General features: G+C 40.0%; 50 protein-coding genes (1 of these 50 running past the window's edge). 37 read left to right on the forward strand and 13 right to left on the reverse strand.

Going from position 1 to position 57,671, the window contains the following annotated elements:
- Positions 1-1,014 precede the first annotated feature (1,014 nt).
- Positions 1,015-1,743, reverse strand: coding sequence for a hypothetical protein (locus EHQ58_RS18160; RefSeq protein ID WP_135625492.1), 729 nt, complete (start codon positions 1,741-1,743; stop codon positions 1,015-1,017).
- Between the two features lie 392 nt (positions 1,744-2,135).
- Here EHQ58_RS18160 and EHQ58_RS18165 point away from each other — a divergent pair, with 392 nt between their 5' ends.
- The 4 genes from EHQ58_RS18165 to EHQ58_RS18180 all read left to right on the forward strand — a co-directional run bounded on the left by EHQ58_RS18165 (position 2,136) and on the right by EHQ58_RS18180 (position 5,721).
- Positions 2,136-2,813: a hypothetical protein gene (locus EHQ58_RS18165; protein WP_135625493.1), complete on the forward strand. Its 678-nt coding sequence runs from the start codon at positions 2,136-2,138 to the stop codon at positions 2,811-2,813.
- 628 nt (positions 2,814-3,441) lie between these two features.
- Positions 3,442-3,954: a DUF2938 domain-containing protein gene (locus tag EHQ58_RS18170; RefSeq protein WP_135625494.1), complete on the forward strand. Its 513-nt coding sequence runs from the start codon at positions 3,442-3,444 to the stop codon at positions 3,952-3,954.
- A 10-nt stretch (positions 3,955-3,964) separates the two neighbouring features.
- Positions 3,965-5,107, forward strand: coding sequence for an MFS transporter (locus EHQ58_RS18175; protein WP_135625495.1), 1,143 nt, complete (start codon positions 3,965-3,967; stop codon positions 5,105-5,107).
- On the forward strand, positions 5,104-5,721 hold the full coding sequence (locus tag EHQ58_RS18180) for a DUF2306 domain-containing protein (RefSeq protein WP_135625496.1): 618 nt from the start codon (positions 5,104-5,106) through the stop codon (positions 5,719-5,721). The genes EHQ58_RS18175 and EHQ58_RS18180 overlap by 4 nt, the downstream gene beginning before the upstream one ends.
- 20 nt (positions 5,722-5,741) lie before the next feature.
- Here EHQ58_RS18180 and EHQ58_RS18185 read toward each other — a convergent pair whose 3' ends face one another.
- A complete protein-coding gene (locus EHQ58_RS18185; protein ID WP_135625497.1) occupies positions 5,742-6,956 on the reverse strand; it encodes an HD domain-containing phosphohydrolase in 1,215 nt (404 codons plus the stop codon).
- A 475-nt stretch (positions 6,957-7,431) separates the two neighbouring features.
- Between EHQ58_RS18185 and EHQ58_RS18190 the strand changes: the two genes are divergently transcribed.
- Entirely contained in the window at positions 7,432-8,490 is a 1,059-nt protein-coding gene (locus EHQ58_RS18190; protein ID WP_167883687.1) for a DUF1554 domain-containing protein, read from the forward strand.
- Between the two features lie 67 nt (positions 8,491-8,557).
- Here the strand turns inward: EHQ58_RS18190 and EHQ58_RS18195 are convergent, their stop codons facing one another.
- Both EHQ58_RS18195 and EHQ58_RS18200 read right to left on the reverse strand, forming a co-directional pair.
- Positions 8,558-9,799, reverse strand: coding sequence for a serine hydrolase domain-containing protein (locus EHQ58_RS18195; RefSeq protein WP_135625499.1), 1,242 nt, complete (start codon positions 9,797-9,799; stop codon positions 8,558-8,560).
- A 13-nt stretch (positions 9,800-9,812) separates the two neighbouring features.
- Positions 9,813-10,259, reverse strand: coding sequence for a TIGR04452 family lipoprotein (locus EHQ58_RS18200; RefSeq protein WP_246047437.1), 447 nt, complete (start codon positions 10,257-10,259; stop codon positions 9,813-9,815).
- A 199-nt stretch (positions 10,260-10,458) separates the two neighbouring features.
- Between EHQ58_RS18200 and EHQ58_RS18205 the strand changes: the two genes are divergently transcribed.
- Positions 10,459-11,037, forward strand: coding sequence for a hypothetical protein (locus EHQ58_RS18205; RefSeq protein ID WP_135625500.1), 579 nt, complete (start codon positions 10,459-10,461; stop codon positions 11,035-11,037).
- Positions 11,034-11,453 (forward strand): DUF3995 domain-containing protein, encoded by a 420-nt coding sequence (locus EHQ58_RS18210; RefSeq protein ID WP_135625501.1) that lies wholly within the window; start codon positions 11,034-11,036, stop codon positions 11,451-11,453. The genes EHQ58_RS18205 and EHQ58_RS18210 overlap by 4 nt, the downstream gene beginning before the upstream one ends.
- 63 nt (positions 11,454-11,516) lie before the next feature.
- Here the strand turns inward: EHQ58_RS18210 and cueR are convergent, their stop codons facing one another.
- Positions 11,517-11,903, reverse strand: coding sequence for a Cu(I)-responsive transcriptional regulator (gene cueR, locus EHQ58_RS18215; protein ID WP_135625502.1), 387 nt, complete (start codon positions 11,901-11,903; stop codon positions 11,517-11,519).
- A 125-nt stretch (positions 11,904-12,028) separates the two neighbouring features.
- Between cueR and EHQ58_RS18220 the strand changes: the two genes are divergently transcribed.
- From EHQ58_RS18220 to EHQ58_RS18230, 3 genes are read left to right on the forward strand one after another with little or no spacing between them, the layout of a single operon-like run.
- Complete coding sequence (locus EHQ58_RS18220; RefSeq protein ID WP_135625503.1) at positions 12,029-12,451, forward strand: hypothetical protein; 423 nt, start codon at positions 12,029-12,031, stop codon at positions 12,449-12,451.
- The gene (locus EHQ58_RS18225; protein WP_135625504.1) at positions 12,444-12,647 is read left to right on the forward strand and encodes a heavy-metal-associated domain-containing protein; all 204 of its coding nucleotides are present in this window, start codon (positions 12,444-12,446) and stop codon (positions 12,645-12,647) included. Before EHQ58_RS18220 ends, EHQ58_RS18225 begins: the two co-directional genes overlap by 8 nt.
- A gap of 52 nt (positions 12,648-12,699) precedes the next feature.
- Positions 12,700-14,853: a heavy metal translocating P-type ATPase gene (locus EHQ58_RS18230; protein WP_135625538.1), complete on the forward strand. Its 2,154-nt coding sequence runs from the start codon at positions 12,700-12,702 to the stop codon at positions 14,851-14,853.
- Positions 14,854-15,195: 342 nt separating this feature from the next.
- Here the strand turns inward: EHQ58_RS18230 and EHQ58_RS18235 are convergent, their stop codons facing one another.
- A complete protein-coding gene (locus EHQ58_RS18235) occupies positions 15,196-16,224 on the reverse strand; it encodes a pirin family protein (protein WP_135625505.1) in 1,029 nt (342 codons plus the stop codon).
- 130 nt (positions 16,225-16,354) lie between these two features.
- A complete protein-coding gene (locus tag EHQ58_RS18240) occupies positions 16,355-17,905 on the reverse strand; it encodes an adenylate/guanylate cyclase domain-containing protein (protein WP_135625506.1) in 1,551 nt (516 codons plus the stop codon).
- Positions 17,906-18,044: 139 nt separating this feature from the next.
- Between EHQ58_RS18240 and EHQ58_RS18245 the strand changes: the two genes are divergently transcribed.
- From EHQ58_RS18245 to EHQ58_RS18260, 4 genes are all read left to right on the forward strand, one after another.
- Positions 18,045-18,608: a TetR/AcrR family transcriptional regulator gene (locus tag EHQ58_RS18245; RefSeq protein ID WP_135625507.1), complete on the forward strand. Its 564-nt coding sequence runs from the start codon at positions 18,045-18,047 to the stop codon at positions 18,606-18,608.
- A gap of 4 nt (positions 18,609-18,612) precedes the next feature.
- The gene (locus EHQ58_RS18250; protein ID WP_135625508.1) at positions 18,613-19,005 is read left to right on the forward strand and encodes a nuclear transport factor 2 family protein; all 393 of its coding nucleotides are present in this window, start codon (positions 18,613-18,615) and stop codon (positions 19,003-19,005) included.
- A gap of 201 nt (positions 19,006-19,206) precedes the next feature.
- Positions 19,207-20,085: an LBF_1199 family protein gene (locus EHQ58_RS18255; protein ID WP_135625509.1), complete on the forward strand. Its 879-nt coding sequence runs from the start codon at positions 19,207-19,209 to the stop codon at positions 20,083-20,085.
- Between the two features lie 11 nt (positions 20,086-20,096).
- Positions 20,097-21,188 carry a DUF5009 domain-containing protein gene (locus EHQ58_RS18260; protein WP_281277134.1) on the forward strand — a complete coding sequence of 364 codons (1,092 nt, stop codon included), beginning with the start codon at positions 20,097-20,099 and terminating at the stop codon, positions 21,186-21,188.
- On the opposite strand, the gene EHQ58_RS18265 is transcribed toward EHQ58_RS18260, so the two are convergent.
- Positions 21,183-21,719, reverse strand: a complete 537-nt coding sequence (locus EHQ58_RS18265; protein ID WP_135625511.1) for a hypothetical protein — start codon at positions 21,717-21,719, stop codon at positions 21,183-21,185. The two genes, EHQ58_RS18260 and EHQ58_RS18265, sit on opposite strands and share 6 nt — an antisense overlap.
- 116 nt (positions 21,720-21,835) lie before the next feature.
- On the opposite strand from EHQ58_RS18265, the gene EHQ58_RS18270 reads away from it, so the two are divergent.
- The 3 genes from EHQ58_RS18270 to EHQ58_RS18280 all read left to right on the forward strand — a co-directional run bounded on the left by EHQ58_RS18270 (position 21,836) and on the right by EHQ58_RS18280 (position 25,483).
- Complete coding sequence (locus EHQ58_RS18270; protein WP_135625512.1) at positions 21,836-23,101, forward strand: hypothetical protein; 1,266 nt, start codon at positions 21,836-21,838, stop codon at positions 23,099-23,101.
- Positions 23,102-23,116: 15 nt separating this feature from the next.
- Complete coding sequence (locus EHQ58_RS18275) at positions 23,117-23,797, forward strand: hypothetical protein (RefSeq protein WP_246047438.1); 681 nt, start codon at positions 23,117-23,119, stop codon at positions 23,795-23,797.
- A 117-nt stretch (positions 23,798-23,914) separates the two neighbouring features.
- The gene (locus tag EHQ58_RS18280) at positions 23,915-25,483 is read left to right on the forward strand and encodes a HEAT repeat domain-containing protein (protein WP_246047439.1); all 1,569 of its coding nucleotides are present in this window, start codon (positions 23,915-23,917) and stop codon (positions 25,481-25,483) included.
- Position 25,484: 1 nt separating this feature from the next.
- Here the strand turns inward: EHQ58_RS18280 and EHQ58_RS18285 are convergent, their stop codons facing one another.
- Positions 25,485-26,009, reverse strand: a complete 525-nt coding sequence (locus tag EHQ58_RS18285; RefSeq protein ID WP_135625513.1) for a redoxin domain-containing protein — start codon at positions 26,007-26,009, stop codon at positions 25,485-25,487.
- A complete protein-coding gene (zigA, locus tag EHQ58_RS18290; RefSeq protein WP_135625541.1) occupies positions 26,009-27,232 on the reverse strand; it encodes a zinc metallochaperone GTPase ZigA in 1,224 nt (407 codons plus the stop codon). Before zigA ends, EHQ58_RS18285 begins: the two co-directional genes overlap by 1 nt.
- A gap of 165 nt (positions 27,233-27,397) precedes the next feature.
- On the opposite strand from zigA, the gene EHQ58_RS18295 reads away from it, so the two are divergent.
- The 9 genes from EHQ58_RS18295 (at position 27,398) to EHQ58_RS18335 (ending at position 37,437) form a co-directional block, all read left to right on the forward strand.
- On the forward strand, positions 27,398-28,930 hold the full coding sequence (locus EHQ58_RS18295) for a methyl-accepting chemotaxis protein (RefSeq protein WP_135625514.1): 1,533 nt from the start codon (positions 27,398-27,400) through the stop codon (positions 28,928-28,930).
- 88 nt (positions 28,931-29,018) lie between these two features.
- A complete protein-coding gene (locus tag EHQ58_RS18300) occupies positions 29,019-30,776 on the forward strand; it encodes an acyl-CoA dehydrogenase family protein (protein WP_135625515.1) in 1,758 nt (585 codons plus the stop codon).
- Positions 30,777-30,878: 102 nt separating this feature from the next.
- A complete protein-coding gene (locus EHQ58_RS18305; protein WP_135625542.1) occupies positions 30,879-31,799 on the forward strand; it encodes an amidohydrolase family protein in 921 nt (306 codons plus the stop codon).
- Between the two features lie 94 nt (positions 31,800-31,893).
- Positions 31,894-32,649: a hypothetical protein gene (locus EHQ58_RS18310; RefSeq protein ID WP_135625516.1), complete on the forward strand. Its 756-nt coding sequence runs from the start codon at positions 31,894-31,896 to the stop codon at positions 32,647-32,649.
- A gap of 43 nt (positions 32,650-32,692) precedes the next feature.
- A complete protein-coding gene (locus EHQ58_RS18315) occupies positions 32,693-34,012 on the forward strand; it encodes a TonB-dependent receptor (RefSeq protein WP_246047440.1) in 1,320 nt (439 codons plus the stop codon).
- Between the two features lie 19 nt (positions 34,013-34,031).
- Complete coding sequence (locus tag EHQ58_RS18320; RefSeq protein WP_135625518.1) at positions 34,032-34,973, forward strand: metal ABC transporter substrate-binding protein; 942 nt, start codon at positions 34,032-34,034, stop codon at positions 34,971-34,973.
- Positions 34,951-35,667 (forward strand): metal ABC transporter ATP-binding protein, encoded by a 717-nt coding sequence (locus EHQ58_RS18325; protein WP_135625519.1) that lies wholly within the window; start codon positions 34,951-34,953, stop codon positions 35,665-35,667. The genes EHQ58_RS18320 and EHQ58_RS18325 overlap by 23 nt, the downstream gene beginning before the upstream one ends.
- A complete protein-coding gene (locus EHQ58_RS18330; RefSeq protein WP_135625520.1) occupies positions 35,660-36,496 on the forward strand; it encodes a metal ABC transporter permease in 837 nt (278 codons plus the stop codon). The genes EHQ58_RS18325 and EHQ58_RS18330 overlap by 8 nt, the downstream gene beginning before the upstream one ends.
- Before the next feature lie 23 nt (positions 36,497-36,519).
- Entirely contained in the window at positions 36,520-37,437 is a 918-nt protein-coding gene (locus tag EHQ58_RS18335) for a class I SAM-dependent methyltransferase (RefSeq protein ID WP_135625521.1), read from the forward strand.
- On the opposite strand, the gene tmk is transcribed toward EHQ58_RS18335, so the two are convergent.
- A complete protein-coding gene (gene tmk, locus EHQ58_RS18340; protein ID WP_246047441.1) occupies positions 37,399-37,989 on the reverse strand; it encodes a dTMP kinase in 591 nt (196 codons plus the stop codon). The genes EHQ58_RS18335 and tmk overlap by 39 nt on opposite strands.
- A 91-nt stretch (positions 37,990-38,080) precedes the next feature.
- Here tmk and EHQ58_RS18815 point away from each other — a divergent pair, with 91 nt between their 5' ends.
- The 3 genes from EHQ58_RS18815 (at position 38,081) to EHQ58_RS18350 (ending at position 41,811) form a co-directional block, all read left to right on the forward strand.
- The gene (locus EHQ58_RS18815) at positions 38,081-38,254 is read left to right on the forward strand and encodes a hypothetical protein (RefSeq protein ID WP_167883689.1); all 174 of its coding nucleotides are present in this window, start codon (positions 38,081-38,083) and stop codon (positions 38,252-38,254) included.
- 296 nt (positions 38,255-38,550) lie between these two features.
- The gene (locus EHQ58_RS18345; protein WP_135625522.1) at positions 38,551-39,834 is read left to right on the forward strand and encodes an EAL domain-containing protein; all 1,284 of its coding nucleotides are present in this window, start codon (positions 38,551-38,553) and stop codon (positions 39,832-39,834) included.
- Between the two features lie 36 nt (positions 39,835-39,870).
- On the forward strand, positions 39,871-41,811 hold the full coding sequence (locus EHQ58_RS18350; protein WP_246047442.1) for a B12-binding domain-containing radical SAM protein: 1,941 nt from the start codon (positions 39,871-39,873) through the stop codon (positions 41,809-41,811).
- Here the strand turns inward: EHQ58_RS18350 and EHQ58_RS18355 are convergent.
- A complete protein-coding gene (locus EHQ58_RS18355; protein ID WP_135625524.1) occupies positions 41,808-42,962 on the reverse strand; it encodes a DUF1577 domain-containing protein in 1,155 nt (384 codons plus the stop codon). The genes EHQ58_RS18350 and EHQ58_RS18355 overlap by 4 nt on opposite strands.
- 98 nt (positions 42,963-43,060) lie before the next feature.
- Here EHQ58_RS18355 and guaB point away from each other — a divergent pair, with 98 nt between their 5' ends.
- The 3 genes from guaB to EHQ58_RS18370 are packed head-to-tail and all read left to right on the forward strand — an operon-like array spanning position 43,061 to position 46,056.
- Complete coding sequence (gene guaB / locus EHQ58_RS18360) at positions 43,061-44,587, forward strand: IMP dehydrogenase (RefSeq protein WP_135625525.1); 1,527 nt, start codon at positions 43,061-43,063, stop codon at positions 44,585-44,587.
- A gap of 9 nt (positions 44,588-44,596) precedes the next feature.
- Positions 44,597-45,379 (forward strand): outer membrane lipoprotein-sorting protein, encoded by a 783-nt coding sequence (locus EHQ58_RS18365; RefSeq protein WP_135625526.1) that lies wholly within the window; start codon positions 44,597-44,599, stop codon positions 45,377-45,379.
- Positions 45,376-46,056 (forward strand): 16S rRNA (uracil(1498)-N(3))-methyltransferase, encoded by a 681-nt coding sequence (locus tag EHQ58_RS18370; RefSeq protein ID WP_135625527.1) that lies wholly within the window; start codon positions 45,376-45,378, stop codon positions 46,054-46,056. The genes EHQ58_RS18365 and EHQ58_RS18370 overlap by 4 nt, the downstream gene beginning before the upstream one ends.
- A 16-nt stretch (positions 46,057-46,072) precedes the next feature.
- Here the strand turns inward: EHQ58_RS18370 and EHQ58_RS18375 are convergent, their stop codons facing one another.
- Positions 46,073-46,342 (reverse strand): hypothetical protein, encoded by a 270-nt coding sequence (locus EHQ58_RS18375; protein ID WP_135625528.1) that lies wholly within the window; start codon positions 46,340-46,342, stop codon positions 46,073-46,075.
- Between the two features lie 97 nt (positions 46,343-46,439).
- On the opposite strand from EHQ58_RS18375, the gene EHQ58_RS18380 reads away from it, so the two are divergent.
- The 5 genes in view from EHQ58_RS18380 to EHQ58_RS18400 are tightly spaced (at most 59 nt apart) and all read left to right on the forward strand, a layout consistent with a single transcriptional unit that may run on beyond the window.
- On the forward strand, positions 46,440-47,897 hold the full coding sequence (locus EHQ58_RS18380; protein ID WP_135625529.1) for a hypothetical protein: 1,458 nt from the start codon (positions 46,440-46,442) through the stop codon (positions 47,895-47,897).
- 35 nt (positions 47,898-47,932) lie between these two features.
- The gene (locus tag EHQ58_RS18385; protein WP_167883690.1) at positions 47,933-49,021 is read left to right on the forward strand and encodes an LIC10775 family protein; all 1,089 of its coding nucleotides are present in this window, start codon (positions 47,933-47,935) and stop codon (positions 49,019-49,021) included.
- Positions 49,022-49,026: 5 nt separating this feature from the next.
- Positions 49,027-49,833, forward strand: coding sequence for a hypothetical protein (locus EHQ58_RS18390; protein WP_135625531.1), 807 nt, complete (start codon positions 49,027-49,029; stop codon positions 49,831-49,833).
- Between the two features lie 59 nt (positions 49,834-49,892).
- The gene (locus EHQ58_RS18395; protein ID WP_135625532.1) at positions 49,893-55,535 is read left to right on the forward strand and encodes an alpha-2-macroglobulin family protein; all 5,643 of its coding nucleotides are present in this window, start codon (positions 49,893-49,895) and stop codon (positions 55,533-55,535) included.
- 32 nt (positions 55,536-55,567) lie between these two features.
- Positions 55,568-57,671, forward strand: the 5' portion of a protein-coding gene (locus EHQ58_RS18400) for a sulfatase family protein (RefSeq protein ID WP_135625533.1). It continues 152 nt past the right edge of the window; 2,104 of the gene's 2,256 nt are visible here — the first part of the coding sequence; it begins with the start codon at positions 55,568-55,570; the stop codon falls past the right edge of the window.

Below are 57,671 nucleotides of genomic sequence, written 5' to 3' on the forward strand. Positions count from 1 at the left end.
TTTATAAAGGAACAATTTAACCATCCCTTGTTAGATGAATCGGAATGGTCACGCTACGTTGTATATTGTAAATGACGAAAGTTGGCTTTCGCTCCGAAAGCACTCCTCGGTTTTCAACCTTCGTCGTCTAGAAACAGTCTCCCAGACTGTTTCTGTGTTGAATATTGGAAATGATTGGTTGGAAACAACCTAAAACAAATGCCAGTTAAATGGTTAAAGTAAAGATAGAAGCCTCACCTAAGACGTGGGGCTTTTTTGTGTCTAGAGAAAGAGATGTGATGAGACATAATAAGAACGTCAATCTATCGAACCCCCACCCGAGTTAGGGTGGAGGGGAGTGGTTCGTGGGAAGGTGCAGATTTTCCCTTATCATAAAATGATGATCTAAACAATTGAAACTCAATTTGATAAAAATTTTCTGATGTTAAGTGCGTATTTTTATTTTAAAGAAGAGATGTTATGTGTCTTTTCAAAGTTTTTCTCCACAGAAATAAAACCAGATTTCGAAAGTAATTTCCCACCGAAACTAATTGAATCATTATTTTCAATGCAGACTATTATGAGGTAGAGGAGGCTTCTTTGGGACTAGTCCATGCAAAATTAACTCTTTTCAATCATCTCTTCAAGCAAAAATCGTTTGTTTAACGTAAGTTGATGTAGGCGGCGTCCCAAGTGCAAGCCAGGACTAAGATTTTTTTTGTTCTGAGTTTCAAGGTTTCAAAAAAAGTCAATCAGTATTGGTATATAGTGATACATTGTGAGTAGAAACATACCCCATAAATAATACTTTTCACTTGGTGAGTGCGTAATGTAAAGTTTAAGGAAAGTAAAATTCGCCTCCTTACCACCCGGACAAGCAGCATGCAAAAAAAAGCTCGATAGGTAGAGAATCGAAAATTCACACATTAACATCCATTCGATTGTTTTTTGATTCTTGAATTTACAATCTCCGCTCTCATCAGAGCTTAGCAATCTAGGGCATTCAGGAAAGTATTGGATGAGAGGTATTTCTTCTTACCTAATATTAAATTTATATTTAATATAGGTATCTTCGTCTGCTATGTTTATTTGATTCCAGTCCCACGTTAAACCATCTAAGCTAGTATAGCCGAAAGAAAAATAAGGCTTCTCTCCTGTTGATAACCATTCATGCCAAGAAGTAGGAATTAAAACAATTCGATCAAGAAGATACCATTTGACTCCATCGGGTTGTGTGCTACTGGATAAAAGTTCAACCTCAAGATCTTTCAGAATTTTCAATAGTACCTCGATTCTATCAAAATGCTTGTATGTATCCAATGTTATTTCAAATTTTTTTGATGGTATTTTTATACTTAGGGGTTGAGTTATTTTTTTAAATTTTTTCAAATCTTCGATTTGATTTTGGATTCTATTTGAATTTTCCTCTTGCTCTTTATCCCAATTTTCTATTCCAATTTTTTGTTTTTGCATCGACTGGTAATCATCAGAATTAACCCAGATAACACGATCTTTGTCACCCGATTCATTTTGTATAAAAAAATAATCCTGTTCCTTTTCTGCTTTTAAATTGTATGTATATTTTTTTATAACATTCATTTGTTCTTTTTTTAGAAATAATTTATTTTCATAAACATGCATACGAGTTGATTGAATCCAAGGGTCTGATTCTTCTTTGATTTTTTTGTTTCCGTTTTCGGTAAGAAAGGAGTCAATGATAGGTAGAACATCTCTTAGATCCGAAATAATTTTATTTTTATCCATTTTTTTGCTTCCGATTGAAGTAATTTTTACTTCTTAAGCTAACTAGCAATGTTAAATCTGAATTAAGTCTTTAAGGAATACAAAAATTGCATAGATTTGCATCAGAAATGGAATCCTCTGCATCTCCGACAGATTGCTCATTATGAAGATTAAGTCTGCTTAAACGCGACTATATTTTTTTAGAAAAAATCGGTAAGCTGCGGTTTAATTTTCCATGAGACATAACGAGGCCGTGCCATTCCTTTTGACCTTTGAAACATTTGTAGTTTTCAAAATACCTCTTGATGATAGTGTTAGCTTCACCGAAAATGTAGGACGAAGTACAAGTTTTTGAAGACTTCAAATTAAGAAGAGTAACGATCTCATGATTCAAAAGGGGTAGTAGGTTAATTTTGAAATTGTTTAAATCCTGGGAAGAAATCGAAATTGCTCCCATCTTTCTGAAACAGACAAAACAATTTGGTGTGATCAATTTATATGATGATTTAAAAAGACCACTAAGCAGCGGCTGGATTATGATTCATAATGAAAAAAATATGCTAAGGTTGGAGAGCCTCGGAACAATTGCTAAAATCCAGAATGAATTAAATGCTATAAAATTCTATCTGGAGTATTTATTTGAAAGTGAATTAAGAAAGGAATCTCATGCTATTCTTAAAGTAGAGAACAATACTTTAGTCATCTTTACAGATGAAGAATTGCGGTTCAAAATTTTACTTCAGTTAACAAAACCTAATGCTAACGAATGTAAATACACAATCGAAGAATTTATGAGTTTTCCAGGTTATTGGGCTTTAGAAAATTTTGAATATGAAAGAGAACCATTTGATTTGAAATTTCAATATAGCACTTCTGGATATCGAATCATACTGCGGGAGGATCAACACATTTGGCGTCAGTATGGCTGCATCCAACCCATGAATTCGGCCATGACATCATGGACTCACGAGATTCTAAAAAAATTAAAGATACCCTCAACTGAAATTGATCCTTGTACATTTAACATTGACTCTATCAATGATTTTTTAGATTTAACAAACATATTTCGTGAAAGAACTTCTTCTTTTTAGCTTAGCTTCACCAAAGAATTTATGCATTCTATTAAGCTAAAATTTACCGCATTTTAGCAGTAATCCCTGCTCGACCTTCTGTTCCGCTAGCAAAAAATATCAGCATGGAAGATAAAAGTAGTATTACAAAGATTGCCTAATTTGTAATTGATTCCTATTCAGGAAAGTTCACGCGGTTTGCAAGTAACCTAACACCGGCAAAACCCAATCCGAAAAAAAGGCCAGATAACCAAAAAAGATTTTTCCAGATTCCCATCCCCCGGAAACGGTAAAGAAACGGTCACCATACTTCGGTAAGACTCTTGTTTCTAAAATTTTTTCAAAATAAAATGAAAAATGCTAAGCCTACTCGGTTTGATATGTGTCTCTGTCTTGTTGATCTTCCGAAGTACCTCCCGAATAAGATATCTTAATTTTTTTTTGTAGTCCTGAATCATCGCAGAATATTCTTCTTCTAGTCTTTTTTGATCCTTTCAGAAGAAATTTAAGGGTTCAGGAATGCTAGGTAATTGTGAAAATGCGCCAATTTTTTTCCTCGGGAGGAGTTTTTTTGTGAGTAAAAAAAAGTAGACACAAAAACATTCAATCAAACGATAGAATGAAATAATGAATCTTGTGGAGGCACAAAATGGATCATTCATTGGTTTTTTATCTCAGGGTTGCTTTACTTGGAATTGGCGCGACGTTACTAATGGATTTTTGGCGCTACTTACTTTTCAAGTCTATGGGCGTTATCTCTTTAGATTTAGGTCTATTGGGCAGGTGGGTGGGTCATATGTTCCGAGGGAGATTAGTCCACCAATCGATTTCTAAAAGTCAGGCGATACCCGGCGAAACGCTTCTTGGTTGGGTTTCTCACTATGCCATTGGAATCACATTTGCGTTTCTTCTTCCTATCATTTGGGGAGAAGAGTGGTTGCATGAGCCTACTTTCTTACCTGCATTGATCGTCGGGCTCGGTACCGTATTTGCGCCTTGGCTACTCATGCAACCAGCGATGGGAGTAGGTGTCGCTGCTTCGAAAGCTCCCAAACCGAGTCAGGTGCGAGTCCGAAACATTGCAATCCATACAGTTTATGGTCTTGGTTTGTTTGCCAGTGCCCTGCTTCTAAAAGAGTTATATTTCATGGGAAACAAGTGAGGTAGAATGCATGTATCAAGTTATACTGATTGCTTTAATCGTTCTATTTGGTTTTTTTTCTGTTGGGATTCCTCTTGCTACATTACCAAGTTTCATTCGTGATGTATTAGGTTTTAATGATATTTGGGTTGGCTTAGTTCTTGGTTTACAATCGGTAATAACTTTGGTCTCACGGCATCATTCGGGTACTTTAGCGGATTTAAAGGGTCCAAAAGTTGCCGTTCGTCGTGGACTGTTGTTAGCTCTCTTTTCTGGCACCTTGACACTTGTGGCAGTATCCATGAGTGGTTATGTCAGTCTAATTGTTCTGATTTCGGGTCGCTTCCTCTTAGGTCTCTCCGAGAGTTTGCTGATTACCGGGGCGCTTGCTTGGGGCATTGGACTAGCTGGACCGAAAAATGCGGGTAAGGTTATGAGTTGGAGCGGAATGGCAATGTATGGATCCATCGCAGCATCGTCCCCACTTAGTTTTCTTTCTTTAAGTTACTTTGGATTTCCAGGCGCGATAACGTTAGCTATTTTGCTCCCGTTCCTCGCAGGATTAATTTCAATGTTAGTTGCCTCATCTCCGGCGACAGGTGTAGAGAGAATACCTTTTTACAAAGTTTTACCTTTGGTTTGGAAACAAGGGATGGGACTAGCCTTTGCTGCCGTGAGTTTTGCTGGAATTGCTGGCTTTAGTGCGCTGCTCTTTAAACAAAACCACTGGGAAAATGCTCCCTGGTTAATGACAATTTTTGGAATCACATACGTCATAGCTCGAGTTTTCTTTGGGCAGACTCCCGATACCTTTGGGGGAAAAAAGGTTGCAATGGTGTCTACCGGGATCACAATCATCGGCCAAGTGATGATATGGCAAGCGGGTTCTTCTTTACTTGCGTTATGTGGTGCTGCATTTACTGGTTTTGGTTACTCGCTTGTTTTTCCCGCCTTTGGAGTTGAAGCGGTAAAAAACCTTGAAGGAAAGTATAGAGGTGTTGCTCTAGGTGCCTATGTTGCCTTCTTTGATCTTGCTCTTGGCATCACTGGTCCTATTTCAGGCCTTGTCGCCAATACGTTCGGATACCCAGCAGTTTTCGCACTCGGTGTTGGTGCGTGTATGATTTCTTTTTTATTTGCCATTAGCTTAAAACAGAATAAGGATTACTTATGAATTTCATTAAATATTATTATATTCCTTTCGGATTGGTTCTTTTTTCCGTTGTTCCCGTACTTGCTGGATTATTTCGCATAGGTACAATCCTTCAGGGAGGTCCAATTACAGTCGAAAATGAAAGATTTTTCATTGAAGGAATGTCTGTGATCCTTCATATCTCTGTTGCTTCAATTTTCTCGATCTTTGGTGCCTTTCAATTCTCAACGAGAATTCGCGAACGTTATGTTCGTTGGCATCGGCTTTCTGGGAGGGTGATGGTTCTCGCAGGAGTCATGGCTGCCGTAACTGGATTATATCTAACAATTGTTTTTCCAAAACTTGAAACGGATGGGCCAACGCTATATTACGTTCGTTTGGTTGTAGGACTTACGATGTTGGCGAGTCTAGTGCTTGCGGTTCGCGCCGTATTAGCTCGTAATTTTAATTCACATGGTGCTTGGATGACACGTGCATATGCATTGGGTCTTGGTGCAGGAACACAAGTTTTTACTCACCTACCTTGGCTACTTATGGATGGGAGTCTTCCAACTGGTCTCATCCGTGATTTCGCAATGGCGTCAGGTTGGTTGATCAACTACCTGGTCGCTGAGTGGATAATTAAACGCAAGTAAGCTGCTAAAATTTAGAAATACTAGGAATGAAATTGTTCTGGATGTTCGGAGTATAATTGGATGCAGATTTCTACAACATCTGCATCCAATTGTATGCCAGCCAAACGTTTGATTTCTTCTAATGCCACCTCAAATCCCAATGCCGGTCGATATGGACGAAACGAAGAAATAGATTCAACAATATCTGCGACTACCAGTATGCGGGACTCAAGTAATATTTCACTGCCACTGATCCCACGCGGATAGCCTGACCCATCGAGCTTCTCATGATGTTCTCTGACCATCCGAGCAATAGGCCAGGGAAAGGAGATATCTTTGAGAATACGGAATCCCGTTTCGGAATGTTCGCGAATTAATGCCATTTCCGTCGCACTTAGCCTGGATGGTTTGGTAAGAATCTCACTTGGTATAGCAATCTTCCCGATGTCATGTACCATCGCCGCGAGCTGTAAACCTTGGACACGAAATTCACTCCATCCCATTTCTTTTGCGATTGCACATGCAATTTTAGAGACGCGGTCTTCATGTCCTGCGGTGTAGGGATCTCGACTTTCAAGCGTTAAAGATAAAGCCTTTATTGTTTGATAAAGTATCTCATTTAACTGTCGTTGCGCATTTAAATTTTGTGTTTTCTCGGCTGCGAGTTGGACATTGAGATCTAACTTTTTAATGCCATGAGCTACCTCATCTGCCATAGCTTGGAAAATTTGTAGGATCTGATTTTCAAATGCCAATGGCTCAGAAGAGTATATCATCAACGCCAATCTGCCATCCGGGTAGCCGTTAATAGGAATGGATAGGCTTGACCGAATGCCATAAGCAGATGCCTTCTCCGTCCAAGATGAAAACGATTTGTCACCTTGGGAATCTGATAAAACGTGTGGTTGTCCACTTCTAATACTCTTTCCAGTGGGACCTTGCCCCAACGGAGAATCTTCAGACCAACTAACTTCCAGGCCACTTAAATAACCTTTAGCTGGACCTGCAGCTGCTAATACTGAGACATACTTTTCTGGCGTATTTTCAGCCAAACCCACCCACGCTAGGAGATATGGTGACTCGAGTGTTAAAGTTTCACAAATCGATTCGAGTAAAAATGGAATCGACTGCGAAGTCGCCTTTGTCTGAGCAACCTTAGCAAAGGCAGTTAATGCCCAATTCATCTCTTGAAGGGAGAGCGAGGAGCTTTTCCAAGAGAATCTATTTCTGACGTTGGAATTAACTTCTGAGCTCATTTTAATTTATCACAGGAGAATTTTCTCATTGTCGTTTTGTTATACCTGGAAAGATTTTTTGATTTGCTGATTGAAAAAGCAACTACGTAAGAATATGATTCCATTAGTTTTCGTAATCAATTACGGGAATCAACTAGGACTCAGGGAAAATACTATCCGGCTTTGCAACCTGCGAATCGGATCGTTACGACACGTTGATTCTCGATCATATTTTTGTATTATCTTTCTAGTTTTGTGAACAGCGTTTCTAAGTGTAAATAGAATTCCCAATCAAGCAAGTCAGGGATCAAACAATCGTTGAAAGTAATCTCAATCCAAAAAACAAAAAGAAGAGATGTAATAACATCAAAATTCGAATAAATAAATGTATATGATGGATGATGATCGCGTACAAGTCGTACAAATACTTCAGATTATAATTTACTTTCGGGTATTGTTTATAAATCATGGGATCATTAGGGTTTGGAATTTAAATTTGAATCATTTTGCGATTTTGCTCTTTATTTTTTCATTCTGCCTGTCCTTTACTTCCTGCAAACCAGCTCTCGCATCAAATTCATGCGATACAACATCTCAGAAGTATTTAATACTTCAATTTTTACTTTCGGCTATAAATCCAAATATGACTCTCTGCGGAGCGCCAAGACCAACAACTCAGACAATTATTACAAAACCGTCAGATGAAACCGGTGCGACATCAGTACCAGTATCCTCTGGAGTAACGGTATCTGCTCCCTCACTTGGCTTTACGCTTAAAAATGGAGGTCTAGACTCGGTCACTCTTAAATTAACCAAGGAGCCTAATGCGGCAGTCACACTTCCCTTGGGGGTGTCTCCCTCCTCCCAGGCAACTGTCGCACCTTCCTCGCTCTCCTTTACGTCGGCTAACTGGAACATTCCGCAAACCGTTACTGTCACAGGACTGGACGATGTAAACTATGGTGTCAGCGCAAATTTTATTCTGACTTTTGGACCTTCCGTGAGTTCCGACACATCTTTTAATGGACTCTCTGGGTCGAGCACTGCAATAACGAATAGGGACTACAGAAAGCTCATCTTTGTTTCCAATTTGACTCAAGGAAATTTAGGCGGGATTTCTGGTGCTGATTCTCTTTGTAATTCAGATTCAAACAAACCAGTAAACACGGGAAGCTATAAAGCATTGATTGTACATCCCGGAGTTCGAGTCGCATCTGTTACCGCAAACACGGGAGACGGACAAATAGACTGGGTTTTACTACCGAACCAGTTGTACACACGTTCGACGGGGCTACCTATCATGACAACAAATGCAGCATCCATTTACCTTTTTGGTCCAAATTTGGCAAACTCGGTTTACACGGCTGGAGATGCCATCTGGACGGGATTTTCTGCTGCCAACGACTGGACCGCTGATGGAGGATGCACTGGATGGACAGTTACAGGAGGGAACGGCCCATACTCTGTTGGAAATTCCGTTACCTTTCAATCACTATTATTTGGTGGGAGTATCGTATGTACAAACAATGGTCGATTGTATTGTGTCCAACAATGAATTGTTAGTTGGCTGATTTCGGGAAAATTGACCCTCCAAAATAAACGACTTCTTTTGAGAACAATACCTATTTTCCGATCAAGGTGTGAATGTACGGCCGAATCGTTTCTGAAAAAAATAATGAGGTTGATGACGGTGGTAAAAGCGAAAGTCCATTTTTAACACCTAAATTGTTAACCGCAAGAATCGCCATATAACCCTTGTTCCTGTCGATCCATGGATAAAATCCGTTGATGCCGATGCTATGTGAGATTAAATCTTTATCACATTCTGTGGGATTGGTTGTAGCCGTGCAATAGCGCCAGTTCCCTAAGCCATATTGCCACTTGTAACCAAAGGCTGAAAATTGAGAATAGCCAATGGTAGCGCCTTGGTATTGGTCGCTGAGAATCTCAGACACCGAAGAGGCAGTTAAAAAATTAGCCAAATCGCCGCTGGAAGATTTTGCGGTTCCACTTCGTAAGAGTGCCTGCATCATCCGGGCATAATGTTCCGGTGAAATCGTGAGCCCATATGCTCCCGACAAGCTTCCATCTGTAGCAGTGTCGCTTGATCCTGTGAAATTACCCTTCCAGAGTGCTTGGTTAGAATCCCAACCGAGAGGGGTAACGATAGCGGAAGTAAAGATCTGTGTCCAAGTCAAGGAACAAGACTTTTCTAAAATTCTTTGGGCCACGGCCATATGATTGGAGTTATATTGAAAAAGTGCACCAGGTGTTCCCGTGGAAGTGTCGCGAATGGATTCTACGCATTTATCTTTTTCATCACTTGTCGCTAACGCCGGTAGGGTTGCGATACAACTCGCCTGGCCAGATCCAGTACCACCTGGTGCGTTGAGACCTGAGGTAAAGGAGAGGAGTTGTCTCAGCGTGATCGTTCCTTTTGTGCCACTCCAACCGAGTGCTTGGCCTGTAGTTGTATTCAAACTGATATTGGTGCCAGAAGATTGGCATTTATTCGTAGTTAGGAGGCCACACGTGCCCGCATTTCCAGCAGAACAATCAATAGCTCTCATAGCTGTCACCGCAGTAACCCACTTTGAACCAGAGGCTATGGCTTTGTAAGTATCGTAATTTAAGATCGATTGACGAGCATAAATGCGATTTCCGGTGCTATCAAATATTTGTAGACTAGCTCCTTCATCCGTTGTTTTTACATATTTGTCAAAACAGTCGTTGATACTCGAGCAGCTGGTGGTGATTCCACCGTATAATAACGCCATGGCACCGCTATCCTCCTTTACTTGAGGGTGGCAATTGAGAGCAAGGACTGTGAAGAGGAGAGCAAGTTGTATTTTTTTGATGTGCATATGGAAACTCCGCTTACAGTTTAATGTTTTTAGACAAGTCTAGGATCTTAGGTGACTTCTCAAGATGGCAAGAACTAAGAGCAGAAAGTAATGCTGCATCTCTCAGTGGTCCCAAACTCCCAGCGGGAGCGAGGGATTCGTAAGCAAGTCCGAGTGCCAATGCACCCTTGGTTTCGATGTCACTTTCACATTGGGCAACCGAAAATTCTCTGTAGTATTCAGAGTCGGAGATGGAGGAGACTACTGGGTATAAGATTTGTGCTAAGATTCCATTGATGACCAAAAGAGGTAAGATGGCCGATCCGCCACCCTGCATACCGTTTTGCGAGATCCAGAGCGAAGTCGCCGTCACTTCTGCTTGAGAAATCGATGCACTGATTCGTTTTTTGGCATCACTTCCTTTTACGGAAGTCTCCATATCTGCCGCAGGATCGAGCAGGGCACACTGAAACAAACTCAAGAGGAACAGGTAAGAAAGTGAGAGCCTAACTATATGCATAATTGATTAGACATCTAATCATTTCTTCCCATTTCTGTCGAAACAAAATTGAGCCGTTGAGCAAATAATCGTTCGGAACACGGACTGATTTTTCTGGTAATAAATTTCTCGTCTATGTCGGAGTTAATTGTTAAGATGGCAAACAAAAAGGTAGGTTGAAATGCTTAAATATATCGCGGTTCTTTCCCTTCTCATTTCTGTCTTAAATTGTTCTACATCTCCGACAAAAACACGTGTTTCGGAGATAGATTCCATTGAAATCAAAGGGAAGAGTGTTTTTACGATCTCTATCCCTCATTTGACGGAGGCAAGTGAAGTCGGTGCGTTTACATCGGGGATCGTTCTCATTACAGGTTCCTTAAAAACCTTACCAACTGTGCCTGAAGATTTGAAATCTAAAACGAAAGAAATTGTGAATTCGACTCTTACCGAATCAAACCAAGCAGTGGATGTAGTGATCACTATTGCGAATAAACTGGGGAAATTTGATTACTTACTACTCGTGACTTCAGAAGAAGTAGCCATCACCTCTACTATTTTCGGCATTCCTATCTCATCGCAAAAAGGGATTCTTGTAAATTCCAAATTGTATGACGCAGCGAGCAAATCCTTTGTCTCGTCGGCATCAGTCCCGGCGATCACTGAAATCCCTCCGACGCTTCCCGATGCTGACAAGGCAAAACTGGCAGTGATTACTGAAGCGGCAAGGAAAGGAATCCTGACGTTGATCAAAAAATGATACTTATCCTCTCATTCCTCTTATCACTTCTTTCTGTTCTACATATTTACTGGGCCATTGGTGGACTTTGGCCAGGTAAAACAAAACAGGACTTAATTGATAAGGTCTTTGGAAGAGGGGAAACGTTTCCTTCTATGTTCGCATGTTTGGTTGTTGCCTTTGGATTATTTTTGGCAGCACTAACTCCCATACTTTGGTTGAACAAAGAGGCATTCCATTTTAACCACCTAATGAATCTTTTCTTAAATGTGTTCTGTTATGTTTTAGCCTTTATTTTTATTTTACGTGGTGTTTTAGGATATTTACCATTCATCACCAAATTCTGGAATCCGGTTTTTGTTTCTTACACGAAACGTATTTATAATCCGCTCTGCATTTTGATCGGGTGTGGGTTTTTAGTTTTAATCTTCGCGTAAGGGATACGTCGGGCCTCCTCTCGTGCCTTGGCAGGACAGGAGCAAAAGCGCACCTTGAATAGGTTAGGTTTCAAATCGCTCTAAGATCGGGCAGTCAGGTCTATGATCTCCGTGACAGCTATGAACTAAATGTTTGAGAGTATTTGCCATATCTTGCATTTGTTTGAGCTTGTGTTCCAAATCTTCCAAGTGTTTGGCCGCTAGTTGTTTTACTTGTTTACTGCTACGTGTTTTGTTTTTCCAAAGACCTAACAAATCTTTGATGCTATCCAAAGAAAATCCAAGCTCCCGCGCACGTTTGATAAAACGTAAGTAGTGCACATCTTCCTCAAGGTAAAAGCGATACCCATTTTCGCTCCTACCTGCCATCTGTATGAGGCCGATTTCCTCATAATGTCGAATTAGATTGGTGCTGACTCCAGATTCCTTAGAAAGTTGCCCAATATTCATATATTCCCCCTCGATCCCCAAATGAAAAAAAAATTTAAAAAATGCGTTTTTTTTCTAAAACGCTTATTGACCTTCCAATAGTTGTAAGGTTTAGACTGGGTAACATGTTCACTAAAGGAGTCAACATGAAACCAAAACAAAATTTATTAAAACTGGCAGTACTTTTCGGACTGGTATCTGCCCAAAGTATCTTTGCCCATGGGGAGCATAAACCAGGTCCGCATGGAGGGGAAATTCGGATGCCGGGTGCTTTTCATACGGAAGTCTCGAGTTACAAAGATTTGGGATTCAAAATCTATCTTCTAGATATCAATTTTGAAAATCCTATTTCCAAAGATTCTAGCGTGTTAGGAAAGGTGCTATCCAATGGTAAGGAAATCGCCTTAAGCTGTAGTTCCCACCCTGATCATTTTTATTGCGAATTCCCTAAGGGAGTTTCAGTCAGCAAGGGGGAGCTCATACTAATCCCCACGCGCGCGGGAAGTAAGGGCGCCCAAACAAAATACGTCCTTCCATTGAACGAAAAAAAGGAGCATCATCATGGTTAATTACGAAATTTCAGGTATGACTTGCGATCATTGCAAAATGACAGTAGAAAAAACTTTTAAAGCGATTGGTAAACTAGCAACCGCAGATGTTGATTCAGAAATTGTTTCTCTGCATGAAACATTGACAGGTAGCGAGTACAAATTGGTCCAGGAGAAATTGGACGAGGAAGGGTATACACTTGGAAACGCTAAGTAAACACTTTAGCGAATCGAATGTCGGGCGTGAATTCACGCTCGATGTCTTTGGAATGACTTGTGCTAATTGTGCTCTTCGGATTGAGAAAGGTCTGTCCAAATTGGAAGGAGTGGATGAAGTCCGTGTCAATTTTGCACGGGAATCTGTATTCCTTAAAACAAAACAAGAGTTAACCGATAAAAAAATATTTGAACGGATCGAGTCTCTTGGGTATACTGCGAGCGTACACAATGCGAATCAATTTTCGGAAACAGAAAAAAAACAAAAGGCATATGTAAAAACTCTGAAACTTCGGTTTCTTCTCGCAGCTCTTTTCTCATTGCCTCTCTTTTACGGAATGGTCACGCATTTTGAATTCCTGGGATTCTTGCCCATGCCCCATTTTCTGATGGATAGATGGGTACAGGCGATTCTCGCGGCACCCGTTCAGTTTCTCATTGGGTTTCCGTTTTACCTGTCTGCCTTTCGTGCTTTGAGGAATAAAACCGCGAATATGGATGTTCTAGTTGTACTCGGCACTTCTAGCGCATATGGTTATAGTTTGGTGGGGAAGGATTTATACTTTGAGACTTCGGCCATACTCATCACATTTATCCTAGCTGGAAAATGGATAGAGCATGTCGCAAAAGGTAAGAGTAGCGATGGAATCAATGCGCTTTTAAAGCTTCGTCCTGAAAATGCACTCGTGAAAAATAAAGAAAGCTGGTCTATCGTTCCGAGCGAATATTTAAAAGTAGGAGACTTAATCCAGGTGAAGGCGGGTGAAAAATTTCCGGCTGATGGTAAAATCGAAGAAGGTGAAAGTTTTGCCGACGAATCGATGCTAACTGGAGAGAGTTTGCCTGTCGAAAAAAGTAAAGGAGATATGGTCCTAGGCGGTAGCGTCAATGGAAATGGAACCATCGTCTTTGTCGCCACAAAGGTTGGTAACCAAACAACTTTATCTTCCATCATCAAATCAGTGGAAGAGTCACTGGGCACTAAGGCACCAATCCAGCGGATCGCGGATGAAATCTCTGCCTATTTTGTGCCAGCAGTTGTTTTGATTAGCATATTGGATTTTTTCGTTTGGTATTTTTTCTTGAATCCTTACGAAATCGCAACAGCGCTTGAAACATCCATTGCGATTCTTGTGATTGCTTGTCCATGTGCTTTGGGGCTTGCGACACCCATTTCCTTACTCGTGGGAACTGGTCGTGCTGCTAAAAAAGGGATTTTATTTCGAAGCGCTGAGGCTTTGGAATCTGTATCAAAAATTAATCTCATTGGATTTGATAAAACCGGTACCTTAACGGAAGGTAAACCAAGAGTTGTGAATACAGTGACAGATTTCGATGTAGATGGCCCAATTTGGAAAGAAGTCTTACACAATGTGATGGCGATCGAAGAAAGTTCAGGGCATCCATTAGCTAAAGCGATTGTTTCTTTCGGGAAATCAATCAAGATCGAGGCGAAAGAACACGCAATGTCGACGACCATTGTTGGTGGAGGGATTCAGGCAAGCTTTGAGGGAGACAATTACTTTATCGGCAAATTATCGTTTGTTGAAGATAATGGAATTGAAATTTCTGCTGCGATAGCGACGACTGTGAAAGCATGGAATGAGGACGGAGTGACGCCTGTGTATGTGGGAATTAAAGGCAAAAATACAGGTGTTGTTGCTTTTGGCATTGAAGATACTCTCCGGCCAGAAGCAAAAGATGCGATCAGTGCTCTTAGATCTATCGGCGTAGAACCAGTGTTACTAACGGGAGATACCTTAGCTTCAGCAGAAAAAATAGCAAAAATGGTCGGGATTTCAAATGTGTATGGTTCCTTGTTACCAGTTGAAAAATCGAAGGTATTGAAACGATTGATGTCAAAGACAAGCTTTAGTGCTATGGTGGGAGACGGTATTAATGATGCACCTGCTCTTGCGAGTGCCAATGTTGGTATTGCTATGGGGACTGGTTCAGATGTTGCCATCAGTACCGCGGATGTCGTTTTGGTTAAGGGTGATATAGTTCGGATTGTAGATCTCATAAGAATCGGAAAGGACACCGTGACCAATATCAGACAAAATTTTGTTTGGGCACTCGGTTATAATTTGATTGGGATTCCGATCGCAGCTTCTGGACTTCTGGCCCCTTGGGTCAGTGGGGCGGCTATGGCATTCAGTTCGGTATCCGTTGTGTTGAATGCATTAAGGATGAGCCTACGAAAGTAGGCTGAGTTCGGTTCGCAAGTAAGGTAGCGCTACTTAGAAAATTGAGGCTAACAACAATCAATCTGTGCATAGAAGGAAAGATTAAATCCTTGGAATATGGGAAAATGTCAGTTGGAATTTCGAAGGGATTCGGCAATCCGGAACAATGCCAAACAAAAACGAAGTGACATAATAGATTCGGGCGTAAATCGAACCCCCACCCGAGTTAGGGTGGAGGGGTGTGGCTCGTGGGAAGGTGCCAATCTCTCCCTAACACACCTTTCGCATTTTTACAAACGAAAGGTGCGCAATGCCTTTTTTTTTCGATTCAAGTTCGCCTATTGTCCATGTGAAAAAAACGGTTCATGCGTTAGCTGGAGGATGGTCTTCTTTGCCATCCGCATGACGAGCAAAGCGACCGAGCTCACGACCATGCACAGGCTCTGTGGTCGGATAGGGCCAGCCTCCGAATTGGGTCCTCTGGAAGTCTCTGAAAGTTGTTTCAATTTCTTCTCGCGTATTCATGACAAACGGGCCGTATTGGACGACAGGTTCTTTTATAGGCTTTGCTTCCAAATACAACAGACTGATATCCTCATTGCTTGTGTTTTCTAGTAAAACATCAGTTTGTGATTGTATACCAATTTTATGATATTTGGAAATCGGTTGGTCTGCAATTTTCATGGAATCGCCAGAATAAAAATATAAATTACGATTTAAATCAATCTCTGCTTTTGGAAGTGTCCATTTTGCACCAGACTCCATATGAAGGATCCAAATCGAAACTTTGTTAATTTCGTCGGCCGCCCAAGAATCGGGAGGCGGAGAAGGCGCCTTTGTTCCATTTAAAGATCCCGCAACAAGTTCAATCGTAATGTTTTTATTTCCATCCTTCAATTTTAATTTTGGAATGGTTTCATTCCAAAGCATAGTGAAATGTGGTTTTACCATTTTATTTTTTTTTGGTAAGTTGATCCAAATCTGAAATAGCTCAAGATGGTTACTGGCATCTTGATTTAGCAAAGGAAACATTTCAGAGTGTTGGATGCCGGACCCGGCTGTCATCCATTGGACATCACCTGCAGAATATCTGCCAACAGCGCCCATCGAGTCTGAGTGGTCTATGAAACCGGTCCTAACGACAGTAACAGTTTCAAAACCTCGGTGAGGGTGGCTGGGAAAACCTGGTATTTTTTCCCCATGATACATGCGAAAGCCGTCTTTAACTTCAAAATCCTGTCCAATGTTTCTTCCAGAAAGACTGACATCAGGTCCAAAATGGGAATTTGCTTTTGGGTAAAAGTCTTCGTGGTGGACACAGAATAAAAAAGGATCTTCCGTTTCCCATTGGAAGCCCATAGGCGAAACACTTTTAATTGCTGATGAATTCATGCTGGGTTTTGCTCCTAAGAAATGCCAGTTCTTGATTCGAGAGACAAATGGTAAAATGAAAATTCCCAATGTACCAATCCCTAGAAAGGCAAAAAGATTTTTTCTTGAAATCGGTCTTTTCATTTTCGATCTATCGTAAATTAGACAATTCTAAAAGTAAAACTTTTACTAATTCTGTCTTGCCGCGCACCTGCATAAATTCTTCTGCTTTTTTTTGCAGGGGCTTATATTCGGAACATGCCTGATCAAAACTAGATTCTGTGATCAGAATGGGAATTCCAAAATCTTTGGTGGCGGACTCCAAGCGGCTGGCTAAATTTACTGTATCACCAATTACCGTCATCTCTCGCCTGTTTGCTGAACCGATATTTCCTCGAATGACAGGTCCTGAAGCAATGCCTATGCCTATTTTTAAAGGCTCGAAACCAAACTGCGAAATTTCATTGTTTGTCTCTTCCAGTTCTTTTAAAATCTCGGCTGCCGCTCTGAGGGCAGAAAGTTTATGATGCCCACCAGTCAATTCAGCATCGAACACTGCCATAACGGCATCTCCGATAAATTTATCTACGAAACCGTCGTTCCTGCTCACGATATCTACAATCCTCGTAAAATGAATGTTCAGGAGTTTGACAATATTTTCGGGTGCATGGTTTTCAGAAAGAGAGGTAAAGGAACGAATATCTGTAAATAAAACAACCGCTTCAATTTTATCACCCTCAGTTTTGACCTTTCCGCCAAGGATCATATCTCGTATAGCAGGCGATACATAATGTCCGAAAACGGTCTTAATGATTTCCTTTTCTTCAAGTTCGATTCCCATTTGGTTAACAGTTGCTTCTAAAAGTCCCAATTGATCATCACTATGAACTGTTATGCGCTCTTTGTAATTACCGTCACTGTATTTTTTTAAAGCCTTCTCCATTGATTGGAGCGGGTAAAGAAAAGTTTTGCTATTCAGAAAGGTCAGTATACCACCAAAAATCCAGAATATCACACCAATACTAAGAGAAACATACATTACCCGTTCTAATTCTTTTTGGTCGTGCACTCCATTTTGAAGAGTGATCAATATAATTCCTAGAATCGATAAGACAGGAAAGATGCCGCTTATAAGAAATGTATCTCCAAAACGTAAAAAGAGAGAGGGCACACGAATCTTCCAAGATACTTTTATTTTTCCGTCAGAAAACCAATATGGAATTAGTAAAAATCGATTAAAAAACTCAGTGGCGTAATAAACAAAAACGGCAGTTAACACTGTTGAGACGATGGCAGTGAAAAGAAATGGCAAAGTTGTAAAAAAATCAGGTTTAAAAAAATACAAGATTGTGTTTTCGGCAATATTGAGAGTCCAAATCGAGGCAATTACAAAGGGAGGAAAGTTAAAAATTCTTGTCCTTGCAACAATCAATCGGTTGTTTTGTGAGATCTTCCCGTTTTTATGAGCCTGGAAAACAGGTAAAAGAAAGTAAATATTGCTTAGAATGTAAATTACTTCTAAAAATAGGAACATGATTTGTCCCAGCAAAGGCATTTGAAATTTCGACACGGGGAGCTTCAAAAGATATTCCGAGATTAAGAATTTCCCCGAGAAAATCGTAATGGCACCCAATATTTCGGCAAGAAGGCAGGGGAAAGCGATGAGGATGTATGGATGGAATCTAAAGATAAGTTCTTTCATTTTTAGTTCTCTGAATCTTTTACAACTGATAGATAAGTGAATTAATAAAGATATAAAATTTTTGATATGATTTTAGCTATACTTTCACGCTTGTCAGTAGGAAGAGAAGTAAAATAGTGAACCGATCGGTCTTACTTTTATGAAAGCAAAACAAAAAATATTAGAAAGTTCTTTTACACTCTTCCGAGAAAAAGGATTCCAATCGACAGGAATTTCCGAGATTTTAGAAAAGGCTGGTGCGTATAAAAAAACGTTATACGATCATTTCGATTCTAAGGATGAACTTGGTTTCGAATATTTGACTTATCTTTCGGAACAGCAAGGCATCGTCATGTTAAAGGTGCTCGGAAAATCTTCAGATTTAGAGGATTTTATCGAAAAGTGGGTAAATTTTATTGTAAGAGACCAAAGGCATTCATCGCGAAAAGACTGCCCGATCGCCTTATTTTGCGGAGAATTGTCTCATTTACCTCAATTTGATCTGCATAAGAATAAATCATTGCAATTTGTATTGGAAACAGTAGAAAAATGCATTCTAAGTTTTAAGCCTGAAATGAAACCTGAAACACTTAGGTCACATAGCATTGATTTATATATGCTTTATATGGGTGGGCTAAGACTTTACTCGCTTACCAAGGATAGAAAAGTAATAGAGCGCATGAAAGAGCAGATGAAATCAAGCATAGGCAAAAAGAGTAGGTAGTAAAATGGAAACAGAAAATAACAAACAAGTAGTAAAAACATTTTTCACTCTATTGAATGAAAAAAAAATGAACGAAGCATTCGAACTTTTAAGTGAGGACCTACACTGGTGGATCCTTGGGAACATTGCAGTATCGGGAGATTATGATAAACGTAAGATAAGTTTAGGCTTAAAGATGTTACATCGTAGCTTTGATAATTTTCTCTTTAGTTTCGGCGATTTTACTGCAGAAGGAAATCGAGTAAGTATCATTTTGGAATCCCATGCGAAAAGGAAATCAAATGGCAAATCGTATAATAACCATTATCATTTTCTCTTCACACTTAAGGATGGAAAAATTGAAAAGGTAAAAGAATTTTTTGATACCGTTCATGCCGTCTGGGTTGAAGAGGCATAAATATCAGAGAAAGGTAAGAGATACGCATTTATCTAAATTTTGGATCTGAGCATCATCATTTGATTTCCGTTAATCGGGAATCAATTCATTGTTTCATTTTCGGGATAAATCCTATGTGGTTAAATCGAACTTTGAGTCGAATCCAAGTTAAATTAACTTTGGAATGCTTGACTAATTCTATATTCTAGTTAAAGTAAATGAATGCGTTGGAAAGAATCAGATTTCTGGAAACACTCTTCGCCACGCGAAATTATTAACTTTTTAGAAGCATTGACTCATGATAAAGGGCTTGCGGATTGGGTTCTGCATATGGATGAGGACCCAGCCTTTGCAGACATGGTTTTCGAATACCTTTGGATCTGCAGATCTGACACGAAAGTTGTTGAGATCTTAAACAGTTCTGAATTTTCACCTATGCTTCTGCTTCATTTTATCTACTTCGGATTCGGAAAACAACTTTCCGTTGGAAACGTAGATGCTGTTGCCTATTTCCTCCAGATTAAAGACATGTTAACATCCGAGCAAAGCTTACGATTACTTGCTCTCTCTACTGAGATGGATCAAGATCCGACACTAAAAATTCACCTTCTTGCAAATTTAGACCCTCAAACCTGGGAGGCTTATTTTGAAATATTGGAACAAAATTCTCAAACTATGCAGACGCTTCTTGAGATATTCGTAAATTTAAGAGTCAATGAAATTCGCAAGATCTTATTAAATAGTCCCACATTATATTATTATTTACGTATGATGCTTTTCTCAAGTAGTCTCAACGGCGTCGAAAACAAAATAGATCAGATCGATTTAAAAGAAATATTAGAATCGATTAAAGTTTGGGAAATGTTTTGTCAAAAAATTGCAACTGAATTCTCTATGAAAAAAGAGCGAGAACTTTCACCAAGAGAGAGAAATTCTCAAAGGTTATCGGTAATTCTACGGGAGTTGCTACAGATCCCCGCTGCGGATCGGGTAGATATTCTTATTTATATCAAAGCAAGCGGAGCCCTCATTGACGAGGTCGAGGAATCTACGATCCTTTCGCTTTTGCAAAATCATGATACCAGAGGAAGTTTTATCTGAGAAATAATGCCATTGATCAACTGAGAGGATTTGCGATTTTCCTGATGATCCTTGTCAATTTTCCAGGATCTTGGAATGCCATTTACTCCCCGTTTACTCATGCAATGGAGGGCATTCAAATTGCGGATTTGGTTTTCCCAATATTCCTTTGGACCGTCGGGTATAGCATTCAACTTTCTCTTCAAAAAAGAATTACACAATCAAACATTGATTTGCTTACGCATGCAACTTTACGTTTTTTGCTTCTCATTTTTTGCGGATTGGTGCTCTCTTTCTTCCCGAATGGAAACTGGGAGGATTTTCGAATTCCTGGTGTTTTGCAAAGAATTGGCTTTTGTTATATCATTCTCATGATTCTCTTTCGGTTCTTTGATTTTAAATCTGCCATGGTAGTTTCGGTCACACTTCCCATCACGCTAGCTTTGTTAAATCGTTTTCTCGTATATGGAGAAACTGGTCCAATACTAAGCATCGATCCCCCTGCGATTGAATTTACGTTAGGGGCAAGACTGGACCAATTTTTTTTTGGAAAACATATTTGGAAGGAAAGTAAAGTCTATGATCCCGAAGGGATTCTCACTTCATTTTGTTCTCTCTTGACAGTGGTTTTAGGATTATTTTCCTCTCACTTGGAATCAAAATATAAAAAAAGATATGTCGGATTATTCATCGGCTTGTTTTATCTGATCTTGGGCTTCCTACTTTCTTTTGTGTTTCCCGTGAGTAAAACCAACTGGTCGTTGAGTTACATTTTTATCACAGCTTCCTTCGTTCAATTCATGTATCTCTTTTTTTGCATGTCCGCATCTGAAGGAGGTCCAAACTATCTAAAAAATATCTTTTGTCTATTATTTGGGGAAATTGGCAAGCATGCGCTTTTCATTTTCTTTATGACCGGTATTCTTGCAAGGACCAAATTTTTTGGAGTTTTACGTACATATATATTCCAAAATTTAACAATTCTAACGCAAAACAAATGGTTGGCGAGTTTTCTTTTTTCGCTAATTGTTTATTTAGGCATCCTCGTCATAACCTTTCTAATAAAAAGGACCCTCATGCAAACGAGATCTTTCCGATTTTCAAGTACGAAGCGAAACTCATAAGTTTAGTAATTTATCAATCCGCCTTCCAGCTTCTTTTCGATTGGTCTCGAATGCATTTAGGTGATTCGTATCACCGGTATCAATGAAATCTAAAATAGCCTGACCTTGTAAGATTAAATATCCATAGGTCGTTTCAATATTTTTTATAATTTGTTTGTCCTCGTTTGAAAGTTCCCCTTCACGAAGTAGCTTCCCCAGTTGGTTTTTGCAGACAGTAGATAGATTTACATAAGACGTCATGATTGTTTTGGTCGTATCCTTATCGTAACTCTGTGAAACAAATCCATCCGAGAGACTCCCTATTGCCATGTAAGTGAGATAGAGCCCTTGTGCGGCCACAGTACCTAAGGATTCTAAGAGCACGTATGATGCGTTAGATGGTTCCGATTTCTTTTTTTTTGCCTCAGCGAAGACAGGGGAGACGTGCGACATAAAACATACCGTTAATATCAAGGCGATCAGAGATTGTTTCGGATTTTGCATACCGTTCCAAAAATGGGAAAAATATCCTTTGGGGAAGCGAAAATGCATAAAAATTCTCTTTTTCCCTAAAATTTTCTCTCAATTTTCTTGACACTCGTTCAAAAACGCGCAGAAATGTTACAAATGGCGTAAATGTGTTAATTATGTTTCGTTCGGAGGACAAAATGAAAAAAATCATCGCAATAGGTAGCTTTATCGCCCTATTTACCAATCTGCCTGTCTGGTCACAGACCCAAGCTGAAATGTTCAAAAAAGTAGGAGTGGTCGGCGACTCGCTGAGCCATGGTTTTTTTGGCGCAACGGTGGAAAAGAAAACCCAAGACTGGGCTTATCCTGTCCTCGTTTCGAAACAAGCAGGTACTTCTGTATCCTATAATGTTTTGAAAGGACCGTATATCAATCTTGAAGATGTCTTAAAGTGGAATTGCGGTGTGATTTGCATTGCGTCTTCAATCATCGGCGGTAATGAAGCAACCGTATCCCTTCCCACACACGCAGGCATCACAGGTGCCGAATATACAACGCTTCTCCGCACCTCGGGCACTTGTGCTGACATCACGGCGACAAAACAAGAAAAACAATGGTATTGGGCAACTTGGTATTGGTATACTTACCGTTGGGTGACAGTTGCAGACTGCCAAGAACCAGACAAATTCCACCAATTTGGATTGCGTGATGCTGGAACTCAAACCCAGATCATGGAAAAAGTAAAACCTAGCTTCCTATTTGGAACAGCTGGAGCCAATCATGTACTTTGTACGGCACTCCATACATCCATTGATTGTTTAGATGAAGCCAGATACAAAAGAGACATACGTGAATTCTTTCGCAGAATGTCTGCTATGGGTTCTTTAAAAGGTGGAGTTCTCTTTACGATTCCAAACGTGACTGCAATCGCGTATCTTGAAAAATACACGGATCCAAACGGACGTGCGAATTATTCAGGCTTAAAAGCATTTTACAGAAGTTCTGTTTCTGACCCGAACCAAGTTTTAGATGCCACGGAAATTGCTACCATTTCGAACTTCTTGACCATGCTCAATAATGAAATCAAAGCACAAGGTGCAACGATGCGCTTTGCCGTAGCGGATTTAAAAATCATATTTGATGACATCAAAGAAAACGGTCGTCCATTAAGAAGCACCTCAGGTTACACACCTGGAAATGCGAGAGCAAATTGGCCACTTCCAAACCAGCCTGGGATGTTTGGTCTGGATGGAGTTCACCCAAATATGTATGGTCACTCAGTTTTTGCAAATGAATTGATTAAATCAATTAACACACGTTATGGTTTTTCGATTCCGCAAGTTAGTGAATACACTGCTTGGTATTATGATTCTTTGAATCGAAATCCTATTGATTTAAAAGGTTTCCTTTCTGAAAATATTTTTGGTCAGGCAATTTCTTGGGTCGTGTCAATCTTTACTTAATCGGAGGCAATGAAAATGAGCTCACGAAATAAATGGATTCTTGGAGGATTAGGGTTAATGGCCCTAATCCTCGTTACACTAATTCTTTTCACGAATGGAAGGAGCAGTGACTCTGCACGTTCTGCAAACTCTGATGATGATTCTGACAGAACGATTCGATCAACGGCAAAATCGTTATTCGATGATCCAGAATTCGCAGATGCACCAGCACCCGAAGACGACGAGCTAAGCCAAGCAGAATCGCTTTGGCCTTTGGCTTTGGAAAAAAAACCAGATAATAGGGAGAAGGTGAAGGAAGAGTGGAGAGATTTTGCGGCGAAATACCCAAAAAATTTCTATATTCCGAGAGCCATTCGTCCGCTTCGATCTGATTCGGAAGAAAAGGAAGCTCTTCAGGTTTTGGATGATTTTACTGCTATGGATGCAAGCTTTGCCGCTGATTTGTCAAAAAATAAGTGGGCAGATGCAGGCTCTTTACCTGGAGCGGAACCCAAAAAACCAGCCCCAGCAAAACAGAAAGCATACTTTGATTATAAAATCAATGAATTGGAGTCTCGAATTCAAATGGTCGAGTATTGGATGGCAAATAATGCAGCCAATGCAAACGATAAAGTGAACGCAGAGAAGGACATAAAACTTTGGAAAAAAGAATTAGCAACTTTAGAAGAAGTTCGCAGCCAAGTTCCTAAAAGCTAAACCTCACCTTTAACAAATTTGAATGCCTGAAGGCATAGCATCGATGGTTTCATCGGTTCTATGCCTTTTTTATTTCGAATTTACAAATTTGACAAGGCAGTTTAAAATATACTCAAAATGACAATGCATATCTTCTTTATCAAATTTCTTTCTTTTTTGCTTTTTCTATCGTTCATATCTTGCGAACCAAAAACAGGACCAGCTAAACTCATGTTAGAAGAACCCATGGAAGAGGAAGTACCATCTTCTGTCCTCATAAAAAATCTAGATTCACTAGATGTGTATACCCGCTCGCAAGCCTGCATCCAGTTAGGAAGTCGTAAGGAGAAAAAGGCGATTCCTAAATTAAGGATACTTCTGGGCGATAAAGAGCCCGGAGTGAGAGCTGGAGCGGCGATCGCCCTTAGTGATTTAGGAGATACAAGTGTTACGATCCGGATCACCGAACTTTTAGAAAAGGATAAAGAAAATCCAAAAGACATCTATCTCGATGCTTTATCTAGAATGAAGGATCCAAAGGCTGGATCAAAAATATATGGATTTCTAGACTCTGAAGATTCCACTCTTCGTTTGCAGGCTGTAGAAGCTCTTGTCCAGATCGGAGCAAGCGACCAAGGACCCTCCATCGTTAAGTTGGCCTCTGCAAATAAAGATCGAGAGAAGGACAAAACGTATGCGATGGCGATTGGTAAGCTAAAAGCCAAGTCAGGTGAAACATACTTACTTAACCTAACTAAAATTAAAGATGATTCACCAACCCTTGCTGCTTCGTTCCTAGCCCTAGGTCGAATCAAGAGTAAACTAGCCATTGAAGTTTTAGTAAATGCCTTAAAGGAAAACTATTCCAAAGGAAAAGAAAATGCATCGATGGCACTCATTGAAATCGGAGACACGAAGGCAGTCGCTTTGAGCTTCCCACTTCTTGACATCGATGAAGCAGAAACTCGAATGTATGTGACAGATGTTTTGTCTGAAATTCCTGCACCTTTTGCCGGGGAACGGGCCATTCAGTATTTAAATTCTGATAAAAAATTTGCATGGGGTAGTGCTGCAAGGATCATCGGACGGCAGAGATACAAAAGTGGACGTGAAAAATTAGAACAGATGCTCTTATTAGACTCTACACCAGATCGAGATATGTTTGCGGAAGCATTAGGATGGTTAGGTGATAAAAAATCCATACCTGTGTTGAGGCAAGTTTTAAACTCGAAAAGTAAATCTGGACGTTACGGTTCTGCTTGGTCGCTTGGAATCTTGGGAGCCAAAGAGGCTCTTCCAGATTTGCAAAATGCCTTAAAAGATAGCGATCCTAAATTAGTGACTTTCGCACTAGAGGCGATCGGCTCGATAGCGGATGAGAGCTCCCTTCCGGCTTTGAAGGAATTATTACAGGACCGTCCCAAGATGGCGCCACAAATTCTATCCGCAGTTGGGCTCATCAAAACAGATGCAGCAAGGCTCGTCCTGGAGGATGCCGCAAAGACCTCCGATGCGAATGTTTTTCGTCCGGCGTTTGAGGAAATCGCAAAACGTAAAAGTATGGACTCGCTCCCTTTCCTTTTTGAAATGCTGAATGTCGATGAAACGGAAAAGCGAAAGATCACCTATTATGCATTAACTGCCGTAACAGGTGAACATTTTCGTACAAAAAATGATTGGATCACTTGGCGAGCCAATCGAAAATAGATCAAACTAATTTTGACATCAGATTTTTTAGGAAATTTTTTACGTTTGGCGATCCATATTGTTGTCTAGGAATATAAGAAAGTAATAAATTGCCATCTAGGAAGGCGAAGAGTCCATGGACAATTCTTTTCGAACCACGGACTCCAACGCCTAGTGCTTGTTTGAATGTTTCAGAATCAATTTCACTGGCAAGCTCTAGTGTGTACCCTTTGGCTTTAAGGAAGGGATGTAAATGCCTCACTTCCTCCCAATGCTCTGGACAATCACAGGCAATGTGATAAATTTTGGCTTTTATCTCTCGACAATGGACTTCTTTTTCTAAATCAAGAATTTGTGTCGAGCATTCATTCGACTTAATGTTTGGAAGTGTCGATAAAATGACGAGCCCTTTCGTAATATCTTTATCATTTAAAGATTTTTTGGTGTTATACGCCGGAGGGAATGTAAATTTTGCCTGGAGTTTTTCTCCAGACTTGATCCTATGACCGTAAATTTGTATCGGTTTGTCTCCTAGGTAAACTAACATTAGGCAACCTGATTTTCTTCGAGTGCTTCCATGTTACCATCCCAGTCTGGAAAAGGATCTGAAAATTGAGCCCATTCATCAGGCCCAAGTAACAACTCGGATTTTGTGAGAAGGCAGGAATCCAACGATTTTTTGATTTTCGCATCGTCCATATCTATCCCAATTAAAACGAGTTCTTGCCTTCTATCTCCCCACAGCTCATCCCACGAATTTTTAAGATTCGCTTGCACGTGTGGATCATCGGGTATATCTTCCGGATCAATAGCAGCCCACCAATATCCTTCAGGTTTATAGGAAGTTAGGTTGCCTGCTTGGTTGTACATTACCACCCAATCCATTTTACTCGCAAGCCAAACAAAGCCCTTACCCCGAACCAATCCCTTTTTTTCTTTTTCTAACCAAACCCAAAAACGTTCAGGATGGAATGGAATTCTTGATTTATAAACAAAACTTTTTATTCCATATTCTTCCGTTTCTGGAGTATGTTCTCCTCGTAACTCTTTTAGCCAAAGAGGGGATTCCTGTGCCTTTTCAAAATCAAATTTTTTTGTATTGAGTATTTTGTCCAAAGGCACCTGACTGTAGTTAGTGGTTATTATTTCTGCATCCGCATTTAGGCTTTTTAAGATCGAAAGAAGTAAGTTCTTTTTGATTTCTGAAAGTAAACTCACTTTATTTACGATAATCACATTTGCAAATTCAACTTGGTCAACTAACAGGTCAGCGATATCTCGTTCGTCTTCCTCGCCTGCTTCTAATTTTCGATCGATCAGTGAATCTAAACTTTTGAAGTCCTTTAAAAAATTAACGGCATCAATCACTGTTACCATGGTATCAAGCCTAGCTACCTCACTTAAGCTGACCCCATTTTCATCTTCGAAGGTAAAAGTTTCTGCAATCGGTAAAGGTTCCGATACACCAGTCGACTCAATGAGTATATAATCGAATTTCTCATCCTCAGCCAATTTACGAATTTCTATCAGTAAATCTTCACGTAGAGTGCAGCAAATACAACCATTTGACATTTCTACTAATTTTTCATTCGTACGAGATAGATTGGCGCTACCTTTGGCGACAGATTGTGAGTCGATGTTGACTTCACTCATATCGTTAACAATAACGGCCACTTTTTTGCCTTCTTTGTTATTCAATATATGGTTGAGAAGGGTTGTTTTACCGGCACCTAAAAAACCTGATAGGACAGTTACTGGGATTTGTTTCATGACATCCTCTTTTGCAACGCTGTTGCAAATGCAATCTGGTTGCAAGCTAGGCTGGGATTGTTTTCTGTCAATATTTTTTTGCAATCCAGTTGCATCTAAACTGGGATCAAATTTCAAATTCATGAAATTCTTGCCAAGGTTGCGAATCTTAAGCATTCTAGTCGGATGGATCATTTCACTCTGCAAGGCGCAAAGATCATCAATTGGATTCGATTTTTTTTAAGCGTTCTTTTTCTTACAGGTATCTTCTCCGCATTAGGTTCTCTTAAACCGATACAAGTTGCAATCATGATCGCTGCTACTGCGATTTTTATCCTCGGAGGATTTTTGCAAAAGGTATTCATTGCGAAGGGTAAAGGTCCCTATGCCTTTTATTTTATATTAGGCGATACGGTAAGTATGTATATAAGCACACTGGGTCAAGGAATGATAGATAAAGATATATCCATCTCATCTCTGAAATCTGGCATTCAGCTAATTGTTAGCATCTTCATCATCATTTACTCGGGATTACTTTTTTCGCGAAAACAGACTGCGATTATAGGCGCACTTCATACCTTATTGCATATTTTCGTGCTACTCATCGCATATAATTTGGGAATCGAGTTCATTGAACATCCTGAAACATTTAAGATGCCCTATGCTGTCTCATTTACTGTAGAATGTGTAAAAGTTTTATTTGTGGTCACTGCGACAATTACTGTCAGCAGGCTCGTGTATCTGTTAATCCAGGTAAAAGACCAAGCCTTAGCGGAGAAATTAAAATCCGACGAGCATGCCTCCATTGTAGAAACCCAGAAAGCGAACATGGTTGAAATCGCAGGAAAACTCAATACTTCCGTAGCCTCTTTAAAATCTTTCACTGAAGATCTAAATTCCCAAGTACAAAACCAAGCTGCATCTATCGAACAAATCAGTGCCTCTTTGACAGAAATTTCCCAGTCCACAGAAAGTTCTGCTGAGTTCGTCAGAGACCAATACCAGAAAATTGAAAAACTGAATGAAGAGAGCTACAATCTAGATTCTATTGTGAGAGAAGTCAGACATCAAATAGATGAAATTACCAATCAAATCAATAAATCAGCCACCTTCAGCAATGATGTCTCAGATTCGATGAACTCTTTAAATGCTGCTCTTGGTGAGGTCCGGGGCTCGTTTCAAAAAGTAGAAGATGTCAACCAGATTATGAAAGAAATTGCAGACCAAACCAACTTACTTGCCTTAAATGCCTCCATCGAAGCGGCAAGAGCAGGAGAACATGGCAGGGGTTTCGCTGTAGTTGCTCAGGAAGTAGCCAAACTCGCAGACAATTCGGCTAACAATGCAAGTATCATTTCGAAAACAATCACAAAGTCAAGATCGGATTTAGAGATAGGAAACAAATCGGCCGTTAATGCATCGAATATGGCCTCAAACCAGCAAAAAGAGCTAAACCTAATCGAATCAAGTGTTCGTAATTTTAACGAGAAAATCGTTGAAATGCAAAGTCTGAATTCTCGGGTCGTTAGTTCGCAGAAAGAATTAAAACAACTGTCAGCGCAGCTAGAAACTATAGCCAAAGAGCAGTCTATGGGTAACCAAGAGGTCATGCGAGCCGCCCAGACCATCGAGGATGCCATCCAAGTCGTGGCAGACAATACCAGAATCCTGCAAGAACAGATTCAGGAAATTGCAAATCAGTCAGAAAAGATTAGATAACGAACCAATTTTTCACTAAAAAATCGTTTGTGATCTCTGGATGCTCCGATATATTTGATTTAATACTAAACCCGAGGCAGGGAAATATATGATATCAAATAATTACTTTCATGACAACGAAGACCTAAAAGACCACTTCGATTCCCTTACAAACTGGAATGAAATCGTTGAAGCTTACGAAGAAAATTTTTCCGATTATAACGAATACCAAAAAAGTGGAAAAGAAGAATTAGCATACGCACCAGGTAACTTCGAAGATGCGATCGAATACTACAAGCAAACTTTGGATGCATGTGGCGACATCTCAGGAAAAAACATTTCGCAAGTTGCCAAGGCCATGGATGAAGTCGGTTTAAAATATAAAGACGGAAAAGTTACCTTTCCAAAAGAAATGGTGGATGTCGTTGAAAAAATTAAAGCGGCAGGTCTTCTTCCTTACGGGATCCATCGCCATTATGGTGGACTCGGTCTTCCGTCTGTCGTTCAATCCATGTTATCCGAACAAGTATCCCGTGGAGATGGAGCACTTGCGATCACTCTTGGTTGTATGAATCTTGCTGAGACAGTAGAAAGATTTGGAACCGATGAAATGATCCATGAGTATGTTCCCAAAATGGCAGCAGGAGAATTATGTGGGGCGATGGCTCTCACAGAACCAAATTACGGATCCGATCTCCCTAATTTACAGACAAAAGCAGTGAAAGGTGAAGACGGAGTATGGCGAATCACTGGAACCAAACGTTTCATCACGCATGCTTGCGGTTTCAACGAAATTCCTTCAATCATACTAACGCTTGCTAGAACTGGAACTACAACAAGTGGTGCGAGAGGTCTTTCTTTTTTTCTCGTACATTCTAAGGATGTTTTTGTTGCTTCCATTGAAAAGAAAATGGGGCTCCATTGTTCACCAACCTGTGAAGTTGTATTTGAAAATAGTGCCGGTATTCTCATTGGTGAGGAAGGAAAAGGACTTATCAAATATTCCATGGCGATGATGAACCAAGCCAGACTCAATATCGCGGCGCAAGCTATGGGCATTGCGACTGCTGGTTATATGGAAGCAAAAAAGTATGCATCAGAGCGGATTCAGTTTGGAAAGGCAATCGATCAAATACCGGCTGTGAAAAAAATGCTCGATCGCATGGAACGGGAAATCTCGGGTATGCGTTCCATACTATATGAAGCAAGTAGGGCTGTCGATCTTTACCGATGGAAAGAAGAACGGGGCAAAATGAATGGGATTTCCGAAAAGGAAATTAAGAAGGATGAGGAATTCAAAAAATGGGAGAAGTTAGCGGGTTTATTTACCCCGCTCTCAAAATACTATATTACAGAACTTGCTAATACAGTAGCTTATGATGCCATGCAAATTCACGGTGGATCGGGATACACAGAAGATTACGATGTTGCTAGAATTTACAGAGATGTTCGCATCACGAATATCTATGAAGGCACGACTCAACTCCAAACTGTTGCTTGCATCGGTGGTATTGTTTCTGGTATGAGCGAAACCGGTTTTTTTCGAGCGTACTTAAAGGATGAGATGAGCCAATTTGCAGTATCATCCGAATTGAAAGATTTGTGGACCAAGTTTGAAACTGTCGTGAAAGAGTTTGCAGAAATCGACAAAAGCCAACTTCGCGAAGAACTAGCCTTTGAAGTTGTTGAGAGTGCTGCTCGATTCCATATCAGTCTCCTCATGGAGAGAAATATCGGTCGGGCCAAAGTCAACCGAAGAGAGCTTAGAAAATCTCTAACTGAAAGTTACATTCTGGATAGTTCTGCTATCTTAGAGTCTAATTTAACGAAGATTAGGGGAAAGAAAAAGGTTCTGGTTAACGCCTGATCACGATTTTACTCCTTGGATCCTCTAAAGGCAGATCATCTCAAACCCTGTTTTGCGTGTTTTCAAAGTGATGCACCATACAAGGTAAGTAGCGCTGCCAATATAACGGATTCTCGTTTCCAATCACCGTTCGCCTGGAAGACTCCAGGCGAATTCCCACCGATACTAGATGAAGAAGTTCCTCCTCATATCCCGTTACTAGAAAAGTATAAGATCCCATACATCGTAGATATCCATACTCATATCTTCCCAGAGCATGTAATGAAGCTCATTTGGCGTTGGTTTGATTCTGTAAATTGGGCCATTGCATATCGGCAAGATGCATTGGAGAGAATGGCAGCATTAAAACGAAATAAGGTATTACAATACACAACACTCAATTATGCCCATAAGCCGGGTATGGCATCTTGGTTAAATGATTGGACTTTTGAAAATTTTAGCCGTTGGGAAGGCTCCATACCATTTGGAACATTTTTTCCAGAACCTGAGGCTTTTGACTATGTGAGAAAGGCTGTTGAGGAATATCAATTCAAAGGTTTTAAACTTCACTGCGAAGTCGGAAGGTATGATTTAAACGCGAAAGAGTTTGCTCCAACTTTTGAGTATCTTGAAAAAAATCTCATTCCGATTGTGATCCATACGGGGAACGCGCCGAAAAAAGGGAAATTTACTGGCATTGCCTTTTTTAAAGATTTGATGCAGCGGTACCCAAAATTGAAGGTAATTGTCGCGCATATGGGTGCTGATGAAATATTAGAATATACGAAATTACTTTCTAGGTACGAAAATCTATCACTCGATACGACTATGGTTTTTGTGGATTTTTTAGCCACCGGTATGGAGACCGAACAAGCAGTGCCCTTGCTTGAGATCCATCAGGACCAAATCTACTTTGGTTCTGATTTTCCCAACATTCCTTATAACCTTTCTCACCCGATTCTGAACCTTCTAAATTTACCTATAACAGATTCCGCAAAAAGGAAAATCCTCTATGAAAATGGAAAAAGATTGTTGGCAGACTGAGCCTTAAATTTTTTTCTAAATAATACAGAGTTGCAAATAAAACATGGTTGCATTTGCAATTGTGTTGCAATACCATGGCCAGAGGAGATATTACATGAAACAACTAAAACTCGTATTTTTAATTAGCTTAATCTTCCTTGGGCAATGTGCCGAGCTTACTGGTGGTAAGGATAGCGAGGACAAAACAGCCGAGACATTATTATTAGCGCTTACAAACAATGCTGTTTGTCCAAGTGGAACTGCCATTTCGGCACAACCGACGAACGGCACAAGTTATGATTTTACTCAATGTTCAGGTACGGCGACAGCTGCTTTAAAGTTGGCCGGTTTTACTGCCACGGACCTCCAATTGATAGGCGGAATCGTTGGTGGTGGAAATTCCTCAACACTCGTAAGAGATTCTTCTAGTCTTTCTAGTTCTGGTGGTGAGAAAAAAGCGAGCCTTCAAATCACATATGTTCTCTCTGCTTCTGATTCTACGATTGACGTCGTCTTACCTTCGACAACATCTCTCAGTGGTCCTACGTTTCAAATCACTCCAGGTGAAATCAAAAAGAAATCCTCTACTGGTGCGACTTCCTCTCTCGGTGGTAAGGCAGGAACTTGGACTTCTTCCTTATCTCAAGAGAAAACATTATGTTTAGAAGTGCACAATGAAAATGGAGCTCATATTTTCGGATGGGAAGGGCCTTGTTCGAGTGTCTCTCGAACTTCTTACGGCTTCGAAGAGGAGGCTGTTTCTGGTTTCGATTTTTCCGGAGATCGAATTGCATTTCGTATCAACAAGGCAACGATCAAATCCTTAAACGTTTATTCGTCGAATATCGGAACCGCTGGTTCTTTGAGATAAATTTAGCAGTCATTTGGTGGTCAATTTTTCCTTTTCTAAACTTTTGAGAGTTGGGAGCATATTTCTCCTTACTCTCTTTTCTTTTTTGTTACTCGCTCAGACTTCAAAATGGGAATCAGAGTTAGAAGAAGAAACCCCTACAAAAAAAAAGTCTGAAACAAAAATATCTACCGCGCAAAACAATTGGGAAGACGATTTAGAAAAAGATTTAAAAGATCAAGAATCCAGAGAGAAAAGTTCGGTGGGTTCGCGAGGAACGACAACTCCCGTCCAGTCCAACAACCAAATCAATCGTTCTGCACAGAATCTCATGATGGATGTTTCGGTAGCGATCGACATCGTAGGCGCATGGGATCGAAACAAACCGCGAGGAACAAGCGAACGCATCAATAATAAATTGGACGTGAGAACTGCAGAATTCGGATTTAGCGGCGCCGTAGATCAGTGGTTACGTGGTAATTTTTTAGCAGCTGCGCATGGCGAGGACGGCAAATACTATTACGAAGTTCATGAGGCTTGGGTACAACTTCCTTTTTTACCTTTTAATACATCCTTAAAAGTTGGACAGATGTTTTTAGACATTGGCCGCATCAATCGTGTCCACTCGCATGATCGTGCTTTTACCATGACACCGATCGTTCATGAAAAATTTATCGGATGGGAATCTGCAATGGATACCGGAGCTGAGTTTAGTATCTTACTTCCATGGAAAAAAATAACCCAGGAACTCGTGCTAGGAGCCACGAACGGTAAAAAATGGGGACATGCGCACACAGAAGGAGAACAAAAAAATAATCCAATGGGTTATTTTCATTTGAAAAATTTTTACTATTTTGGAAACAACTGGGGAACTCAGTTTGGTTTTTCCGGGGTTAGATTTGAACCCACGACAAACAGGCGTAATGTACGATATCTTTATGGCGCAGATGCAGTCTTGAGATGGAACCAGTCGAATTTACGAGAGATTATGCTTCTAACGGAAGCTTGGTACCAACAAGAAATTTTCCCTGAAACCATAAATGCATCAACGTATGAAAGGCAGAAAAGTCCTTCTAAGGACCAGTGGGGCTATTATCTATTTGCGGATTATAAATTTCATCAACTTTGGTCTGTGGGCGCCAGATACGATTATTTCACAGACAAAAGCCTCGTGATGAAGGATGGAACTCCCGCAAAAAATGCTATTGAGGCGCAATCTTTGCAAGCGACCTTTCATAGTTCTGAATTCGGAAAAATTCGCGCCTCCTTTGAAAGGAGATACATTCAGGATTTTTCCAAAGAGGATTTTCAGGAAGTCAGAGAATATCGATTTTATATTCAAACTGTTGCCATTTTGGGCTCGCACCCAGCACATAGTTATTAGGTCAGGAAGGGAGGTGCATATGAATCGAGGGAAAGTTTATCAATTGGCGCGAGTGTCCTTTTTGGCTACGGCATTATTATTTTTTGTTTCATTGAATCTGGAAGCAAAAGTTTCCCTTGTGGCAACTCTTACGGATATCAAGTATCTCGCCGAACAAATCGCAGGGGACAGGGCTGAAGTTTACGGAATGATCCGAGGAACGGACGATCCACATTTTGTAATGACGAGACCAGATTTTTTGGTTAAATTGAACGAGGCAGATGTACTTTGTGTCATCGGTCTGGATCTCGAAGTCGGTTGGGTTCCGTATTTACAACAACAATCGCGAAATGTAAAAATTCAAAAAGGTCAACCTGGATATTGTGATACCTCTGTTGGTGTCAAAATCTTAGGTGAGCCTACGGTTATGATGGATCGTTCTATGGGTGATATGCACATTTATGGGAATCCGCATTACTGGAACGATCCCATCAATGCCATACAAATGGCTTCCAATATAAAAAATGCACTCACTCGAGTAGATGCCATCAATTCTGAATATTATGAAAATAATTTCAACCAGCTGAAAAAGAAACTCATTGCATTAACAAAAGAAGAATTAAAAAAAATGGAACCTTACTTCGGTTTGAAAGTGGCCGTCTTTCATGACCAGTTTATTTATTTAGGGAATCGATTCAAATTCAATGCCAATTTAACGATAGAGGAAAGACCAGGAGTGCCACCTTCCGTACGTTATATGGATCAGGTGGTTTCTTATATGATTTCTGGAAATATAAAGATAATTTTGATCGGACCCTATCATAACCCAAAATATGCTGAGTATGTTTCCTCGAAGGTCCCAGGAAGCATCGTCGTCGTCCTTCCCGTCTCAGTTGGTGGAACCAATGAGTCAACGACCTATGAAGAAACCTTAAAATTGATGCTCCAAAGAATTCGTGATGCTGCAGATAAGACTAAATAATAAAGAGATTTACGATTCGCATTTTATCAAAGTCGAATCCCTTTCGGTAGGTTATCGTAAAGGATTTCCTGTAGTTTCTGATATCAATTTTTCAATTTTTCCTGGCAAAACTTATGCACTGATAGGTGGCAATGGTGCTGGGAAAACAACGCTCTTTCGTACCTTAACTGGTTTGTTATCTCCCTTAGCGGGCAACATCCAGTTTTCAAAATCCATTTCGACCTCTTATGTTCCCCAAGCAAAAAAAATGAGACTCGACTATCCTCTAAAAGTAGAGGAGGTGCTTCTCATGCCTAAGAATATCGGACTGAGTTTTTTACCGAAGAAGAGATTTTCTGAATCAGAACTCAGTCTCATTGAAAAGACAGGGATTAGCGAATATCTAAAAAAACAAATTTCAGAGTGTAGCGGTGGTCAGTTGCAGAGAGTTCTTATCCTTAGATCCCTACTTACGAATGCTGATTTAATTTTTCTAGATGAGCCCATGGATTCTTTAGATCACAAATCGAGAGATCTTTTCCAATTTGTATTACAAGACTATATCGCCACGGGACAAAAATCTCTCTTTTTTATTACGCACAGTCTCAACCATGATTGGAAAAATGGATTTGATGAAATCTTTGAAATAGATGAGGGAAAATTTTACAAAATCTCTGATGGAGAACGGCCTCCTAATTGCCATCACCATGATTAATATACTCAAAAATTGGGATTTGTTTCTTCCGCAAATGGTAATAGGAAGTGTGATAGGCGCACTTCTGAGCGTCATTGGTATTTTGCTTGTGTTACGTAACATGACTTTTTTTGGCGTAACCCTTTCTCAAGCAGTTACTTTTTCTGTAGCCTTTTCTCTATTTATGGCATGGGAGAATGAACTTGCACCCATCGTCATCTCTATGATTTTGATTTTTCCGATGCTTCTGCTTCGAAAGAACAACTCATTTAAAGAAGAAGTGATTCTCGGGATTTTATTTGTTTTTTTTGCTTCACTATCCCAGGTATTACTCTCCTTAGGTGGTAATGTTCAAAATCATCTACTCGCTTCTTACTTTGGAGACATCTTAACCTCTCAGGTAAAATTAAACTCACTTAGCGTTTGGTTAGCTCTTTTTTCCTTTATTCTCTATATTGCTCTTTTTAGAAGATTTCTTTTTCTCAGTTTTGATAGGGAAGAATACCGCATCCAAATTGGAAACCCTATCCTCTATGATACTCTTTTTTACATGATCCTTTCCGTGGCAGTGACCGTAGCCGTAAATTTGCTTGGATCATTTTATTCGATAGCTCATATGCTCATTCCCGTTTTTACATTATTACCCTTTGTAAAATCAACTCGTTCCCTTGCGATTTTATGTATTTTATTTTCAATTCTTGGGACTGCGGGCGGATTTCTTTTGAGCCTAACTGGTATCAATTATCATGGAGAGGAAATTTACTTTCCAACCTCATCTCTGATCATACTTTTTATGTGCGTGCTATCATTTTCCTTTATACTTGTTCGTAGTTTATTGAAGCGGTTTTAAAGATTCGTACCGATATTTTAGGTATGGAACTCATACCTTGCAATACCTGCGGATCTTTAAAATTTAAGACCATTTACCATAAATCAAGCCCGCGTGGTGAAACGTTTTCGATTGTCAAATGCAAAAGTTGTGAGTTGGTCCAAGTTAATCCGCAGCCAAATTTTGACGAAGTGATGAAATATTATGAAGACTCCTATTTTACCCAAAGGACTGATAGGGGTTATGATAATTATTATTCCGATAAAATTAAAAATGAAATTAGCCGAGTATTCAAATTAAATTTACGTGATTTAGGATTTTTTGATTGGGAATGTATCTATCAATCTACAAAGACTAAAACATTAGCCTCACTCGATATCGGTTGTGCCGCCGGATACTTTGTTGATTTTATGAAAAATAGAGGTTATGCGGCAGAAGGAATTGAGATCGCAGACGGTCCCGTAAATTTTGCTAGAAATCAGTTAGGTCTAACGATTCATAAAGAAAATTTCCTTTCCTGGGATACAGACGCTACTAAAAAATATGATCTGATCACGCTTTGGGCGACTATCGAACATCTCCACCAGCCAAAAGAAACTTTAGTAAAAATCAAATCTCATTTGAACCCAGGTGGAACACTGATCATATCAACTTGCAGATATGGCATTCTTGCTTGGTGGCACGGACTGGCCTGGCGATACCTCAATGTGCCTGAGCATCTTTATTATTATTCTTTATCAGGATTAAAGACTTTGTTACTTACTATCGGATTTAAAGATTCAAAATCCTTATCTTATGGAAGTGGAATGACTGCTAAAGCAAATGCTGGTTTCTTTTTCAATCTGGTAAAATCTATCCTTGATCGGTTCGTTAAAATCACGAATCAAGGAGACATGATGGCAATTCGTGTCGTGTTTAACGATTCAAGTCAGAACGATACTCTCAAGAACCGCAGTAACTAAATCTTCGATACTTTGCGTCGCGTCCAAAAAAATAGTATTTTCAGGTAAAATTTTCATATAGTTCTGATAGATTAAGTTTTGTTTTTGATCCTCATCGAAGAATTCTGATTTTCCACCACGGAGAGCTCGTCTCTCAGCTGCTTCTTCGGGAGTAATATCCAAAAAGAAAACTTGGTTTGGAATGGGAAATCCTTCTCTATAGTTGATTTCTAGTATTTCTTCTGCAGATAAAGTCGAGTTACCCTGATAGGCTGCTGTTGAATAAATATATCTATCTTGAATTATAATGTTATGTTTTTCTAAATTTGGTATTATAACATTCCGAACCGATTCGGAGCGATCCTTGATAAACAAATCCATCTGTTCTTTAGTTGTGAGTTCGATTCGCCCAGATAAAAAATTTCGAATCTGTTTACCGTAGATGCCGTCTGTAGGTTCCCGATGCCAAACTTTATTTATGTTTGGTGGGACAGGAAGCATTTCGACAATCTTTTTAGATAAAGTGGTTTTGCCCGACCCATCTATGCCTTCAAAAACAAAAAAATGACTCATTCTTACTATCGATTCCCTCGTTCCGCTGAGCATTCATCTTTTTTTGTCGACTTTTTTATGCACGGCAAAAAATTAGCAATAGGAGCCAAAAATGAAAAAAATTATACTCACTCTGGTCATTGCTATTTTTGCTATTACGCTTGTTAATTGTGCATCGAAAGAGGTGAAGGAAACTCCACCGCCACCTACTGTTGAAGAGCCAAAACCTTCAAAAAAACCAAAACTTGATGAATCCATGAGACAAAGAAAAAGCGATATCAAATAAGATTTCTCTTTTTTCGGGGCTCGGGAGTGGTAATACTTTTGGGTCCCTCGCTCGGTTCTGACGGACCCTACCTGATTTTCTTTACTCACAATTAATTCATTCATACAGATTGCTTAAATAACTGACAATTTGCCTTCCTTTGTTTTTTCCGGCTGTATAATATCTAAACAATCTGCTCAGAATGTTTGGTTAATCCATATTTATACATGTTAGTTAGGTAATTCTGTGCTAGCATCCAAGATGCAAGCAACGGATGGGGTTTGGTACTGATCTTGCAGTTGATATGATAACCATATATGCTCATCAGCGAAAAAGATAGAAGAGAATCGGCAGACTGGGAGTCTTGGCTCACCTCAGGTGTCCTAATCCCTGTATTTCAGCCCATACTATCCTCCGAATCTACGGGAGTTTTTGGGTATGAAGTCCTTGGAAGATTAAAAACAGAATCGGGGCTCACGAGCCTGGGTCCCTTTTTTCTAGCAATCGATGAGGCAAGAGGATCCAAGGTAGACTTTTATAAAACTAGTGATCTTTTCCGAATTAAGAAAAAAGTTGATCGTGAAATCCGTTATCAAGCCCTAAAAAAATTTAAGGAAGAAGCACCGCCAGAAACGAAATTATTCATAAATGTGTCTCCACATTTGATGTTTGATTCACTCCATAATTTTCCATCTAAGCTACCTTATACGATTCGAGTCGTAAGGGAACTTGGTATCGATCCTACGCGTATCGTGATCGAAATCACGGAAGAACGATTCGAACATAATTTGGAAGTTTTAAAACCAATCTTAAATTTATACAGAAGTGAAGGCTTTAGTATCGCAGTTGATGATGCTGGTTCTGAAGCATCCAATCTGGATCGAATTGGACTTTACCATCCAGAAATTATAAAAGTCGACTTACAAATGTTAAGGAGATCTACCTTTTCAAGAAACTTTAAAGAGATTTTGTTGAACTTATCAAGATTAGGCGAATCATTAGGAAGTTCACTGCTCTTTGAAGGTATTGAATCGAATGACGAACTTTATAACTCATTAAACTATGGCGCGAGGTACATCCAAGGATATTATTTTGCAAAACCAGATACCGAGTTTGCGAAAAAATTTGGTTTTCGAAAGGCCATGAGCGGAGCTCTGGAATATTTTCATTCACGAAAAAATGAAGAAATGGAAAGAGAGATCAACTGGGAGATTAGATGGAAGGAGAAACTTTCCAAAGTCACTTTGGGCTTTGACAATCATGACGGTGTTTGGGAGTGGGATAGCAAGGATCTTTCCGAAATATCCAAAGATAAGGATTTCTTTCGGATGTACATAACCAATCCGTTTGGATTTCAACTCTCGCCAAATTATTTTCGCGATGGCAAAAAGGGTTTAAGCGCTGATTATTCCTTTCTTGGAAAAAACTGGTCGTGGCGTCCCTATTTTTTCGAGCACATTCATAAATCGAGAACCAGTCTTGATTCCTGGGCGATCTCCCCGATCTATCATGATATCTCCGAGAATGTAATGCTTCGCACCTTCTCACGAGATTTTGGCGATAATTTGATTCTCTTCATAGATATTATACTTTCTAAGTAGGGAAAGTTTTTTACACACAGAGCGGTATTTGATCCAATGGATTCGAGAGTCCCATTGGCTACGATCAAACTTCTTCAACTCCCTGTTCCACCTCCTTCCTATTATGCGGCTACTGGAAACGTACCTCTTGCCGCTGCTAGTCTCGCTAGCTCACTCTCCATTGGAGAAGGTTCAAGCCTTTCTGTGGATGCGAGTGCGATCTCGCCAGAAGATACGGACGTAATGGGTGATGTCGAGCTTGTTGACTTTATACTAGAATCAGATCCTGAGTATGTCGGTTTTTCTCTATACCTTTGGAATACAGAACGCAGCCTTCACATTGCTAACGAAATTAAGAAACGAAAAAAGGATACAACGATCATCATTGGCGGTCCAGAGGTCGGCGCAGACAATCCTTTCGTTTTAAATGAGACTGGTTACGATATTGCCGTAAGCGGGGAAGCAGAACATAGTTTTTATAAATTAATGAAAACTCTTCTGTCAAAAGGAGATTTGCATGAAATCGAAAATATCGCTTATCGAAAACCTAACGGAAAGCTCACTGACTTTTCTAAGGAATTGGCTGCCGATTTTCCCTTAAATGAATTTCCTTCACCCTACGTATCAGGATTTTTAGCGGTCAATCCAAATCGGTCCACTTATCTTGAAACCGTTCGCGGATGTAAATCCCAATGTACCTATTGTTTTTATCCCAAATCTTCTCAGAACTTACGGACTCTAGACATTGATGAAACCGTACGATTGATCACCCAGCTGAAAGACCAAGGAGCCAAAGAGCTTGTATTCCTCGATCCGACTTTCAATCACAGACCAGGCTTTGAAAAATTTTTAGACGCTATTGCACTGGTCAATGCAGACAAACAAATGTCTATGTTTGCTGAACTTCGTAGTGAAGGTGTTACACCGATACTTGCCAAAAAAATGGCAAAGGCTGGATTTAATCGTGTGGAACTCGGCATGCAGTCTATTAATCCAGAAACTTTAAAGAGAGTGAAGCGTTATGGTGATCCGCATAAAGTCGCTGAAGTGGCAAAGATGCTTGCCTCGGAAGGTATCGAACTTCTGTTAGATTTGATCATTGGTCTACCAGGGGACAAACCTGAGGATGTGGAAAGAGGCATTCATTTCTTTTTAGAGCATGGACTCGGGCAATGGGTGCAGGCCTTTCCACTTTCTCTCCTTCCTGGAACGGCGATGAGAAAGGATGCAGAACGAGATGGGCTGATTTATATGCCAACACCTCCGTATCGCATCATTCGCACCCCTGACTTCAGCGAAGAGGATTTGATACAATCTCTTTACCTCGCGGAAGATTTATTGGACCGAAGGATCGACGAATTTCCTAGACCATTTCTCTGTGAACCAGTTGAATCTCTAAGAGATACTTTTTATTTAAATCTAACAAAAGTAAGTTCCGACGAATCAATTCGTAGGGTATCGAGACCAGGAACAAGGCATCATGCGGTTTGGTTTGAGTCGGAGAACTGGGATCGTGACCAAAGTTTAGTGAACGAGTTGGTAAAAAGAAGACTTACGATGGATCCATTTTGCACCATTGATTTTGTTTTTTATACAGATCAGATCCTCTCACATAAATTCTTTGCGAATGTCAAAGCAGAAATAGCGAAAGCAAAGCAGAGTTATCTTTCTCGGGTGCTGGCTCATCGGGATGAAAATATGCAGCACCGACTCATTTGTATCCAAAAAATGGATGCGGATTTAGGAGGGACGTTTGCTGAATCTATGTTTGCACGCAGTGATTTATTTTATTATGAGGAGAGGAAACTTTCCTCACTACCGAAAAATCTCGTGGATATTGGCATAAAGATCCCAATGGTTTTTGTGAACGATGAAAATTGTCCAGAAAGGTTATGGACAGATTTGAAAAACTCTGTGGATCCTGAGGCAATCTCCTTTCGTTCTCGCAAGTTAGAAAAGAGATGGGCAGTCGAAGTTTTGGGGTATGGCGAAGTTTAAGACTTTGATTGTGCCTTTCTCAAAGCTTCCACGTTTTCCAAGAACCTCTTTTTCTCGCCCGGACGCGAAGAATGACCCGCAAGCGCCAGACCGACTGTTAGGTGACCTTCTTGGTCTTTTTGGATCGACTTGATTTGTCCAAACGCTGTTAAGGGAGCTTGCATCTTAAAGAAAATATCAAAATGAAAGCCACCAAGTTTTGGTAAAGATTGTAATAGGTCAGGGTGGTCGATTTTTACTTTCAAACCGCCTTCAGAAATATCCAGAACGGGATACTTCCCATCTGATTTGATCAAATTCGAATTCCGGATTCTGTCTACCATTTCGAAGGCAATGGTTTTTGTTTCCATGGCTTTCGCTAAATCAAATTTCTCAGATTTGCTTTGCATTTGAATGTATCCAATCGGAATCGAATCCTCCTCATCGTTTAAGTAGATGATGGGAATGATAAGTTCAGAGATAATTTTTTGATTTCTGAATTGATTCATTTCCTTTGGGATTTCTGAATCAACATCATCTGCGAAGACTATAAAGTCTTCCATCAATGCCGTTTTATAGGAAGCCTCGTTTTGTGTATCTTCGATTAACAAGAGTTTTTGGGTTTTTTTTACTGTTCTAACTTTTTCTTCGTCATTTGTGGAGAAAGTGGAAATTTTAATGAAGTCACATTTATCTTTCAGTTTTGTTTCATAATCTTGAAAATTGACTTTTACGGCAGTGGGAACATGAAACATATCAGTTTCAATTTTTGCCTTTGAAGATATGATATTAGTGATCCAGGCCTGACCTGGTTGTAAATAAACACGTTGGCTATCTCTATCTTTTTTTGCGATCGCGATTTTATCAAGATTGAGAACATAAGACGATTCGCCTTTCTCCTGTTCTACGGTACATTCAAGATGGAGATACCTGCCAAGAATTTTATATAGGGTTATTTTTTGACCGATTGCAAACGTAGTCGTAGGCCTTGAGTGTACTAATATTTTTGTACCGTCTCCTGCTACTTTTTTTAAAACACATACGTCACCGGGAGGATCCGAATCTTTGATATTCAATTCCTGATTGAGTAGAAATTTTGTAAGTACATGTAGTTTTTTCTCCTTATCAGAGAAAATATCCAAAGATCGTTTTGTACGTTCTATTGTTTCCATTTCAGACCGTGTTTCCCTTAGATTATCGGAAACAAAATGTAGGAAATTCTCTTGCACGCACAGTTTTCTTGCCTAGAGTAGAAAAAGGAAGGATAATTATGTCAAATCACACCCCCTTCGGGATCGAACTCTTAGACGGAGTCAGTGGAGATGAACTATTTTCACAAAATTTAGGGCTTACATACCGTGATTTTCTAGTGCTCCCAGGATACATCGATTTTAATCCCAGCGATGTAGAGCTTGATACGAAGCTTTCAAAAAACATAACCCTAAAACGACCCCTGATGAGTTCTCCCATGGACACGGTAACCGAGTCTGATATGGCGATCGCACAGGCTCTTATGGGTGGCATCGGAATCATTCATTATAATAACTCTCTTGAAGACCAAGTGGAACTCGTAAAAAAGGTGAAGCGTTACGAAAACGGTTTCATTAAAGATCCTATCCTTCTCTCTCCCGAGCATACAATTTTCGATTTAGACGATATCAAAGAAAAACATGGGTTTAGCGGGATTCCGATCACAGAGGATGGCACACAAAATACAAAACTTGTAGGAATGGTTACGAATCGTGATGTCGATTTCGAACCAAACAGGGAGACTAAACTTGGCAAAGTGATGACCAAAGATTTGATCACTGCGGAAGTAGGGATTAGTTTACGGGAAGCCAACGATATCTTACGCACAAGTAAGAAAGGAAAACTTCCGATCATAGACAAACAAGGGAAACTTGTTGCTCTGATCTGCCGAAGCGATTTAAAAAAGAACAAAGAATTCCCACAAGCATCCAAAGATGATTCAAAAAAATTACGTGTGGGAGCTGCACTTTCAACACTTCCAGAATCTCGTGAACGAATCGCCGCCTTATCAGCAATAGGTGTCGATGTGATTACCATAGATTCTGCACAAGGGAACTCATCTTATCAAATAGAGATGATCCAGTTCATCAAAAAGAATTTCCCTAATGTGGATGTCATTGCAGGGAATGTGGTCACACAAGGACAGGCTGCGAATTTGATTGCTGCGGGTGCGGATGGCCTTCGCATCGGAATGGGACCAGGTTCCATTTGTATCACGCAGGATACGATGGCAGTAGGCAGAGCCCAGGCGACGGCGGTTTTCAAAACGGCCCAATATGCTACAAAACATAATGTTCCCGTGATTGCTGATGGTGGGATCTCCAATATAGGCGATATTGCCAATGCTCTGGCCATAGGTGCCTCGATGTGTATGATGGGATCTATGTTTGCAGGCACAAAAGAAGCGCCTGGTGAGTATTTTTATGAGAATGGAATTCGTCTAAAACGTTATCGCGGTATGGCAAGTTTGGAAGCAATGAACAAGGGTGGGGACAAGAGGTACTTTTCTGAGTCTCAAAAGATCAAGGTTGCACAAGGTGTGTCCGGGTATGTCGTCGATAAAGGATCAGTACTTAATTTGATTCCGTATCTGATACAAGGTTTGAGACAATCCTTTCAGGACATGGGTTATAAAAATATTGCCGACCTACACAATGCGCTAAGACTTGGGAAACTTCGATTTGAAAGAAGAACGGAATCAGCCCAGGCACAAGGATCGGTTCATGGCTTGTATTCTTATACGAAACCATCGATGCGAGTGGAATAGAGTTTAATGATGCGAAAATTTATTTTTTTATCTTTGTTCCTACTTTCTTTTCTCGCTGCAGGAAATAGGGAGCTTGTTGCCCAAAAAGCCGTTGAGTTGTCTGCTCAGGAACTTTTGGCTCGTCTGGATAAGGAGCTAGATTTTGGAAAGGGACTTGTCAAAGGAAACTACGTTCTCATCCGACGAAATGGACAATCAGAAACTTGGAAGATCAATCGCTTCTTTAATGGCGAAGATGCTCTCTACCTCTTTGATCGCAAAGGAAGAGGCCTCGAAACAAAACTTCTCACAAAGGATGAAGGGGAGAATGTATTTCTTTTCAATGTGGGAGCCGCGAAATTATTTAAGAAAACAGATGATGAAAAATATGAAGCCCTAATGGGTACGGGATTTTTCTATGTAGATCTTTCCGGATATTCATACCAGGCCAATTACAATCCTCTTGTCAATGGGGAGCTTGAGATTGGAGGGGAAATGTACTACCGAGTTTCCTTAAAACCTATCCTCCCTTATTTTTATAAAAAGCTTGTTTTGCTTGTGAATAAAAAAGACCTAAAGCCGTATCGGATCGACTTTCATGATCGTGATGGGATTTTATTTAAAACTTTAAACCTAAAGTATGGAAACGTAAAGGTTAAAGATGTCGGAAAAACAGAGGACATCGAAAAAGCATCCCGATGGGAGATGTTAGATTTGAATACTGGTAGCATCACCGTCTGGGAAATACAAGAAGTAGATAAATCCGTGACACCGGATGACTCTCTCTTTGCGGTAGACAACCTTAGCAGATGACAGAAGGAGATTTGATTCTCTTTCGCGAAGGCTTTCTTCCGACTCCATCGTTACAGTTCACCTCAGAGGAATGGGCCCATGCTAGAGCGCGAAGGTTGGATCGGGGTGATCATCTCGTTGAGATTAGAGATGGATTAGGAAAATCCTTCCTTTACCGACTTTCACCTAACAAAAAAGAATTATTTTTAGTCGAGGAAAAATTTTTAATCCAGAGACTAAAGGCCCTAGCCATTGCGATCGCATTGCCGAAGGGCAATCGACTTGATTTTTTTTTACAGAAAGCAACTGAAATTGGAATCTCAAAAATCTTTTTTTGTGAATTCGAACATTCTGTGCGGAAAGAATTTAACATAGAGCGGGCTAAAAAAATCGTGAGTGAGGCTGCCAGTCAATCCAAACAACCAGATCTCCTTCAAATGGAAATCGTCACCGCTATGGATTGGTTAAAAGAAAATAAAACAAGAGTACTCATTCTTGATCCTCATGCAGACCAGTCTTTCCAGTCCACTCTCTTAGCTGAAAAAATTCCCGTGATTGGGCCTGAAGGTGGATTTTCAAAATCAGAAATCTTAAAAATGGACGGATGGAACTTGGAGCGAGTGAGGCTGAATGGGGGCATTTTACGAACGGAAACAGCAGGAATCGTTGCCGCATCGTTACTCGCTTACGGCACTTAAATTGTAATGGATTCTACTATTTGTTTGAGATGAGTAAATAGATATTTGTAACGCTGCAATAGGTGGAACAATTGGAAAAGCAAGTCGTTGCCGTTGGGTAATTGTCACCGGTCAATGTGGGGTAGGTTGCAGCACAACTTGCCTGACAGGCAGTGAGAGAGCCTCCGTTACATCCGATGAGATACGTCAGGACGTTTTTCTGGATGGTAGTATCCTCCCGTTTTTGGCAGTCAGAGAAAAAAAGGACCAGGCTGAATAGGATCAGGACTTTTTGAAAAGCACTCATATTTCTTAGACTTGGATGTGAGGGGATTTCGTCAATCCTATCGTAAATCTCTTGACCGATTCCATTCTTACGTATGCTCTAGAGAAGATTCCAAGCTATGTCAGATAATGCCAAAAAAGTTTTAGAAAAAAAAGCTCAGGGTGATTATGATTTCACCCCTTACGGTGAGTTTCTCGCTTATTTTCACGCACATATAGATATTTTTAAGAAATTGCTCAAGGCTAAAAATATCGATCCTGGCAAAATTGAAGCAATTGTAAAATCTGCTAAAAGTTATATGACAGCAAACATCAAAAAGACGGACCATTTTTTTGAGCACCTCCCGCAATTTGCTACTTTGCTTGGCATTCCGCAAAATGAAATCTCGGCCTACTTAAATACGAACTTCATTGAAATTCTTGGAAAAGTAAAAGAAAAGTTAAAGGGCCAGGAACTCGAAAAGTTAGACAAAGTTCCTGAAATACGCTATGAAAGGATCTCTGAGGAAATTGTTGACGGATTAAAATTTGTATTCCCTCCTAATTTTCGTTTCGCGGAGAAAGGGATTTTACTTGTTCTCGAGAATGATCAAACAGGAGAGATCATCGAACCACAGGGTCTGATGGCTGAATCCGCAAAGGCAGCACTAGCGATATCCACTTCGTCCGACGAGAAGGTAACGCCTCCATCCTTAACCGAGGCTTTGACGCAGGCCAACGCTCCACCCCCACAGGTTAAAAAAGCCAGTATCATTCCAGTTAAAGAAAAATCCATACTCCAAGAAATCGTTGAGGAATGTGGCCAAAGTCTAACAGGCGAAAAGTTAGAAATACATGTCGGTCCACCCATAGATGAAAATCACACAATAGAAACACCTACATCCGAATCCAAAAAAGATGATTATGAAATTGAGGATTTGGAATTTGAAGGCGAAAGTGAGTCTTCTGATGAATCTGAGTCGAAAACTTCTGACCCAATGTTAGATGATTTCGATGAAATTTCGATCTCAGAACCTGAGCCAGACATTGAACCCGATATTCCGACAGATCCGTATCTTGCTAGAGTAGAAAATTATGCGCTTAAAGAATATATTGACTTAACAGGCGTTATTTCCTCCTTCCAGCAAAAAGCCGACCAAGTTGGATACCAAAATTGGTTGCGAGGGTTAGATGAATTTGAAAAAAGTCTTATCTCCATACGTTCCAGTTTACTTAAAGAGCAGAAGGGAGAGTCGGTAGATTGGAACCAAATATTCCAAGGACTCACTGCGAAGACACCATTCCAAAGAGAAACATTAGATATTTTAATCATTAAACTCAAGAATTTCCAATGGGTCAAAATGACTTTGGATCGAGCTATCCTGGAACTCAAAAAAGGCAGCCCTGAATTTGTAAACTTGGTTCGGATGGCTTGGCCTCATATACAGAAAGCCTTTTTTGATATTCCTAACTATGAATTGGTGCAAAAGACCTTGAAAGGGATTTTGTCTCGAGTCAATGATGAAGCTCATCGTAAAGAATTCACAAGAATTTTTTCCATGGCTCTTAATTTCATTCAATCAAAATATAAGGCATAATTCAAATGTGTAGTAGCCGGAGACTTATATGTCTTGTGCTACTCACACATATATTCATATTTCAAACTTTGCTATCAGAAGACGTCCTCATTGTTGATCCACTTTTGGAAAAACCTTGGACTGATGATGCTAGGGAGGAAGAAAAGAGAAGTTACTATCGATTTCTTTCGGCATCCAAGGAAGTCGGAAAGGTAAAGTTACAACAAGATGCCTTTGGAAGAAATTTCCATATTTATCCTTCGATGAAGATACGTTATACGATTGATAATGACTATCATAAGGAATTTCCACTCTTTGGAGATGCTGATTTAGCCCTAAGAGAAATGCAAGCATTGCTTCTTGCACGACGCGATTTGGACGCTCTATTTGTTGGCAAGGGAATTGGACTTTGTCAAAGATTGCATGAACGTAAAGAGAAAAGATTTATGCCCGCCTGGGCTGTAGAAGCAAATCAACTTAGCAATCAAATCCACTCAAAATATAAGGAAAATCCACATTTAATGTCACTAGGTGCGGAACCTTATGGTTGTTATGAGGGTGATCGGGATAATTTAGGCGATTTGTATCTAGAATCTGAAACCTATAGATATACAATCAAAATTCCTGCGATGCTTCGGTATGAAGGTTTGTTTCGCAAAAATGCAGGTCATAGTTCGAAATTGGACAAATCCATGGTTCGCTTGGTTCGATTTGTCGAATTTCTTTCTCCGATTCGTGAAGAAGGCTGGGACGATATGGATGAGGCAAAAATCCTGCAAGAATCGGGACTAAAAGTTAAGTCAGCTAGAAAGATATTATTTTCGATTGGTGCTACCTTTGACGAGATTCCGAACCAAAGAACGGCAAAAGATTATTTTAGATTTTGGGACCAAGAGAGAGGGATCAATGCTAAAAGTATGTTTGAAAAAACTTTTACCAGGAAACAGGATAACGAAGATTATGTGAGTCGATTTAAAATGGTAGATGAAACTGGTATGGTCTCCTTTTATTTGATGAAGGAATATTATTTTTTTAAGTCTCCGCTTGGTTTTTTTCTATCACTTTCTTATCCTGAATCAGAGAAGGAAAAAGGAGAGAGGTATTGGAAAACTATCAGAAGTGAATTTAGAGTTAGGGATTACTAAGGAATATGCTCAGTTTTATCGAGTCAAATCAAAGTCGAAAACCTCCAAAGCCAAATCCAAATTTCAATCCCTGGCATCTATTCCTAACTGGTCTCAGTTTAATATTAGGTTATACAACGATTCTAATACCCTTTGGTGCCTATTTTACCTTTTCAGTATCCGTTTGGATCATACTCATTTTATTTTTGCCTTTATTGTTTCTTGCGATTTCTTTAATCTCCAGGTTTGGTTATGTCATTTTAATATCCGTATTTTTATCTTTGTTAGATGGCGGGGCATCGCTATTATTTTTAGGAGATTTTTTTGGGTACTTAACCAAAACTACGGTGGCCTCAAACATTTTGCCCGATCAAGCTAGTTCATTCATACTAAAAAAATACATCTTCTTAAGCGATTTTGCGATACAGGTTGAAAAAGGAGGAAGCTTTCAGGCGCCAATAACAGTTCGAGCGAGAGGAGGTTCAAAAATTTATGGACCTATGCTTCAATTTCGTTTCGCACCCATCGTCGCTAAAAGTAATCCAAATAAACAACTCCCTCTATATGCATTGTGTTATGCGAATCTAAATGAAACCTGTGATTTTTCAAAAGAAACATCTGGAGGCATTGTGATTCGTGAGACGATTTGGGACTCAAATAAAGTGAACGTGGTAGGTTCGGTTCCCTTAGAAAACTCAATTTTTTTGATGTGGATTGGAAGGGGTGAATCAGACATCTCTCGAAAAGGTCTCATCTCCTTCGGAGCCATCTTGACTTCAGTATTAGTATGGGCGGGCATATGTTTTCTGCGTAAAAACCATCTGAAAAACTGATTTTTTTCTTTGATTTTTTCGTTCCCAACTTTACTGCTATTCGGCAAGCTTTGCGAGATATGTTGAAATTTAACCCTTTAAAATCCGTTTTCGTTTTCCTGATTCTATTTATATTTAATACCAGCTTCTTTTCTCAGGGCAATGGTTTCTATATTGAGCTATTTTCTCCAACGGACCAAACAAAGCAGGTAAAACAAGTTCAAGTTCGATTTTCAGAGGCAGTCGTAGCTTTGGGTGATCCAAGACCGAAGGTAGACCTATTCCAAATTGATTGTCCGTTTTCAGGAAAGGCTCGTTTCATCGATTCCGCAACCTGGGTTTATGAATTTGAATCGGAACTTCCGGGGGGAGTTATCTGTAAATTTGTGGTAAATGGAGAGATCCGGTCTTTAAAAGGCGTTCCCCTTACGGGTGATCGTTCCTATAGTTTTAATACGGGTGGACCATCTATCACTTATACCTCACCTTATTCTGGTAATTCGATCGATGAAGATCAAATTTTCATACTAAATTTAGATTCGAAACCTGATCTAGGTTCGGTGAAAAAATTCGCTTATTTTTCTATAACAGAGTTATCAAATCGGATACCTATCGAGATCGTCGAAGGTAGCGAAAGGAAAAACATTTTAAAAAGCCAGGGACGAAAGGATACGAATAACATTTTACTAATAAAAGCGAAACAATCTTTTTTGCCTGATAAAAATATTCAACTTGTCTGGGGAAAAGGAATTAAAGCAGAATTAGGTGGCGAAGTCAGCGAAGATGAAATTCACAATTATACAGTTAGGTCTCCTTTCTCGGTTAGCTTTTCTTGTGATCGGGTGAATGCTAAGGCAGATTGTATACCCATCCTTCCGCTTAGACTTTATTTTACATCTTCTGTTGCAAATTCCGATTTAAAGAAAATCACTTTGGTTTCCAAGGAAGGTAAAGAATTCCCATCCAACCTACAGACAGATGCACCAGGAGAAGAAGGTTCGCATTATTTAAGTTTTGCGGGTCCTTTCCCCGAGAATATGGAATTTAAAATTTCGATTCCAAGCGCGATAAAAGATGATATGGGTCGTAGCCTTATTAACATCGATAATTTTCCACTCACGGTGAAAACTGCAGACTTTCCACCTCTCGCAAAATTCCCTGGTAAATTCGGAATCCTGGAAGCAAACGCAAACCCGGCTTTGCCTGTCACTCTCAGAAATTTAGAAGCACAAATTCCGATGATAAAGCAGGAACTAACGGTTGCTGCAAGTTCTAAGCGTACGCTCGACCCGATGGAAATTCAAAAATGGTTTGCAGCGGTATCAAAACACGAAAGAGAAAAGAGTATTTTTAACAATAAAATCACCGGGGGAAATGCATCAATCTCGTCCACACTCCCAAAGCCATCCGGGAAAAAACCAATGGAAGTGGTAGGGATTCCTTTGGAGAAGCCTGGGTTTTATGTGGTTGAACTTGCGAGCGATATACTTGGCGCCAGTCTCCTCGAAAAAAAAGGAAAGATGTACATTGTCTCAAGTGCACTCGTTACGAATCTTTCTGTTCATTTCAAATGGGGGGGCGATAGCAGTCTTGTTTGGGTAACTTCCTTGGATAAGGCCTTACCAGAAGCAGGTGTCGTTGTAAAAATTGTTGATTGCAAAGGATTGGTTCGTGCAACGGGTGTTACCGGAAAAGAGGGCACTCTCAAGCTAGGGAAACTTTCAACCACCGAAATTCCTTATTGTGGTTATTATGAAATGGGAAGTGGACTGACTGTTTTTGCACAGAAAGGTGAGGATGTATCCTTTACTTCAACCACTTGGGACCAAGGAATTGAATCGTGGCGGTACAATTTGCCTTCTTATTCTTATAGTGACGCATCGGAAATTCCAAATGTAGTTTTAGATCGAACCTTATTTCGCGCAGGTGAGACTTTACATATAAAACATTTCAGAAGAGGACATTCCATACAAGGGTTAGTCGCCGCCGATCCAAAAAGTTATCCGAAAAAATATGTAATTGAACATACAGGTTCTGGAGAAAAATTTGTTTTTCCCATGATCTGGTCCTTTCCAGGTAGTTCTGAATCGGAATTTGTGATTCCAAAAAATGCCCGTCTTGGGACCTATCGGATCTATTATCCGACCTCGGAAGAAGACGATAGTTATGGAATAAACGTAGCAAGTTTTCGAGTCGAAGAATTTCGTCTTCCCGTCCTTCGAGGCGGTATCCAATTGACTGACAATCAAGTATATCTCGTATCTCCTAAGAAAGTTATGGTGGATATGAATTTGCAATACCTATCGGGAGGAGGGGCCGCTGCTTTTCCTGTTTTACTACGAGGTCAGGTGATCCCTCGGTCCTACTCTCCAAGTGAAGACGATGCAGCATTTCAGTTTAATCCTGAGAAAATTGAGGTCGGTAAAATCCAGGTAAGTGGCTATTCGGATGAGACAGAAGAGGAAACCACAAATCAAAATAAAGGTTATAAGGCAGAAAAGTTAACCTTGGATGAAAAAGGATTCCAGTCCTTTACTTTTAAAGGAATCGAAGAGCTAAAACAAGATTCTGCCCTGGAAGTAGAAATGGAGTATGTCGATCCAAGCGGAGAGATTCAAACAACATATAGAAGTTTTCCTTTATATGTTTCCTCTCTTCATTTAGGAATCCAACCAAAAGGATGGATGTTCGCAAAAGATAAAGTGGAGATGCAAATTCTAGCTCTAGATCTAAACAATGTTCCCAAAAAAAATCAAAAGATTACGGTAAAGGCTTACTCACAGATTTACTATTCCAATCGAAAGAGATTGGTGGGAGGTTATTATGCTTATGAACATTATAAAGAAGTAAAGGAACTTGGAGTATATTGTCAGGGAAAAACGAACGATAAAGGTTTACTCTTTTGTGAAAATAAATCTCCGGGCACTGGGGAAGTGATTTTTAGTGCAGAAACAGAAGATGAATCTGGAAATCTTACAAATACCACTTACAATGCTTATGTTGCATCCTCAGAAGATACCTGGTTTGAAGCAACTGACCACAATCGAATGGATGTAATCCCTGAGAAGAAATATGTAGAAATTGGAGACAATTTAAAATTACAGTTGAGATCACCCTTTCGAGAAGCAACAGCTCTCATTACTGTAGAGAGGGAAGGAATCATCGATTCCTTTGTCTTCAATGTGAATGGCAAAGAACCGAGTGTGAGCATTCCAATCAAAAAAGAATATTCACCTAACGTATATATATCGGCACTCCTCATTCGCGGAAGAGTTTCGGAACCGAAAGCTACGGCTCTCATCGATTTGGGCAGGCCAACATTTAGGTTAGGCATCGCGCCCATCCGGGTCGGCTGGAAGCCATTCGAACTCAAAGTTTCCGTAAAAACAAAACAAAATAAGTATAAAATTCGAGAGACAGTGATGACAGAAGTCACAGTGAAAGACTACCAAGGCATAACTCCAAAGGCGGGTGGTGAGATTCTTGTAGCGGTGGTAGACGAGGCTCTACTTGAGTTAGCTCCCAATCCAACTTGGAAGCTCCTCGATGCGATGATGGGAATGCGCGGTTTAGATGTTACGACCTCGACGAGTCAATCTCAAGTGATCGGGCGGCGACATTTTGGCCTGAAGGCAAAACCAAGTGGCGGAGGGGGCGGTAAAAGTCCTACAAGATCGCTCTTTAATACTTTAGTTTATTGGAAGGGTAAGCTAACACTCGATAAAGATGGAAAAGCCAGCTTTTCGTTTCCCCTAAACGATTCCTTGACATCTTTTAAGATCGTTGCGGTAGCAAATTCGGGGATAGGTGAGTTTGGAACAGGAAGCACGAGCATCCAAACTTCACAAGACATCCAAACTTTTAATGGAATACCTTTGGTGGCGAGAGAGGGAGACGAATTCCCTCATGAGTTTACTTTAAGGAACGCTTCCACAGAAAAACGAAAGGTGAAGCTTAACTTAAAGTCCTCCGAAACTGCTAGATCAAATTCAAAAATCAAAACACCACTATTTCTAATCGGAGAAAAAGAATTAGAACTTTTACCATCTTCGACTCTGACAGCTGCTTGGATTTTAAAAGTTCCTTCTGATGTGAAACAGCGAAGTTTTGTTTTAGAGGTCAAAGATGAATCAGGACTCATCCTCGACCAGCTTCAGGCAGAACAACAGATAGCGGAGGTAACTAAGGAATCCGTATATATGGCGGGTCTGACGCAAATCGAGGGAAAATTCGAAGAAAGGATCCAAACCCCTTCGGATGCTGTAACCGACGAGAGTAAATTTAAGGTAACTGTCACACCGAGTATCATTTCCAATTTAATATCAGTAGAATCTTTTTTCCAGACATATCCTTATTCCTGCATGGAACAAAAAGTTTCAACTGCGATTGGCCTTCGGAACGTAAATAAGTGGAGAGCCATAGATGAAGAGTTAGGTGGTTATTTGGATTCTTACGGACTTGTAAAATACTTTCCGAAAATGGAGTATGGCAGCGAGATTTTAACCGCCTATGTGCTAACGTCAAGTAAACTTGCCGGGTATAATTTAAAAGGAGATCATATCACAAAAATGACCGAAGCCTTGCGAGGATACCTAGCCGGATCGATTCCGGGAGAAAGATGGTCCTTTGGGGCAGATATGATACTGCGTAGAATCATTGTTATGGAAGCGCTCTCTCGTTACGAAACTTTGGAATGGGATACGGTCGTTCCACTCACGAAAAATCTGGAACTGCTTCCTAGTTCCTCTCTTATAGACCTCTTGGAAATATTTTCGAGAACTAGAAATCCCGATATAAAAATACAAGCAAGAGTGGCGTCTAATCTGCGTTCCAGACTGAATCTGCAAGGAACTGAGCTTGTCATTGCCGATAAAAATTTTGGATCTCCCTGGTGGATTCTTGGATCTAAGGATTACAGTATGGGTAAATTGGCGCTTTGGACGTTACAAGATCCTAGCTATAAAAAAGATCTACCTCGCATTGTAAAAGGACTTTTAAAAAAACAGATCAAAGGCAAGTGGGATACCACTCTCGGAAATGCTTATGGAATACTTGCTATGGACCGTGCGGCCAAGGTTCTAGAAGCAGAAAAGGTGCAAGGCGGTCTTGTGAACGTGAAAGATGCGGGGAAAACCATTTCTTTAGATCCAAATCTTTCTGAAACAAATTCTGCGATCGTGATGGCAAATAAATTGGGAAAAAATGTTTCGATTTCATATGAAGGGAAGGGGAAACCTTGGTTAGCTTGGGAGGCAAAGAGTCGGATACCATTGAAAGAGGCATTAAACGCTGGTTATCGTTTGAAGAGAACAATCCTTCCGATTGTGCAAAAAGAGAAGGGAGTATATTCAAAAGGAGATGTGATTAAAATTCGAGTAGAAATCATTGCAGATTCTGATAAGACTTGGGTCGTGCTAGAAGATCCCATTCCATCGGGTTCCGTTCATTTGGGCCGGGGCCTTGCAAAAGAGTCTAAAATTTTAAATGGTGCAATCAAACAGGAACAGTCATATGATCCGAGTTTTGAGGAGCGATCCTTCAGTCATTACCGTGCTTATTTTGAATACCTTCCTCAAGGAACCCATGTGATTGAGTATACAATCCAATTAAACCAATCAGGAGCCTTTCCGATGCCACAGGCACGCATAGAGGCGATGTATTCTCCTGAGGTTTTTGGAGAAGTTCCAGTAGAAACTTATCAAATTTCAGGAGCCGAAAACTAGGAAAAGTTGTCGAAACAGAGGGGGGTGGAATCATGACACTCGTGGAAGGACTTCCAGCCCCTATCAATTTTCGAAAGGTCTTTGTTCCGATATTCGGTTACACGGTTTTTTTTTACGTATTCTTCTTAATCTTTAATACATCATTTAGTTTTATGGGGGTAGATATTGGTGACTACCTAAAACAATACTTAGGCGCCTTTTTTGGCGTTTATTTAAAATCTACTTTCTTAGTATTTTCTTCATCGCTTGTTTTTCATTCCTTTGTTGGTTTTTTATTTGCCATCACTTTGCTAAAAGGTAAAGTCAAAACTCAGTATCTGATCGCTTATCTTTTTCTCGTAGATTTTGTGGGGTTGTGTCATTCAGTCATTTTGTATCCACAAATTTATGGAGAGTTTTTTTTCTACCGCCAAACCTGGGCAGTCAATTTTCTTTTTTTTCTAACGGATCATTTTACCCCCTCCTTCTTTGCTGGCATTTTGCTCTTTTTGTTTTTGGCTCAGATTGGAATCATCCTGAAATTTGTGATACATTATAAAAATAAACATTCATTGTTTTTACTTTCACATTCGCTGATTTCTTTTTTACTTTTTCAATCAGGATTGCTTTATCTTTCTCTCATTTATCTTCTCATTTTTCCTTTCTTTCAAGCAAGTAGAGATCGCATACATCGCAAAACATACATTATATTCATTTCTCTTCTCTTGTTCCTCATTCCGTTCCCGTATTTGATCGAAACATTCTATGGAAGTTTCACGGTTTCACAAAAAGACAAGCCGCCAATCTTCCTTATCTCAGCTGATTCCTTGAGATACGATAAATTGGGATTTATTAATGGTAACCCGGAAATCACTCCGAATATAGATGCTTTTTCAAAGGAAAGTTTTATTTTTCACGACCATCATACAACGATTCCGCGAACGTTTCCGAGTTGGGCAGATTTACTAACGGGTCAATATGCGATGAATCATAAGATTCGAGATATGTTCCCTTCGAAGGATGAACAAGTTCGCATTGGAAAGGGAGCCTTTAAAACAATACCAAAACTTTTAAAAGAAGTGGGATATAAATCTTATGCGGTGGGCAGTTTTGCCGCAGATATTTTCCCAAGAGCAGATTTTGGATTTGATGAAACATATGCGCCTAACTTTAATGCGCGAATTATGACAGTTCAGCGCACGGCAGAATCTCAATTGTTTCTACTGCCTGTGCTTACTGGAACCTTTTTTGGTGGAGGCTTTTTCATCAGTGAAATGGATGGGTTGTCTACTTGGGGGGACGGTAGTAGGCTTGTCGATCGCTTTAAAAGAATCTTGAGGAAGTCGGGAAGTGAGCCTTTTTTTGTAACTTATTTTTCTAGTGTAGTGCATTTTCCCTATGCGCCTGCTTATCCTTATTATCTGAAATTTACAGATCCAAAGTATTATGGAAAATATAAATACTTAAAATTTGTAGACCCCTCTGTCTCTGAAAAACCGTCCAATGAAGAAATTAATCAAATTAGAAATCTATTTGATTCCTCAGTTTTTGCTTTTGATGTAGAATTTGGACAACTCATTGAATCCCTAAAGGCGAGTGGGCTCTATGATAAAGCCATCATCATTCTGACATCGGACCATGGAGAGTCTCTCTATGAAGATGTTCATGGTCAGGGTCACGGAGAACATCTACGTGGTGAAGCAGTAACAAAAGTTCCACTCTTAATAAAGTTTCCTAAGGATTCGAAATTTAATGAGATTTCGACTAAAGAGTACCAAGGCATCACATCATCCGTTGACCTATTTCCAACGATTGTCGACTTCATGAAAGTAGAGGACCTGATCGAACGGCCAGGTAGCTCTCTCTTACCAAAACTTGGGCAGGCTCTAAACTTAAACGATACTGTTTACTCTGAAACAGGGATTTGGTTTTCCGATCGCGGGGATCACTTTTTCCAAAAACAACGCATCCCTTATCCCAATATTCTAGAGTTACACCAAGTTGTCGCAGATGAAGATTTTCAAATCATGATTACCGACCGAACATTTCGCGAAACGATTGCCTTCGCCAAACACCGGTCACTGCAAAATCATAGGTATAAGCTCATTTATATCCCGACAAGAAAGGGGGTAATTTTTGAATTGTATGACAGGGAAA

The organism is Leptospira ognonensis, assembly GCF_004770745.1.
In the GTDB taxonomy this organism is placed as follows: Bacteria; Spirochaetota; Leptospiria; order Leptospirales; family Leptospiraceae; genus Leptospira_A; species Leptospira_A ognonensis.

Coding starts and splice junctions, on each gene's coding strand:
- EHQ58_RS18310 (WP_135625516.1), top strand. CDS start 31,894: ATGAAACAACTAAAACTCGTATTTTTAATTAGCTTAATCTTCCTTGGG.
- EHQ58_RS18300 (WP_135625515.1), top strand. CDS start 29,019: ATGATATCAAATAATTACTTTCATGACAACGAAGACCTAAAAGACCAC.
- EHQ58_RS18330 (WP_135625520.1), top strand. CDS start 35,660: ATGATTAATATACTCAAAAATTGGGATTTGTTTCTTCCGCAAATGGTA.
- EHQ58_RS18395 (WP_135625532.1), top strand. CDS start 49,893: ATGTTGAAATTTAACCCTTTAAAATCCGTTTTCGTTTTCCTGATTCTA.
- EHQ58_RS18270 (WP_135625512.1), top strand. CDS start 21,836: ATGAAAAAAATCATCGCAATAGGTAGCTTTATCGCCCTATTTACCAAT.
- EHQ58_RS18320 (WP_135625518.1), top strand. CDS start 34,032: ATGAATCGAGGGAAAGTTTATCAATTGGCGCGAGTGTCCTTTTTGGCT.
- EHQ58_RS18205 (WP_135625500.1), top strand. CDS start 10,459: ATGCTTAAATATATCGCGGTTCTTTCCCTTCTCATTTCTGTCTTAAAT.
- EHQ58_RS18815 (WP_167883689.1), top strand. CDS start 38,081: ATGAAAAAAATTATACTCACTCTGGTCATTGCTATTTTTGCTATTACG.
- EHQ58_RS18370 (WP_135625527.1), top strand. CDS start 45,376: ATGACAGAAGGAGATTTGATTCTCTTTCGCGAAGGCTTTCTTCCGACT.
- EHQ58_RS18175 (WP_135625495.1), top strand. CDS start 3,965: ATGTATCAAGTTATACTGATTGCTTTAATCGTTCTATTTGGTTTTTTT.
- EHQ58_RS18335 (WP_135625521.1), top strand. CDS start 36,520: ATGGAACTCATACCTTGCAATACCTGCGGATCTTTAAAATTTAAGACC.
- EHQ58_RS18235 (WP_135625505.1), bottom strand. CDS start 16,224: ATGAATTCATCAGCAATTAAAAGTGTTTCGCCTATGGGCTTCCAATGG.
- EHQ58_RS18280 (WP_246047439.1), top strand. CDS start 23,915: ATGACAATGCATATCTTCTTTATCAAATTTCTTTCTTTTTTGCTTTTT.
- EHQ58_RS18390 (WP_135625531.1), top strand. CDS start 49,027: ATGCTCAGTTTTATCGAGTCAAATCAAAGTCGAAAACCTCCAAAGCCA.
- EHQ58_RS18295 (WP_135625514.1), top strand. CDS start 27,398: ATGGATCATTTCACTCTGCAAGGCGCAAAGATCATCAATTGGATTCGA.
- EHQ58_RS18375 (WP_135625528.1), bottom strand. CDS start 46,342: ATGAGTGCTTTTCAAAAAGTCCTGATCCTATTCAGCCTGGTCCTTTTT.
- EHQ58_RS18170 (WP_135625494.1), top strand. CDS start 3,442: ATGGATCATTCATTGGTTTTTTATCTCAGGGTTGCTTTACTTGGAATT.
- EHQ58_RS18345 (WP_135625522.1), top strand. CDS start 38,551: ATGCTCATCAGCGAAAAAGATAGAAGAGAATCGGCAGACTGGGAGTCT.
- EHQ58_RS18355 (WP_135625524.1), bottom strand. CDS start 42,962: ATGGAAACAATAGAACGTACAAAACGATCTTTGGATATTTTCTCTGAT.
- EHQ58_RS18275 (WP_246047438.1), top strand. CDS start 23,117: ATGAGCTCACGAAATAAATGGATTCTTGGAGGATTAGGGTTAATGGCC.
- EHQ58_RS18255 (WP_135625509.1), top strand. CDS start 19,207: ATGCGTTGGAAAGAATCAGATTTCTGGAAACACTCTTCGCCACGCGAA.
- guaB (WP_135625525.1), top strand. CDS start 43,061: ATGTCAAATCACACCCCCTTCGGGATCGAACTCTTAGACGGAGTCAGT.
- EHQ58_RS18380 (WP_135625529.1), top strand. CDS start 46,440: ATGTCAGATAATGCCAAAAAAGTTTTAGAAAAAAAAGCTCAGGGTGAT.
- EHQ58_RS18325 (WP_135625519.1), top strand. CDS start 34,951: ATGCTGCAGATAAGACTAAATAATAAAGAGATTTACGATTCGCATTTT.
- EHQ58_RS18285 (WP_135625513.1), bottom strand. CDS start 26,009: ATGTTAGTTTACCTAGGAGACAAACCGATACAAATTTACGGTCATAGG.
- EHQ58_RS18225 (WP_135625504.1), top strand. CDS start 12,444: ATGGTTAATTACGAAATTTCAGGTATGACTTGCGATCATTGCAAAATG.
- EHQ58_RS18160 (WP_135625492.1), bottom strand. CDS start 1,743: ATGGATAAAAATAAAATTATTTCGGATCTAAGAGATGTTCTACCTATC.
- EHQ58_RS18350 (WP_246047442.1), top strand. CDS start 39,871: ATGGATTCGAGAGTCCCATTGGCTACGATCAAACTTCTTCAACTCCCT.
- cueR (WP_135625502.1), bottom strand. CDS start 11,903: ATGAATATTGGGCAACTTTCTAAGGAATCTGGAGTCAGCACCAATCTA.
- tmk (WP_246047441.1), bottom strand. CDS start 37,989: ATGAGTCATTTTTTTGTTTTTGAAGGCATAGATGGGTCGGGCAAAACC.
- EHQ58_RS18250 (WP_135625508.1), top strand. CDS start 18,613: ATGGAAACAGAAAATAACAAACAAGTAGTAAAAACATTTTTCACTCTA.
- EHQ58_RS18180 (WP_135625496.1), top strand. CDS start 5,104: ATGAATTTCATTAAATATTATTATATTCCTTTCGGATTGGTTCTTTTT.
- EHQ58_RS18365 (WP_135625526.1), top strand. CDS start 44,597: ATGCGAAAATTTATTTTTTTATCTTTGTTCCTACTTTCTTTTCTCGCT.
- EHQ58_RS18185 (WP_135625497.1), bottom strand. CDS start 6,956: ATGAGCTCAGAAGTTAATTCCAACGTCAGAAATAGATTCTCTTGGAAA.
- EHQ58_RS18240 (WP_135625506.1), bottom strand. CDS start 17,905: ATGAAAGAACTTATCTTTAGATTCCATCCATACATCCTCATCGCTTTC.
- zigA (WP_135625541.1), bottom strand. CDS start 27,232: ATGAAACAAATCCCAGTAACTGTCCTATCAGGTTTTTTAGGTGCCGGT.
- EHQ58_RS18195 (WP_135625499.1), bottom strand. CDS start 9,799: ATGCACATCAAAAAAATACAACTTGCTCTCCTCTTCACAGTCCTTGCT.
- EHQ58_RS18265 (WP_135625511.1), bottom strand. CDS start 21,719: ATGCATTTTCGCTTCCCCAAAGGATATTTTTCCCATTTTTGGAACGGT.
- EHQ58_RS18220 (WP_135625503.1), top strand. CDS start 12,029: ATGAAACCAAAACAAAATTTATTAAAACTGGCAGTACTTTTCGGACTG.
- EHQ58_RS18230 (WP_135625538.1), top strand. CDS start 12,700: ATGACTTGTGCTAATTGTGCTCTTCGGATTGAGAAAGGTCTGTCCAAA.
- EHQ58_RS18210 (WP_135625501.1), top strand. CDS start 11,034: ATGATACTTATCCTCTCATTCCTCTTATCACTTCTTTCTGTTCTACAT.
- EHQ58_RS18245 (WP_135625507.1), top strand. CDS start 18,045: ATGAAAGCAAAACAAAAAATATTAGAAAGTTCTTTTACACTCTTCCGA.